46 protein-coding genes (2 of these 46 only partly in view) are annotated in these 57,671 nt (G+C 67.9%); 28 read left to right on the top strand and 18 right to left on the bottom strand.

The window, feature by feature from the left end; all coding sequences use genetic code 11:
- The 7 genes from ACLJOO_RS32755 to ACLJOO_RS32725 all read left to right on the top strand — a co-directional run.
- Positions 1 to 316: the final stretch of an ABC transporter permease gene (locus ACLJOO_RS32755; RefSeq protein ID WP_410791507.1), read on the top strand. It extends 734 nt beyond the left edge of the window; the window shows 316 of its 1,050 coding nt (coding positions 735-1,050); the start codon falls outside the window, past its left edge; the stop codon is at positions 314 to 316.
- A 12-nt stretch (positions 317 to 328) separates the two neighbouring features.
- Positions 329 to 1,369, top strand: a complete 1,041-nt coding sequence (locus ACLJOO_RS32750) for a substrate-binding domain-containing protein (RefSeq protein WP_410791506.1) — start codon at positions 329 to 331, stop codon at positions 1,367 to 1,369.
- Positions 1,370 to 1,376: 7 nt separating this feature from the next.
- Positions 1,377 to 2,540 carry a Gfo/Idh/MocA family protein gene (locus ACLJOO_RS32745; protein ID WP_410791505.1) on the top strand — a complete coding sequence of 388 codons (1,164 nt, stop codon included), beginning with the start codon at positions 1,377 to 1,379 and terminating at the stop codon, positions 2,538 to 2,540.
- The gene (gene xylA, locus ACLJOO_RS32740; RefSeq protein WP_410791504.1) at positions 2,537 to 3,697 is read left to right on the top strand and encodes a xylose isomerase; all 1,161 of its coding nucleotides are present in this window, start codon (positions 2,537 to 2,539) and stop codon (positions 3,695 to 3,697) included. Before ACLJOO_RS32745 ends, xylA begins: the two co-directional genes overlap by 4 nt.
- A 90-nt stretch (positions 3,698 to 3,787) precedes the next feature.
- Complete coding sequence (locus ACLJOO_RS32735; RefSeq protein ID WP_410791503.1) at positions 3,788 to 9,157, top strand: ThuA domain-containing protein; 5,370 nt, start codon at positions 3,788 to 3,790, stop codon at positions 9,155 to 9,157.
- A 166-nt stretch (positions 9,158 to 9,323) separates the two neighbouring features.
- Entirely contained in the window at positions 9,324 to 10,325 is a 1,002-nt protein-coding gene (locus ACLJOO_RS32730) for a sugar phosphate isomerase/epimerase family protein (protein ID WP_410791502.1), read from the top strand.
- A gap of 18 nt (positions 10,326 to 10,343) precedes the next feature.
- On the top strand, positions 10,344 to 11,054 hold the full coding sequence (locus ACLJOO_RS32725) for a YqjF family protein (protein WP_410791501.1): 711 nt from the start codon (positions 10,344 to 10,346) through the stop codon (positions 11,052 to 11,054).
- Here ACLJOO_RS32725 and ACLJOO_RS32720 read toward each other — a convergent pair.
- Complete coding sequence (locus tag ACLJOO_RS32720; RefSeq protein WP_410791500.1) at positions 11,044 to 11,778, bottom strand: hypothetical protein; 735 nt, start codon at positions 11,776 to 11,778, stop codon at positions 11,044 to 11,046. The genes ACLJOO_RS32725 and ACLJOO_RS32720 overlap by 11 nt on opposite strands.
- A gap of 67 nt (positions 11,779 to 11,845) precedes the next feature.
- On the opposite strand from ACLJOO_RS32720, the gene ACLJOO_RS32715 reads away from it, so the two are divergent.
- The 3 genes from ACLJOO_RS32715 to ACLJOO_RS32705 all read left to right on the top strand — a co-directional run bounded on the left by ACLJOO_RS32715 (position 11,846) and on the right by ACLJOO_RS32705 (position 13,372).
- Positions 11,846 to 12,340, top strand: coding sequence for a MarR family winged helix-turn-helix transcriptional regulator (locus tag ACLJOO_RS32715; RefSeq protein WP_410791499.1), 495 nt, complete (start codon positions 11,846 to 11,848; stop codon positions 12,338 to 12,340).
- Positions 12,341 to 12,413: 73 nt separating this feature from the next.
- On the top strand, positions 12,414 to 12,593 hold the full coding sequence (locus tag ACLJOO_RS32710; RefSeq protein WP_410791498.1) for a hypothetical protein: 180 nt from the start codon (positions 12,414 to 12,416) through the stop codon (positions 12,591 to 12,593).
- Positions 12,590 to 13,372, top strand: a complete 783-nt coding sequence (locus tag ACLJOO_RS32705) for a GNAT family N-acetyltransferase (protein WP_410791497.1) — start codon at positions 12,590 to 12,592, stop codon at positions 13,370 to 13,372. The genes ACLJOO_RS32710 and ACLJOO_RS32705 overlap by 4 nt, the downstream gene beginning before the upstream one ends.
- On the opposite strand, the gene ACLJOO_RS32700 is transcribed toward ACLJOO_RS32705, so the two are convergent.
- Positions 13,369 to 13,947 carry a GNAT family N-acetyltransferase gene (locus ACLJOO_RS32700; protein WP_410791496.1) on the bottom strand — a complete coding sequence of 193 codons (579 nt, stop codon included), beginning with the start codon at positions 13,945 to 13,947 and terminating at the stop codon, positions 13,369 to 13,371. The two genes, ACLJOO_RS32705 and ACLJOO_RS32700, sit on opposite strands and share 4 nt — an antisense overlap.
- Positions 13,944 to 14,738 (bottom strand): SGNH/GDSL hydrolase family protein, encoded by a 795-nt coding sequence (locus ACLJOO_RS32695; RefSeq protein WP_410791494.1) that lies wholly within the window; start codon positions 14,736 to 14,738, stop codon positions 13,944 to 13,946. The genes ACLJOO_RS32700 and ACLJOO_RS32695 overlap by 4 nt, the downstream gene beginning before the upstream one ends.
- A gap of 77 nt (positions 14,739 to 14,815) precedes the next feature.
- Between ACLJOO_RS32695 and ACLJOO_RS32690 the strand changes: the two genes are divergently transcribed.
- The 7 genes from ACLJOO_RS32690 to ACLJOO_RS32660 all read left to right on the top strand — a co-directional run bounded on the left by ACLJOO_RS32690 (position 14,816) and on the right by ACLJOO_RS32660 (position 24,228).
- A complete protein-coding gene (locus ACLJOO_RS32690; RefSeq protein WP_410791493.1) occupies positions 14,816 to 15,247 on the top strand; it encodes a cupin domain-containing protein in 432 nt (143 codons plus the stop codon).
- Positions 15,248 to 15,476: 229 nt separating this feature from the next.
- The gene (locus ACLJOO_RS32685) at positions 15,477 to 18,455 is read left to right on the top strand and encodes a sacsin N-terminal ATP-binding-like domain-containing protein (protein ID WP_410791492.1); all 2,979 of its coding nucleotides are present in this window, start codon (positions 15,477 to 15,479) and stop codon (positions 18,453 to 18,455) included.
- A 249-nt stretch (positions 18,456 to 18,704) separates the two neighbouring features.
- Positions 18,705 to 20,558, top strand: coding sequence for an ABC transporter substrate-binding protein (locus tag ACLJOO_RS32680; RefSeq protein WP_410791490.1), 1,854 nt, complete (start codon positions 18,705 to 18,707; stop codon positions 20,556 to 20,558).
- The gene (locus ACLJOO_RS32675; RefSeq protein ID WP_410791489.1) at positions 20,555 to 21,649 is read left to right on the top strand and encodes an ABC transporter permease subunit; all 1,095 of its coding nucleotides are present in this window, start codon (positions 20,555 to 20,557) and stop codon (positions 21,647 to 21,649) included. The genes ACLJOO_RS32680 and ACLJOO_RS32675 overlap by 4 nt, the downstream gene beginning before the upstream one ends.
- 5 nt (positions 21,650 to 21,654) lie before the next feature.
- Positions 21,655 to 22,530 carry an ABC transporter permease gene (locus ACLJOO_RS32670; RefSeq protein WP_410791488.1) on the top strand — a complete coding sequence of 292 codons (876 nt, stop codon included), beginning with the start codon at positions 21,655 to 21,657 and terminating at the stop codon, positions 22,528 to 22,530.
- The gene (locus ACLJOO_RS32665) at positions 22,523 to 23,344 is read left to right on the top strand and encodes an ABC transporter ATP-binding protein (protein ID WP_410791486.1); all 822 of its coding nucleotides are present in this window, start codon (positions 22,523 to 22,525) and stop codon (positions 23,342 to 23,344) included. The genes ACLJOO_RS32670 and ACLJOO_RS32665 overlap by 8 nt, the downstream gene beginning before the upstream one ends.
- The gene (locus ACLJOO_RS32660) at positions 23,341 to 24,228 is read left to right on the top strand and encodes an ABC transporter ATP-binding protein (RefSeq protein WP_410791485.1); all 888 of its coding nucleotides are present in this window, start codon (positions 23,341 to 23,343) and stop codon (positions 24,226 to 24,228) included. The genes ACLJOO_RS32665 and ACLJOO_RS32660 overlap by 4 nt, the downstream gene beginning before the upstream one ends.
- 22 nt (positions 24,229 to 24,250) lie before the next feature.
- Here ACLJOO_RS32660 and ACLJOO_RS32655 read toward each other — a convergent pair whose 3' ends face one another.
- Entirely contained in the window at positions 24,251 to 26,284 is a 2,034-nt protein-coding gene (locus tag ACLJOO_RS32655) for a phosphocholine-specific phospholipase C (RefSeq protein ID WP_410791484.1), read from the bottom strand.
- A gap of 96 nt (positions 26,285 to 26,380) precedes the next feature.
- Here ACLJOO_RS32655 and ACLJOO_RS32650 point away from each other — a divergent pair, with 96 nt between their 5' ends.
- On the top strand, positions 26,381 to 27,022 hold the full coding sequence (locus ACLJOO_RS32650) for a histone deacetylase (RefSeq protein ID WP_410791483.1): 642 nt from the start codon (positions 26,381 to 26,383) through the stop codon (positions 27,020 to 27,022).
- Here ACLJOO_RS32650 and ACLJOO_RS32645 read toward each other — a convergent pair.
- Positions 26,987 to 29,044 carry a M6 family metalloprotease domain-containing protein gene (locus tag ACLJOO_RS32645; protein WP_410791482.1) on the bottom strand — a complete coding sequence of 686 codons (2,058 nt, stop codon included), beginning with the start codon at positions 29,042 to 29,044 and terminating at the stop codon, positions 26,987 to 26,989. The genes ACLJOO_RS32650 and ACLJOO_RS32645 overlap by 36 nt on opposite strands.
- A 194-nt stretch (positions 29,045 to 29,238) precedes the next feature.
- On the opposite strand from ACLJOO_RS32645, the gene ACLJOO_RS32640 reads away from it, so the two are divergent.
- The 3 genes from ACLJOO_RS32640 to ACLJOO_RS32630 all read left to right on the top strand — a co-directional run bounded on the left by ACLJOO_RS32640 (position 29,239) and on the right by ACLJOO_RS32630 (position 33,049).
- Positions 29,239 to 30,600 (top strand): NAD-dependent succinate-semialdehyde dehydrogenase, encoded by a 1,362-nt coding sequence (locus ACLJOO_RS32640; RefSeq protein ID WP_410791481.1) that lies wholly within the window; start codon positions 29,239 to 29,241, stop codon positions 30,598 to 30,600.
- Positions 30,601 to 30,681: 81 nt separating this feature from the next.
- Entirely contained in the window at positions 30,682 to 32,103 is a 1,422-nt protein-coding gene (locus ACLJOO_RS32635; protein WP_410791480.1) for a hypothetical protein, read from the top strand.
- A gap of 49 nt (positions 32,104 to 32,152) precedes the next feature.
- Positions 32,153 to 33,049 carry a hypothetical protein gene (locus ACLJOO_RS32630; protein ID WP_410791479.1) on the top strand — a complete coding sequence of 299 codons (897 nt, stop codon included), beginning with the start codon at positions 32,153 to 32,155 and terminating at the stop codon, positions 33,047 to 33,049.
- On the opposite strand, the gene ACLJOO_RS32625 is transcribed toward ACLJOO_RS32630, so the two are convergent.
- Entirely contained in the window at positions 32,989 to 33,615 is a 627-nt protein-coding gene (locus ACLJOO_RS32625) for an excalibur calcium-binding domain-containing protein (RefSeq protein ID WP_410791478.1), read from the bottom strand. The genes ACLJOO_RS32630 and ACLJOO_RS32625 overlap by 61 nt on opposite strands.
- A gap of 143 nt (positions 33,616 to 33,758) precedes the next feature.
- Between ACLJOO_RS32625 and ACLJOO_RS32620 the strand changes: the two genes are divergently transcribed.
- Positions 33,759 to 34,274, top strand: a complete 516-nt coding sequence (locus tag ACLJOO_RS32620; protein ID WP_410791477.1) for a PaaI family thioesterase — start codon at positions 33,759 to 33,761, stop codon at positions 34,272 to 34,274.
- On the opposite strand, the gene ACLJOO_RS32615 is transcribed toward ACLJOO_RS32620, so the two are convergent.
- From ACLJOO_RS32615 to ACLJOO_RS32605, 3 genes are read right to left on the bottom strand one after another with little or no spacing between them, the layout of a single operon-like run.
- On the bottom strand, positions 34,257 to 35,537 hold the full coding sequence (locus tag ACLJOO_RS32615; RefSeq protein WP_410791476.1) for an aminotransferase class I/II-fold pyridoxal phosphate-dependent enzyme: 1,281 nt from the start codon (positions 35,535 to 35,537) through the stop codon (positions 34,257 to 34,259). The two genes, ACLJOO_RS32620 and ACLJOO_RS32615, sit on opposite strands and share 18 nt — an antisense overlap.
- A gap of 47 nt (positions 35,538 to 35,584) precedes the next feature.
- Complete coding sequence (locus ACLJOO_RS32610; RefSeq protein WP_410791475.1) at positions 35,585 to 37,546, bottom strand: hypothetical protein; 1,962 nt, start codon at positions 37,544 to 37,546, stop codon at positions 35,585 to 35,587.
- A 51-nt stretch (positions 37,547 to 37,597) separates the two neighbouring features.
- On the bottom strand, positions 37,598 to 40,012 hold the full coding sequence (locus tag ACLJOO_RS32605; RefSeq protein WP_410791473.1) for a transglycosylase domain-containing protein: 2,415 nt from the start codon (positions 40,010 to 40,012) through the stop codon (positions 37,598 to 37,600).
- Positions 40,013 to 40,178: 166 nt separating this feature from the next.
- Here ACLJOO_RS32605 and ACLJOO_RS32600 point away from each other — a divergent pair, with 166 nt between their 5' ends.
- Complete coding sequence (locus ACLJOO_RS32600) at positions 40,179 to 41,078, top strand: helix-turn-helix transcriptional regulator (protein ID WP_410791472.1); 900 nt, start codon at positions 40,179 to 40,181, stop codon at positions 41,076 to 41,078.
- On the opposite strand, the gene ACLJOO_RS32595 is transcribed toward ACLJOO_RS32600, so the two are convergent.
- Both ACLJOO_RS32595 and ACLJOO_RS32590 read right to left on the bottom strand, forming a co-directional pair.
- Positions 40,992 to 43,280, bottom strand: coding sequence for a HelD family protein (locus ACLJOO_RS32595; protein ID WP_410791471.1), 2,289 nt, complete (start codon positions 43,278 to 43,280; stop codon positions 40,992 to 40,994). The two genes, ACLJOO_RS32600 and ACLJOO_RS32595, sit on opposite strands and share 87 nt — an antisense overlap.
- 147 nt (positions 43,281 to 43,427) lie before the next feature.
- Positions 43,428 to 43,919 carry a TetR/AcrR family transcriptional regulator gene (locus ACLJOO_RS32590; protein ID WP_410791470.1) on the bottom strand — a complete coding sequence of 164 codons (492 nt, stop codon included), beginning with the start codon at positions 43,917 to 43,919 and terminating at the stop codon, positions 43,428 to 43,430.
- A 30-nt stretch (positions 43,920 to 43,949) separates the two neighbouring features.
- On the opposite strand from ACLJOO_RS32590, the gene ACLJOO_RS32585 reads away from it, so the two are divergent.
- A complete protein-coding gene (locus ACLJOO_RS32585) occupies positions 43,950 to 44,117 on the top strand; it encodes a DoxX family protein (protein ID WP_410791469.1) in 168 nt (55 codons plus the stop codon).
- A 6-nt stretch (positions 44,118 to 44,123) separates the two neighbouring features.
- Here the strand turns inward: ACLJOO_RS32585 and ACLJOO_RS32580 are convergent, their stop codons facing one another.
- From ACLJOO_RS32580 to ACLJOO_RS32570, 3 genes are read right to left on the bottom strand one after another with little or no spacing between them, the layout of a single operon-like run.
- Complete coding sequence (locus ACLJOO_RS32580; RefSeq protein ID WP_410791468.1) at positions 44,124 to 45,014, bottom strand: carbohydrate ABC transporter permease; 891 nt, start codon at positions 45,012 to 45,014, stop codon at positions 44,124 to 44,126.
- 1 nt (position 45,015) lies between these two features.
- The gene (locus ACLJOO_RS32575; protein ID WP_410791467.1) at positions 45,016 to 45,957 is read right to left on the bottom strand and encodes a carbohydrate ABC transporter permease; all 942 of its coding nucleotides are present in this window, start codon (positions 45,955 to 45,957) and stop codon (positions 45,016 to 45,018) included.
- On the bottom strand, positions 45,954 to 47,306 hold the full coding sequence (locus ACLJOO_RS32570) for an extracellular solute-binding protein (RefSeq protein WP_410791466.1): 1,353 nt from the start codon (positions 47,304 to 47,306) through the stop codon (positions 45,954 to 45,956). Before ACLJOO_RS32570 ends, ACLJOO_RS32575 begins: the two co-directional genes overlap by 4 nt.
- Positions 47,307 to 47,574: 268 nt before the next feature.
- Here ACLJOO_RS32570 and ACLJOO_RS32565 point away from each other — a divergent pair, with 268 nt between their 5' ends.
- Both ACLJOO_RS32565 and ACLJOO_RS32560 read left to right on the top strand, forming a co-directional pair.
- Positions 47,575 to 49,953, top strand: a complete 2,379-nt coding sequence (locus ACLJOO_RS32565; RefSeq protein WP_410791465.1) for a glycoside hydrolase family 3 N-terminal domain-containing protein — start codon at positions 47,575 to 47,577, stop codon at positions 49,951 to 49,953.
- Positions 49,954 to 49,957: 4 nt separating this feature from the next.
- Positions 49,958 to 51,016 (top strand): LacI family DNA-binding transcriptional regulator, encoded by a 1,059-nt coding sequence (locus tag ACLJOO_RS32560; protein WP_410791463.1) that lies wholly within the window; start codon positions 49,958 to 49,960, stop codon positions 51,014 to 51,016.
- On the opposite strand, the gene ACLJOO_RS32555 is transcribed toward ACLJOO_RS32560, so the two are convergent.
- From ACLJOO_RS32555 to ACLJOO_RS32545, 3 genes are read right to left on the bottom strand one after another with little or no spacing between them, the layout of a single operon-like run.
- Positions 51,017 to 51,673 (bottom strand): hypothetical protein, encoded by a 657-nt coding sequence (locus tag ACLJOO_RS32555; protein WP_410791462.1) that lies wholly within the window; start codon positions 51,671 to 51,673, stop codon positions 51,017 to 51,019.
- Entirely contained in the window at positions 51,670 to 52,497 is an 828-nt protein-coding gene (locus ACLJOO_RS32550; RefSeq protein ID WP_410791461.1) for an ATP-binding cassette domain-containing protein, read from the bottom strand. Before ACLJOO_RS32550 ends, ACLJOO_RS32555 begins: the two co-directional genes overlap by 4 nt.
- Entirely contained in the window at positions 52,436 to 53,683 is a 1,248-nt protein-coding gene (locus ACLJOO_RS32545) for a hypothetical protein (RefSeq protein ID WP_410791460.1), read from the bottom strand. Before ACLJOO_RS32545 ends, ACLJOO_RS32550 begins: the two co-directional genes overlap by 62 nt.
- Positions 53,684 to 53,742: 59 nt before the next feature.
- Between ACLJOO_RS32545 and ACLJOO_RS32540 the strand changes: the two genes are divergently transcribed.
- On the top strand, positions 53,743 to 54,714 hold the full coding sequence (locus ACLJOO_RS32540) for an ArsR/SmtB family transcription factor (RefSeq protein WP_410791459.1): 972 nt from the start codon (positions 53,743 to 53,745) through the stop codon (positions 54,712 to 54,714).
- 18 nt (positions 54,715 to 54,732) lie between these two features.
- Here the strand turns inward: ACLJOO_RS32540 and ACLJOO_RS32535 are convergent, their stop codons facing one another.
- Positions 54,733 to 57,132, bottom strand: a complete 2,400-nt coding sequence (locus tag ACLJOO_RS32535; RefSeq protein ID WP_410791458.1) for a beta-glucosidase family protein — start codon at positions 57,130 to 57,132, stop codon at positions 54,733 to 54,735.
- 46 nt (positions 57,133 to 57,178) lie between these two features.
- Here ACLJOO_RS32535 and ACLJOO_RS32530 point away from each other — a divergent pair, with 46 nt between their 5' ends.
- Positions 57,179 to 57,671: the 5' portion of a TetR/AcrR family transcriptional regulator gene (locus ACLJOO_RS32530; protein WP_410791457.1), read on the top strand. The gene runs 92 nt beyond the window's last position; 493 of the gene's 585 nt are visible here — the first part of the coding sequence; its start codon is at positions 57,179 to 57,181; the stop codon falls past the right edge of the window.

Here is a 57,671-nt window from a genome sequence, read left to right as displayed (position 1 = left end):
GTACGTCCTGGCCGGGCTGTGCTGCGGGATCGCCGCGGTGATGCTGATGGCGCGGACGACAACGGGGAGCTCGACCCACGGTCAGTTGTACGAACTCGATGCGATCGCGGCGGTGGTGATCGGCGGCACGCTGCTGTCCGGCGGCCGCGGCACGATCGTCGGCACCGTGTTCGGCGTACTGATCTTCACGACGTTGAACAACGTCTTCACCCTCAACAACCTGAGCATCTCCGCCCAGTCGGTGGCGAAGGGCGCGATCATCGTGGTCGCCGTCCTCCTCCAGCAACGGCTGGCGCGTCGTACCACCAGCGCATAGAGGAGGACAACGATGTCCCGAAGTTCCGCCAGAACAGTCGTGATCGCAGGGTTGAGTGTGCTCGCACTCGCCGCCTGCACGAGCAACACCCCGAAGGCCGAGGAGGGCAGCGGCAACAAGCCGGCCGAGCAGGCCGCGGTGAAGAACGACGAGCCCGGCAAGAAGGTCAAGATCGGGTTCTCCGCACCGGCTGCCGACCACGGCTGGATGGGTGCGATCACCAAGGCCACCCAGGCCGAGGCGAAGAAGTACTCCGACGTCGAGCTGATCGTCGCCGAAGGCACCAACGACGTGAACCTGCAGATCAGCCAGGTCGAGACGTTCATCAACCAGAAGGTCGACGCGATCGTCCTGCTGCCGTTCGACGGGGCCGCGCTCACCCCGGTCGCGACGAAGGCGATGCAGGCCGGTATCACGGTCGTGAACGTGGACCGCGAGTTCGACAGCTCGTTCGCCGCCCGTACGACGGTGCTCGGCGACAACCACGGGATGGGCGTGTCGGCCGGCACGTACGTCTGCCAGCAGCTGAAGGACAAGAAGGACGCGGTGGTCGCGGAGATCGCCGGGATCGACTCGCTGCCGTTGACTCAGGACCGCAGCAAGGGCTTCAAGGAGGCACTGGCCGACTGCGGTCTGAAGGTGAACAACCGGGTGGCGGCCAAGTTCACGGTCGAGTCCGGTGAGGAGGCCGCGACCAACCTGTTGCAGGCGGCGCCGAAGATCGACGCGATCTGGAACCACGACGACGACCAGGGCGTCGGCGTGATGGCCGCGATCAAGAACTCCGGCCGCAAGGAGTTCTTCGTGGTCGGCGGGGCCGGTTCGGCGAACGTGATGCGGGACATCAAGTCCGGCACCTCGTTGCTCAAGGCCACCGTCATCTACCCGTCCACGCAAGGCGCCGACGGCGTCCGGCTGGCGCGGTTGCTGGTGCAGAAGAAGGCCCTCGGCGACCTGGTGGAGGTCGAGGTGCCGCGCACCGTGCAGCTGTACGCGCCGGTGGTGACCAAGGACAACGTGGACCAGTACTTGCCCACCGCATTCGAGAGCTAGGAGAGTCATGGAGAACCTGGGCATCGGCCTGATCGGCTACGCGTTCATGGGGGCGGCCCACTCGCAGGCCTGGCGGAGCGCACCGCGCTTCTTCGACCTGCCGCTGGACCCTGCCATGAACGTGCTGTGCGGCCGCAACGCCGAGGCTGTTCGAGCGGCCGCGACGAAGCTTGGCTGGAAGGAGACCGAGACCGACTGGCGCAAGCTGCTCGGTCGCGACGACATCCAGCTGGTCGACGTGTGCACGCCGGGCGACAGCCACGCCGAGATCGCGATCGCAGCCCTGGAGGCCGGCAAGCACGTCCTGTGCGAGAAGCCGCTGGCCAACACCGTCGAGGAGGCCGAGGCGATGACCGCGGCCGCCGAGAAGGCCAAGGCGCAGGGGATCAGGTCGATGGTCGGGTTCACCTACCGCCGGGTGCCGGCCATCGGGCTGGCCCGGCGGCTCGTCGCCGACGGCAAGCTCGGCACGATCCGGCACGTCCGGGCGCAGTACCTCCAGGACTGGATCGCCGATCCGGAAGCGCCGCTGTCGTGGCGGCTGGACAAGGAGAAGGCCGGGTCGGGCGCGCTCGGTGACATCGGCGCGCACATCATCGACCTCACGCAGTACATCACCGGCGACACGATCGGCGAGGTCAGTGCGCGGCTCGAGACGTTCGTCAAGGAACGCCCGGTCGCCGCGGAGCACTCCGGCCTGGCCGGTACGGCGGGATCCGAACGGGGACCCGTCACCGTCGACGACGCGGCCGTCTTCCTGGCCACGTTCCGTTCCGGCGCGCTGGGCGTCTTCGAAGCGACCCGCTTCGCCACCGGCCGGAAGAACGCGATCCGGATCGAGATCAACGGAAGCCTCGGCAGTCTGGCGTTCGACTTCGAGGACATGAATCTCCTGCACTACTACGACGCCACCGAAGACTCGAGGACGGCCGGTTTCCGCCGCATCCTCGCCACCGAACCCGACCACCCGTACGTCGCGGCGTGGTGGCCACCCGGCCACCTGCTCGGCTACGAGCACGGGTTCACCCATCAGGTCGTCGACCTGGTCACCGCGATCGCCGAAGGCGCCGATCCGGAACCGTCGTTCGCCGACGGGCTGCGAGTCCAGCGCGTGCTGGCCGCGGTCGAGGCCAGCTCGGCATCCCGACAATGGCAGGAGATTCCTGAATGAACAGCTTCACCCCTACGAAGGACGACAAGTTCTCCTTCGGACTGTGGACCGTCGGATGGCAGGGCGTCGACGTGTTCGGTACGGCGGTACGCCCGGCGATGGACCCGGTGCACGCCGTCGAGAAGCTCGCGGAGCTGGGCGCTGCCGCGGTCACGTTCCACGACGACGACGTCGTACCGGACGACAGCACCCGGGCCCAGACGCTCGAACGCTTCACCAAGTCGCTGGCCGACACCGGCCTGGTCGTCGAGATGATGACCACCAACCTGTTCGCCCACCCGGTCTTCAAGGACGGCGGTCTGACCGCCAACGACCGGCAGGTACGGCGGTACGCGCTGTCGAAGGTGCTGCGCAACGTCGACCTCGCGGCCGAGCTGGGCGCGACGACGTACGTGCTCTGGGGCGGTCGTGAAGGCGCGGAGTCCGGCGGCTCGAAGGATGTGCGGGCCGCGCTCGATCGCTACAAGGAGTCGATGGACCTTCTGTGCGCGTACGTGCGCGAGCAGGGCTACGACATCCGGTTCGCGATCGAGCCGAAGCCGAACGAGCCGCGCGGCGACATCCTGCTGCCGTCGATCGGGCACGCGATCGCCTTCATCAACGATCTCGCCGACCCCGAGCTGGTCGGGATCAACCCCGAGGTCGGGCACGAGCAGATGGCGTCGCTGAACTACGCGCACGGGATCGCACAGGCCTTGTGGCACGGGAAGCTGTACCACATCGACCTCAACGGGCAGCACGGTCCGCGGTTCGACCAGGACCTGCGGTTCGGGGCCGGGAACCTGCGCGAAGCGTTCTGGACCGTCGACGTACTGCAGGGAGCCGGGAGCTACCCGGCGTACGAGGGCTACATCCACTTCGACTACAAGCCGCCGCGGACCGAGGACGAGGAAGGCGTCTGGGAGACCGCGCGGGGCTGCATGCGGAACTACCTGATCCTGCGCGACAAGGTGCAGGCGTTCCGTGCCGATCCCGAGGTCGCGGAGGCACTCGCCGCGGCACGGGTCGCGGAACTGTCGGAGTCCACCCTGGCCGAGGGTGAGTCGCTGGCGGACCTTCGCAACGAGAAGTACGACCCGGACGCGCTGGCCGAGCGTGGTCTGGCGTTCGAACGGCTGGACCAGCTGGCGATGGAGCACCTGCTCGGCGTCCGTTGATCCGCTAGCAGTACATCCCGCGCAGGGCAGAGCACGGGACTTTGTAGTTGATGGAGCGCGCGTCCTTGTCCGACCCATGAGGAGCTCCGCATGATCCAGCTACGCAAGCACGGCGCTTTGATCTGCGCTCTCGTGCTCGCCCTGTTCGCGGCATTACTGACCCCACTACCGGCCCGGGCCCATCCCGGGCACGGTGACGAGACCTTCAACGCCCTGATCTTCAGCAAGACCGCCGGATTCCGGCACGACTCGATCCCGGCCGGCATCCAGGCCATCAAGGACCTGGCGACCGAGAACGGCTTCACGGTCACCGCGACCGAGGACGCCACGATGTTCAACGACACCGAGCTGGCGAAGTACGAGGTCGTCATCTGGCTGTCCACGACCGGCGACGTCCTGAACGCGGACCAGCAGGCCGCGTTCGAGCGGTACATTCGGGGCGGCGGCGGGTACGCCGGGATCCACGCGGCGTCCGACACGGAGTACGACTGGCCCTGGTACGGGCAGCTCGTCGGCAGCTACTTCGACAGCCACCCTGCCGGTACGCCGACCGCGACGGTGAAGGTGGAGGACCACGCCCACCCGTCAACAAAGGATGCGCCGACGCTGTGGCCGCGGACGGACGAGTGGTACAACTACCGGACCAATCCGCGCGGCACCGTCCATGTGCTCGCGTCGCTCGACGAAACGTCGTACAGCGGGGGCAACATGGGCCCCGAGCACCCGATCACCTGGTGCCAGGACTACGACGGCGGCCGCGCCTGGTACACGGGCATGGGGCACACGATCGAGTCGTACGCCGATCCGACGTTCCGCAAACAACTGCTCGGCGGCATCAAGACCGCGGCCGGTGTGGAGCCGGCGGACTGCGGCGCATCGCTGAGCGACAGCTACGAGAAGGTCACGCTGGACGACGACACGTCGAACCCGATGGAGTTGTCGATCGCCGACGACGGCCGGGTGTTCTACATCGACCGGAACGGCGCGGTGAAGATCGTCAAGACCGACGGCTCGGTCGTCACCGCCGGGACGCTGAATGTCTACACCGGCCAGGAATTCGGGCTTCTCGGTCTCGCTCTGGACCCCGGATTCGCGGCGAACGGGTTCATCTATCTGTACTACTCGCCGGTGAGCGCGGAGCCGTTCGACCGGGTCTCGCGGTTCAAGGTGACTGGTGACACCCTTGACCTCACGAGCGAGCAGCAGGTTCTGCGGATCGACACGCAACGCGACCAGTGCTGCCACGCCGGTGGCGCGCTCGAGTTCGATGGCAACGGCAACCTTTACATCGCGACCGGTGACAACAGCAATCCCTTCGACTCGGACGGCTACTCGCCGATCGACGAGCGGGCCGGCCGGGCCGCGTGGGACTCGCAGCGGTCGGCCGCCAACAGCAATGTGCTGAACGGGAAGATCCTCCGCATCCACCCATCGGACGACGGCTCGTACACCATTCCCGCTGGAAACCTCTTCCCAGGAGGTACGGCGAAGACGAGGCCCGAGATCTACGCGATGGGCTTCCGCAACCCGTTCCGGATCGGGATCGACCCGACCACCAATCACCTGTTCGTCGCTGACTACGGACCGGATGCCGGGGCCGTGTCGCCGACGCGCGGGCCGGACGGCCGGGTTGAGTGGAACATCCTGTCCCAGCCGGGCTTCTACGGGTGGCCGTACTGCGTCGGCGCGAACACGCCGTACAACGACTACAACTTCGCCACCGGTACGTCGGGGCCGACGTTCAACTGCAACGCACCGGTCAACGAGTCGCCGAACAACACCGGGATCAGCCAATTGCCCGCGGCGATCCCCGCGACGATGTGGCAGGGGAAGTCGACGACCGGCGTACCCGAGATCGGCGGCAGCGGCGCCCCGATGACGAGTGGGGCTTACAAGTACGACGCCGCGAACCCGTCGGACCGGAAGTGGCCGGAGTACTTCGACGGCAAGGCGGTCTGGGCGGACTGGAACGACAGCCGGCTGTTCTCCGTGCAGCTGAACGACGATCGTAGCGGCGTCGCGGACGTGTCGCGGATGATGCAGAAGCTGAGCTTCATCCGGCCGCACGCACTGCAGTTCGGGCCGGACGGCGCGCTGTACGTGATCGAGTGGGGGAGCGGGTTCGGCGGGAACAACGCCGACTCAGGCATCTACCGGATCGACTACATCCAAGGGAACCGGGCGCCGATCGCGCAGTTCGCGACCGACAAGACGTCCGGCCCGGTGCCGTTGACGGTGGCGTTCGACTCGACCGGGTCGCGGGATCCGGACGGGCAACCCGTGACGCTGGCGTGGGACTTCGACGGCAACGGTACGACGGACAGCACCGAGGCGAAACCGTCGTACACCTATGCCACCGCCGGTGTCTTCACGGCGCGGCTGACGGTCACCGATCCGGATGGCCGGACGGCGGTCTCGAACCGGACCATCACGGCCGGGAACACGGCGCCGACTGTCACCATCCAGGCTCCGGTCGACGGCGGGTTCTTCGACTTCGGCGACACGATTCACTACAAGGTGACAGTGACCGACCCCGAGGACGGGACGGTCGACTGCAACGCCGTCATCACCCAGCCCGCGCTCGGGCATGACGAGCACGCACACGACTACGAGCAGTACCACGGTTGCGAGGGCACGTTCCCGTTGCCGGGCGACCAGGGCCACGTCGGGGCGAACATCTTCGGCGTCGTCAAGGTGACCTACACCGACAAGGGTGCGCCCGGGACCGGCAGGATCACCACGCAGAAGATCGTCCAGCTCCAGCCCAAGCTGCGGGAAGCGGAGTTCTTCAGCGAGACCGGTGGGCCCGGATCGACGCCCGGCGTACAGGTCGAGGACACCGGTGACACCGCGGGCGGCGGGAAGAACATCGGGTTCATCGAGGACGGTGACTGGTGGGGTTGGAAGCCGACCAACCTGACGAATATCGACCAGATCCAGCTCCGGGCCGCGTCACCCGACGCCGGCGCGACAGTGCAAGTTCGCCAGGGCTCGCCGACGGACGGCCCGGTGGTGGCGACGATCCAGGTGTCGCCGACGGGCGGTTGGCAGACGTACGGCGACTTCACCGGCGCGATGAGTGGCGCGTCGCTCGACAGCGGTCCGTTGTACTTCGTGAAGACGACCGGGCAACTGAACGTCAACTGGGTCAAGTTCATCGGCAAGGGCGTCACGGAGAACCAGCGCCCGGCGGTGACCGTCACAGCTTCGGCCACTCAAGGCAAGGCGCCTCTGGCCGTCGACTTCACTGCGGCTGCCACTGACCCCGAGGGCGACCTCCCGCTCACCTACGCCTGGAGCTTCGGAGACGGAGGGACGGCCACCGGCCCAACCGCTTCCCATACGTTCACCGTTCCGGGCAAACACACCGTGACTGCGACAGTAACCGACTCGCGAGGTGCCGTTGGAACAGCAAAGGTAGATGTAACCGTCGACTCAGCATCAGCGCCAACCTGTCTGACTGGCCGCTCCGATGGTTTCGACGGTACGGCGCTGGATGCCGCCCGCTGGTCGGCAGTTGTTCGAGGCAACCAAGAACTGTCCGTCGGGAACGGCGCGTTGTCGATCCCGTTGACAGCAACGGATATCTACGGCACCGGCAACACCGGGACACCGAATATCGTCCTGCAGCCGTTGCCCGCGGGTGCCTGGTCGGCGACGGCCAAGGTGACGTTGCCGGCCCGGTTGGCGTACCAGCAGGCCGGGTTGATCGTGTACGGCGACGACGACAACTACGCCAAGATGGTGCTCCAGGGCCGCTCCACGGGATCGCCCTCGGCGGCCGACCGGATCTTCCAGTTCATCCGCGAGGAGAACGGCGTACCGAACGAGGTGGCCGCGTCGAACACGGCGAACCTCGGTGCGGCGTACCCGGACACCGTCTGGGTGCGGTTCACGTCGGACGGCGCGAACCTGAAGGCGGCGTACAGCGCCGACGGCGCGACGTTCACCGAGATGCCGGAGACGAAGCAGTTGGCCGGGATCACGAATCCGCGGATCGGGATGTTCGGTCTCGCGAACCGGACCGCGGCGCTGCCGATCGCGGCGTCGTTCGACTACTTCACGATCACGCCCGACGACACCGCCGAGCAGCCCGCACCGGACGACGAGTTCGCCGGTACGACGCTCGACGCGTGCCGCTGGACGGACGTCGTACGGCCCGATCCAGCCACCTACCGGGTGACCGGCGGCGGCCTGGAGATCGACACGAGCAAGGGAGACATCTACGGCGGCGGCAACTCAGGCCCGAAGAATCTGATGCTTCAGGGGGCACCGGACGGCGACTGGACGATCGAGACGAAGGTGGACGCGTCGACGTTCGACGAGGCGTTCCAGCAGGCCGGTCTGCTGGTGTACGCCGATGACGCGAACTACGTGAAACTCGACTACCTGACGACGAACGCCCCAGGATCGACGGTTGCCCGAGGCATCGAGCTCCGCAGTGAAGTGGCCGATGTCGTCCAGTCCCCGCAGCCGAACGCGCCCAGCCCTGCTCAGGGCATTTGGTATCTCCGGCTGGCGAAGTCGGGTTCGACGTTCACCGGGTCGTACAGTTCGGACGGTCTGACCTGGTCGGCTCTCCCGCCCGTGACGAACACTGCGCTGGGTTCGGCGAAGTTCGGCATCTACGCCTTCGGTGTCGATCAGACAGCATCGAAGACCGCCAAGTTCGACTACTTCAAGCGGGTCACCGACACGACAGCACCCACCGTCACCCTGTCGCTCAACCCATCGACCCCCTCGGGACAAGCGGGCTGGTGGACAGGTCCGGTGACCGCGACTGCGATGGGTACGGACGACCAGGCCGGTCAGGTGTACCTGGAGCAGAAGGTTGGCGACGGCAACTGGTCCGAGTACACCGCGCCGGTCGTACTGACGGCCGACGGGACCCACACGCTGGCGGTGCGGGGAAGTGATACCGCCGGGAACGTGTCGGAGCCTTCGTCCGTCACGGTGAAGATCGACCAGACGCCGCCCAGTACGACGGTCACCGGACTGCCGGCGACCCTGGGCGTCGCCTCAACCACCTCGGTGCAAGCGACCGTAGTGGATGCGCTGTCCGGACCAGGAACTGTCGTCATGACCCTGGACGGCAAGGCGACAACGGGAGCACTTGACGGTGCTCTGCTGGGGCTTGGGGCGCACGCCCTGACCGCGACTGCTACTGATGTTGCCGGGAACACCTCGGTGAAGAACGTCCCGTTCACCGTCGTCGCGTCGTACGGCGAGGCGGTCAAGTTGGTCGACCGCTATCGCGTTGCCGGAAAGGTGTCGTTGGCAACTGCCACGGTGCTGAAGACGCACCTCAGAACCGCCGAACGTGCCGCGGCCCGGAATCAGGTCTTGCCCGCGACCATCGCGCTCACGCTGTTCCTGGCCACCGCCCGGACCGTCGCCGACGTACCGGCGCGGACCTTGCTGACCGCGGTGGGCCAGGACCTGAAGGCGCGGCTCGGCTGATGACGTCGCCGTGGGTACTCGCCGCCGTACACCTGCCGCCGCTCCGGCTGGTTCGGCCCCAGACGGGCGATGGCCCAGCGAGACCCACGGTGACAGTCCCCGGCGGCGGACAAGCGCTCCGGACGCCGCCGGGGACACCCTGCAGTAACACGACAAGGAGAAGGACATGGCACGACCGATCACGTTGTTCACCGGCCAGTGGGCCGACCTGCCGTTCGAGGAGGTGGCCCGGCTGGCGTCCTCGTGGGGATACGAGGGACTGGAGATCGCCTGCTGGGGCGACCATCTCGACGTACGACGTGCCGCCGAGGACCCGGCGTACGTCCGGGACCGGCTCGACATCCTGGAGAAGCACAACCTGAAGGTGTGGACGATCTCCAACCACCTGCTCGGGCAGGCGGTCTGCGACGACCCGATCGACCAGCGGCACCAGGCGATCCTGCCCGCGCACATCTGGGGCGACGGCGATCCGGAAGGCGTCCGGCAGCGGGCGGCCGAGGAGATGAAGACGACCGCGCGGGCGGCGCGGGCGCTCGGCGTGGACGTGGTCGTCGGGTTCACCGGGTCGTCGATCTGGAAGACGGTCGCGATGTTCCCGCCGGTGCCGCCGGCGATGCTCGAGGCCGGGTACCAGGACTTCGCCGACCGGTGGAACCCGATCCTCGACGTGTTCGACGAGGTGGGTGTGAAGTTCGCCCACGAGGTGCATCCGTCGGAGATCGCGTACGACTACTGGTCGACGACCGCGACGCTGGAGGCGATCGGGCACCGGGAGGCGTTCGGGCTGAACTGGGACCCGTCACACTTCGTCTGGCAGGACCTGGATCCGGTCGGGTTCCTGTGGGACTTCAAGGACCGGATCTACCACGTCGACTGCAAGGACGCGAAGCGCCAGGTCGGCAACGGGCGCAACGGCCGGATGGGATCGCACCTCGCCTGGGGCGACCCGCGCCGCGGCTGGGACTTCGTCTCGACCGGGCACGGGGACGTCCCGTGGGAGGCGTGTTTCCGGATGCTCAACTCGATCGGGTACGACGGCCCGATCTCGGTCGAGTGGGAAGACGCCGGCATGGACCGCCTGGTCGGCGCCGCCGAAGCCCTGCAGTTCGTCCGCTCCCTCGCCTTCGACCCACCAACCGCGTCCTTCGACGCAGCGTTCTCGTCCTAGGAGGTTACGCTCGATGGTATGAGTTGGCCGGTGGCGCCGGGGTTGTCGCGGCCGCGGATCCTGCGGCAGCGGTGGCTGGATCTGACCTTTGTGCATTGGGCTTTCGGGCCGGCCGACGTCGCGCACTTCTTCCCGCCGGGGACCAGGCCGGACACGTTCGACGGACGCACGTACGTCGGCCTGGTCCCGTTCCGGATGGTCGGCACCGGACTCCCGCACGGCCCGTCCGTTCCGTACTTCGGATCGTTCCTGGAGACGAACATCCGGCTGTACTCCGTGGACGAGACGGGCCGGCGCGGTGTGGTGTTCCTGAGCCTCGACGCGAATCGGCTCGCTGTGGTGGCCACCGCGCGCACGGTCTTCGGCCTCCCGTACCGCTGGGCGCGGATGTGCCACGAACGGCACGGCAGCCACCACACGTACACGTCGACTGTCCGGCAGTCCGGCGCGCAAGGCCTCGTCGGCGTCGAGATGGGGGAGCGCCTGCAGGCCGGGCCGTTGGAGGACTTCCTTACCGCACGGTGGGGACTGCACGTCCACCGCGCCGGTCGCACCTGGTACCTGCCGAACGATCACCCGCCCTGGATCCTCCACTCCGCAACCCTTACGGCGCTGGACGTCGACGGGCTGTTGCGGTCCGTGGGCCTCGTGCCACCTGACCGCCCGCCGGATCATGTCGTGTTCAGCGCCGGCGTTCCTGCGCAGTTCGGCGTACCGCTCAAGCCATGAGTTCCGCGGTCTCCTGGATGATGAACGGGATGCCCAGCTGACGGGCCCACCGGTTGACCTCGGTCGCGAGCGCCCGTGATCCCGCCGCATCACCCTCGTCGCGGAGCAGGACCGCGAGCATGGCCTGCTGGGCGAGTGCGGGGCGCAGGTACCCGGCGTTCTGGAGAAGTTCGGTCGAGCGCTCCCACTGTGTCCGTGCGAGCGCCAGATCGCCGGCCGCGTGGGCGTGGTACCCGAGATGCCTCAGCGCCATGGACACCAGCCACTCGTCGTCGCACTTCTCACCAAGCTCCAACGCGATCTCGTAGTACGTGATGGCCTCCGCGGGCTGCTCGTACACGTTGTCGGCCATCGCGCCGGCCCAGAAGTGCGCGGTGCCGCGGCGGCCGTCGTCCGGGGCGTCGTCGATGAGCGTGAGAACGCGCTCTCTCAGGTTCTTGCCGCCGGACTGGAACAGCGCGCTCGCGTAGTCCTTGCGGAACTTGAGCATCGCGAGATCCCAGGAATCGTTGGGCACGGCGGCGAGTGCGGCAGAGGCGTGGTCGGTCTGCTGCCCGAAGTCCTGATCGACGGTGACCTCGGCTAGCGCCAGCGCGATCACTTCACGCTCGGCGTCGTCGTCGGGGCGGGTGTCGGTCAGGAGGTCGGTCGCGGCGGCCCACTGGCCGGCGCGCATCAGGTGGGCGGCGGCGGTGGCGACCTCGATGGCTGCGAGTTGGCTCATGGGTGACACGGTATTTCGACATCGAAATATTTGACAACTAACCTTCAGTGGCTGAAAAGTTAGTCAGGTGAAGGACTTCGTAGACGCACACGTCGATCTCTGGGCCGGGGAGCTCGACGACCTCGACCGGGACGTCGAAGGCATCACCGTCCGCCTCCAGGTGCTGACGCGGTACCTCGAGCGCCGGCGGGAAGCCGTGCTGGCGGCGTACGGGCTGCAACTGTGGGAGTTCAAGACGCTCCACATGCTGCGTCGCGGTGGTACGCCGTACCGTGCGACGCCCGGCGAGCTGGCCCGGCAGCTCGGCATGTCGCCGGCCGCACTGACCAATCGGCTGGACGCGCTCGAGAGCCGCGGGTACGTCGAACGCACGCACGACCGCGATGACCGCCGCAAGGTCGTCGCGACGCTGACCCGCTCGGGGAGCGCTCTCTGGGAGCGCGGAATCGGCGACATCCTGCGGGTCGAGGAGGAACTGATCCACCAGCTGCCCGCAGCCGACCGGACCCGCCTCGACAGCCTGCTCCGGCGCCTCGTGCTGATCACCGAGAAAGATTCCTAGCTGTCGCATGTCAAGTTGTGTCGGTCTGGTCCGACGTACCGGTGTAAGCACCGAGAGACCGGAGGACGGACCGATGGAACCGCTGAACCTGATGGTGTCACTGAGCCACTTCGCGAACGCCGAGCGTGAGAACGAGCACGGCCTCGGCGAGCCGGCCGGGCGTGGTCGCCGTACCGTGCGGAAGGCGCGCAAGCTCTCAGCAGGACGAAATGTGAGGCGGATCTGGGCGCGGCATGCCAGAGTCCTCCCGTGACTGATGCCCTGAAGAACGACCTGCTCGCGGCGTACGACGACCAGCTGCGGGGGACGAGCGAGACCGCGGACGTGCCGACGAGCACCGACGGGCCGGTGATCCGGGTCGAGTACCCGAGCCGCGGCTTCGTGAGTTACCGCTCTCTCGACGGTCTCGACGGCGCTGAGATCGACGCCCTGATCGCCCGGCAGCGCGACTACTTCGCAGCCAAGGGACAGGCCGTCGAGTGGAAGCTGCGCGGTCACGACCAGCCGGCCGACCTCCCGGACCGGCTGAAGGCCGCCGGGTTCGAGCCCGAGGAGCAGGAAACCGTACTCGTCGCCGAGAGCGCAGCCGTCGCGGAGCGCCTGCAGGGTCGCGAGGTGGTCGACGGCATCACGATCCGGCTCGTTGGCGAGCGCGCGGACTTCGAGCGCATCGCCGCGATGGAGTCGACGGTCTGGGGCGAGGACTGGTCCTGGCTGACCGACGACCTGGTACGCCGGCACGCGGGCGGCACCGACGTCTACGTCGCCGAGGCCGACGGCCAGGTGGTCTCTGCCGCGTGGGCCGTGTACAAGAAGGGCACCGAGTTCACCGGTCTGTGGGGCGGCTCGACGCTCGCCGAGTGGCGTGGCAAGGGCATCTACAAGGCGCTGGTCGCGGTCCGCGCGGTACGGGCGGTCGAGCTCGGCTACAAGTACCTCCATGTCGACGCCTCCGACGACAGCTCCCCGATCCTCCAGCGCCTCGGCTTCCTCGCAGTCACCACCACAACGCCGTACGTCCACACCCCTTAACGCGCGGCGCGGTACAGGGAGTAGTGCATCGGGCCGTTGTGGGGGAGTTCCAGTTCGGCGATGACGGTGAAGCCCAGTGACTCGTAGAAGCTGATGTTCGCCGGGTCCTGGGTTTCCACGAATGCGGGGGAGTGCGCGGCGTCCGCGGTCGCGAGACCGGGGGTGATGACCGCGCGGCCGAGGCCCTGCCGCTGGTGGTCCGGGTCGACGGCGGCGAGTGCGAGGAGCCAGACCGGATCGCGCGGATGGAAGAGCGCGATCGCCTGGCCGTACTCCGCTGTGAGCGGCGCCTGGGATCCGGCGAGTTCCTGGAACGCGGCCGCGTGCGGCGCGAAAGCGTCGGCCGGCAGATCGGGCGGGAGCCAGACGGCGACCGCGCTCACGTCGTCGGTGACCCAGACGCGACCGTGCGGCAGCCCGATGCCGCTGACGAACAACCGGTGGTACTCCGTGAGTCGATCGAGGTACCCGTCCGGGTCGAAGCACGCGCGGCTCATCGGGTAGTCGGCCAGGGCGCGGGTCAGGGTGGCGACGGCGGCGTCGACATCCGAAATGGTTGCCTCGCGCACCTTCATGTGCGGAGCGTTTCGAGAACCAGGTCGGCGACGGCGCGCATACCGGCCGCGTTCGGGTGGTACGAGACGTGGCCGCCCAGATAGGACGGCCGCAGCGTGAACCCGGTGGTCCACGGCTCGGCCGAACCGATCGCGTGCTCCCGGCTCGCCGCCGACGCCGCCACCAGCTCGGCCCCGGAGGCGGCGGCCGCCTTCGCGAACGCAGCCGCGAGACCGTCCGCCATCAGCGCGATGCTCGGCAGCTGTTCCTCGTTCAGCGGCACGTCGAGGCGCGGCCGCGTCGCCGGTCCGACCAGACTCAGGTAGTCGACCAGCAGGATCCGCGCCTCCGGAGAGCGCTCTCTGGCTCTCTCGACGACCGTGGTCAGCGAATCCGTGACGGTCTGGTACGCCGACTCGTCCTTGAGGTAGCTGACCCGCGCGCGGATCCGGTTCGCCACCCGGCGGCCGAGGAGCGACGCCGGTTTCGCGACCGTGTTCAGGAAGCTCCCGCGGAGGAACGTTCCGACGTACTCGAGATCGTTGCCGCCGACCGTGATCGTCAAGAGAGCGGTCTCCGGCGTCAGCGCGTCGAGCTGCGGCGCCGCCTCATCCTGCGGGGTGTCGAGCACGTGCGCGGTGGTGGCGCCGGAGTACGAGACATCGACGAGATCGAGGCCGAGCTCGGTCGCGACGAGGTGCGCGTAGTTGTTGCCCGAGCGGCCCGCGGGCGGGTGCACGATCGGGCGGATCCCCGGTCCGGCCGCGAACGAGCTGCCGAGTGCGACGTACCGACTGCCGGAAGCGATCACCGCACCACGATAGATGACCTGCCACCATGAGCCGACAGTTCTGCCGAACACTCTTGTGAAACGAAGGGAACCACCGCATGTTCATTCGGGGAGCGCTCTCTGCCGTCGCCGCCGGCGGCCTCGTGATCGGCCTGATCCCGTCCGCCGCGGACGCGACGCCGGGATCGGGTGTCACCGGGACGATCCTGTCCCAGACGACGATCGGGCGGACCGACTACGTGCTGCGCGAGATCACCATCCAGCCGGACGGTACGACCGGGTGGCACTTCCACGACGGCACGCTGTACGCGTTCGTGAAGGCCGGCCCGCTGACCCACTCGGACCACGACTGCACGACGGACGGCATCTACAAGGCCGGCGCCGCGTTCACCGAGCCGAGCGGCACCGACCACGTCCACGTCGGCCGCAACCTCGGCACCAAGCCCGTCGTACTGGACGTCCTCTACGTCCTCCCCACCGGCAGCCCCCTCTCCGAAGACGCCCCCAACCCAGGTTGCCCCTTCCAATAACCCCGGACCCGGCGGGTCGGGGTCCGTACGGGGCCGGATATCCCCCCGCGTTGGGGGTTCTCCCCTGGTGTACCAGCGGAGAACCCACCACAAGCGGGGATATCCGTTCTTGTTCAGCGGCTGGTCGGTGGCGCGGGACCGGGGCGGGATCGCGGAGGCAGCTGCGCGCCCACAGTCCACTGCCCGTTGGGACAGAGGCGGGTGCCCGGGGGTGCGACATACTGCCCCGGTGACTGGCGATGTATTTGGTAGTGCGGGGATCCGCGAGCGTGTGCTGGCTGGGTGGGCGTCGGCGCCTGTGCGGTTCCGGGAGGACGCGAACGCCGAGGAGGAACTCGCGCTTGGCGGGTACGTCGACCGGCTGGTGATCGAACTCGCCCAGAACGCCGCCGACGCAGCCACCCGCGCCGGCACACCGGGCCGCGTCCTGTACGAGTTCCGCGCCAACACGCTCGTAGTGGCCAACACCGGCGCACCACTGGACGCAGAAGGCGTGCAGTCCCTCGCCACCCTCCGAGCCTCAGCCAAACGCAACGACCGGGTGCCGTCCTCGGTGGGGCGGTTTGGGGTGGGTTTTTCGGCTGTGCTTGCGGTGACGGATGAGCCGGTGGTGTTGTCGCGGAGTGGGGGTGTTCGGTTCTCGAAGGCTGATACTGCTGCAGCGATCGCCGACCTGGGTAGCGCGGCCCTGGACACCGAGTTGCGGCGGCGGGACGGGCAGGTGCCTGTCCTGCGGCTGCCGTTCGCGGCTGAAGGGGAACCGCCTGCCGGCTACGACACGGCGGTTATCCTCCCGCTCCGCGACGAGGCGGCCGCGGATCTCGTCCGCCGTCTGCTCACCGAAGCCGACGACGCGCTCCTCCTCGCGCTCCCCGCCCTCGAACGCCTCGAGATCGAAACCGACGACACCCACCGGATCCTCGAGAACGCCGCCGACCGCTGGCACGTCCACCGCACTGCCGGCACCTTCACCACCGCCGAACGCGAACACCTCCTCGCCGACCGCCCCACCGAAGAACGCACCCGCCCAACCTGGTCAGTCGTCTGGGCCCTGCCCCGTAGCCCCCTCACGGAACCACCGCGTGTAGTCCACGCGCCCACTCCCACCGACGAACCGTTCTCTCTCCCAGTGTTGCTCCTAGCAACCTTCCCACTCGACTCCACTCGGCGACACGTGGCGAAGGGCCCGCTGACGGATCGGCTCGTCCAGGAAGCGGCGACGTCGTACGCCGAACTCCTACGCCAGCGAGCCGAGAACCGAGACGACGTACTGCCGCTGGTCCCAACCGGCCTAGCGGCAGGCGCACTCGATCGCGTGCTCCGCGACGAGATCCTCCGCGTACTCCAGAACATCCCGATCCTCCCCGCAGTCGACGGCACCATCCTGCGGCCGAGCGCGGCAGTCGTCGTGGACGGCGCCGACGAAGCGTTCAACGAGGTCCTGGCGCCGCTCGTACCGGGGCTGATTCACGCCCGCCGCGAGGACCGCCTCGCCCTCGACGCCCTGCGGGTACGACGCATCGAGTTGGCCGAGGTGGTGGATCAGCTCGGGGGAGAGGAACCGCCCGGCTGGTGGCGCACGCTCTACGCCGCGCTCTCGACCATGGTCACCGACCCGCTGATCCGCGAATCGCTCGGCACCCTCCCGGTTCCGCTCGCCGACGGACGACTGGTCCGCGGCGCCCGCGGTCTTCTCCTGCCCGGACCCGAGATCCCGGTCGACACGCTCGCCGCGTTCGGTGAGTACGGCGTGCGCGTCGTACACCCGGATGCCGTCGACCCCGTCCTCGAACGCCTCGGCGCGATCCCCGCTACCCCGCGATCGCTCCTCGAAGACGGCGCCGTCCGTGCCGCCGTCGAGCACGCCGCGGACGCCGACGACCCGGACGCGATCGCGCACGCCGTCCTCAGCCTGGTCGCCGCCGACCCCACCCAGGCGGACGGCCTGTGGTGGCTGTCCGACCTCGTACTCCGCGATGCCGACGGCGACCTCGTTCCCGCGAATGCCCTGGTCGTGGAGGGATCCGACGCGCAGGCAGTGCTCGATGCCGACGAGGTCGCAACCATCGCCGGCGACGTCCTCGACCGCTACGGCCTCCCCGCACTGGAAGCCGTCGGCGTCCTCGCCTCGCTCGGCGTCGTCGCTGCACCCGACGTCGCCCTCGACCGTCTCCCCGAAGCCCTCCAGGACCTCGACGGCATCGAGGACTGGGCGTACGACGTCGCACCCGACGGATCGCGGTACGGCGCCACTGTCGGCGAGCTCGAAGCGATCCGCGACCTCGACTGGATCACCGACGACAGCTGGCCGAAAGCCCTGCAACTCTTGGGTTCCGATCCCGAACTGCGCCGCGCGCTCGTCACCCAGGTCCGCGTCGTCGGCCCGGACGACCGGCCGCTCGGCGTACCGTCGTACGCCGCCTGGTGGATCCGCGAACACGTCCTGCTCGACGACGGCGAACCGCTCGCCGGACGCGCGGACCCCGACGCCGAACCGGTGCTCGCGACGTTCCTCGACGAAGCCCCCGCCTGGACGGCCGGGCTCGATGCTGAGGTCCGTACGGCGGTCGGCCTGGTTCGCGACGTCGGCGACCTCGACGCGGACGGCATCGGTCTGGTACTTGACCGGCTGGCCGACCCCGAGCGCGATGTCGACGAGGCGTCGATCCTGCGGTTGTGGAACCGGCTCGGGACACTCAAGCTGTTCCCAGGCGCCCCGCCGGCCCAGGTCCGCGTGCTCGACACCGACGACGACGCGGACGGCGGTACCCGGGTGACCGATGCGGATGGTGCGGTCGTCGTGGACGGGCCGATGTGGGTGCAGCGCGCCGACCTCGGCGGGTTCGTGATCGGATCCGGCGCCGCGGCGGACGGGCTCAGCGACCTGTTCGACGTACCGCTCGCCCAGGAAGTTGCCGAAGGCAAGATCGACGGCGAGGGTACGGCGGCCGACGTGCCGGCGATCGTCCGCGAGCTCGTGCCCGAGGTCCCGGCGACGTGGTGGGAGCACGAGGAACTCACCGTCGACGGCGTCGAAGTCTCGTGGTGGGTGGCCGCCGACGGTGCCCCGCACGCGGCGACCTTCGACGGGCTGGCCAAGGCCCTCGCCTGGGCCGCCGGTCGCTGGGACCGGCGGCATGTGATCCGTGCGGTTCTCAATGAACCGGACCGTTCCGTGGAACTTCTGGTCGACGCCGTCTACGACTGACCGGAATCGGCCGCTCGGCCCGAGATCTACGCCGCGTGACCATCGGCGGAAGCGTTTCCGCCTGGAGGAGTCACGTAGAGCGAGCAACGTTGTCATAGCTTGATATATCGACTGATCTGCGGTTATGACGTCTCGGTTTCAACGTGGCAGCGAACTCTTGTCAACGTTGTCAACGCTACTTATAGTCCGTGGCACCTCTCGGTCGGTGATCCGCCAGTCCACGCAACGTAAACGGAGGTGACCTTCGTCATGAACACGGAGTCCCAGAACAGCGCAGGCCCGCGCGAGCAGTACGAAGATGTTGAAGACGTCGTCCGGTACCAGTTGACCCGCCGCAGCATGATCGGTGGCGGCGCCGCCGCACTGACCGCCTTCCTGGCCGCCTGTTCCGGCGGTGGCTCCTACTCCGACAAGCCGGCCAACAGCAACAAGCCGGTCGCCACCAAGTCCATCCAGATCGGCAAGGCCAACATCCCGGTCCCGCGGGACCAGTCGGTGATCGTCGGCCAGGTCGAGTACACCGTCTTCGACAGCTTCAACGGGATGATCCCCAACGGATCACCGGGCGGCGCCGGCGTGGAGCTGGCCACCGAGCCCCTGTTCTTCCTCAGCTTCGCCACCGGCAAGCTCACGCCGTGGCTGGCGACCGAGTACAAGTACAACGACGACCACACCGAACTCACCTTGAAGTTCGACCCGAAGGCGCACTGGAACGACGGGAAGCCGCTGGGTGCGAACGACTTCAAGTTCACCGTCATGGCGCTGAAGGACCGGCCCGACCTGTTCGGCGGCGGCGGCGACCTGAAGGAGTTCGTCAAGACCGTCGAGGTGCCGGACGCGCAGACCGCGGTGGTCAAGTTCCTGAAGCCGACGCCGCGGTTCCACTACAACTTCATCGCCGCGATCGCGGGTGCGCCGAACAACATCATGCCCGAGCACATCTGGAAGTCGCAGGACCTGACGAAGTACAAGGACAACCCGCCGGTCCGCTCCGGTCCGTACAAGCTGAAGCAGGCGATCCGGAACCAGAAGATGTTCGTCTGGGAGAAGGACCCGAACTACTGGAACAAGGACAAGCTCGACGTCAAGCCGCAGTACGTGATCTTCCAAAGCACCTCGAAGCAGCTCGACCAGGCGTCGCTGGCGTTCGAGCGCGCCGAGTTCGACGTCGGCTCGATCGACACGCAGCACGCCACGCAGCTGGCCAACACCGGCTACCCGAACCTGGTCACGACGCAGTTCCACGACCCGAACCCACGGGTGATGTGGCTGAACTGCGACCCGACCCGGGGCGTGATGGCCGAGGAGAAGATGCACTGGGCGATCAACTACTGCCTCGACCGGGAGAAGATCGGTACGTCGGTCTGGGACGTCAAGGTGCCGCCCGCGATCTACCCGTGGGCCGACTACCCGACCAACGACAAGTGGAAGGACGACGAGCTCGCCAACAAGTACAAGTTCGAGTACAGCCTCGACAAGGCGACTCAGCTCCTCGACGAGATCGCGCCGAAGAACGCGGCCGGCAAGCGCACCTACAAGGGCAAGGAGATCAACCTCGAGATCATCACGCCCGCGCAGGTCGACAAGGCCGAGTACGCGATCGCGAACGTGCTGAAGGCCGACCTCGCCAAGGTCGGGGTGCCCTGCACCCTGCGCAGCCTGTCCGGCAGCGTGCACGACGAGAAGTTCCAGCGTGGCGAGTACGACATCGACTCGAGCTGGGCCGGGTTCGCCATCGACCCCGAGCAGCTGTACACCGACTGGGAGAGCGGCAAGGCCCAGCCGATCGGCAAGAACGCCGCCGGTAAGAACAAGATGCGCTTCAAGGACCCGGCGTTCGACGCGATCTCCCAGAAGCTGTCCGGGATGGACCCGGACAGCGAGGAGGCGAAGCCGTTGCTCAAGCAGGCGCTGGAGATCTACTTCCAGAAGCTGCCGCTGCTGCCGGTGATCCAGACCGGGTACCCGCAGTTCTTCAACACCGCCTTCTGGAAGGACTGGCCGACCGACGACAACCTGTACGAGGTGCCGCTGAACTGGTGGCCGCACTTCACCCTGGTGCTCGGCAAGATCCAGGCCACCGGCCAGAAGGGACCGGCGTGACGGCGGATGCCCCGCCGGTGGTCGCAGTCGACAAGAGCCAGGACTCCGCGCCTTCTCGGGGGGCGCGGGCCTGGCTGTCGCGGCATCCGCTGGCGGCGTACGCGATCCGAAGAGTCGGGATCTACTTCGTGGAACTCTGGGGAGCGCTCACCATCGCGTTCTTCTTCTTCCGCCTGATCCCGGGCGACCCGGTCCAGACACTGATCCAGACGCTGCAGCAGAACTACATGTACAACCAGCAGGCGAGCACCGAGCTCATCGCCCGCTACCAGCAGGAGTTCGGTCTCACCGGGAACATGTTCTCCCAGTACCTGAAGTACATGGAGAAACTCGTTCTGCACGGTGATCTCGGGCCGAGCCTCATCAACTACCCGACGCCGGCCCAGGACGTGATCCTGAGAGCGTTGCCCTGGACCATCGGTCTGCTCGGGATCTCAGCGGTGCTGTCCTGGATCCTCGGCGTGATCCTCGGCGCGATCGCGGGCTGGCGCCGTGGGAAACTCGGTTCCGCGATCGCGACCAACCTGTCGATCGCGCTCTCCCACGTTCCGTACTTCTTCGTCGCGCTGATCCTGGTGTACATCTTCGCGTACTCGATGGGCGTGCTGCCTGCGAGATCGGCGTACGACTCCAACATCAGTCCCGGGATCACGCCGGAGTTCATCGGCAGCGTGCTCAAGTACGGGTTGCTGCCGGGGTTGTCGATCGTGGTGATCGGGACGCTCAGCTGGATCCTGTCCACCCGGATGCTGATGGTCCCGGTGCTCGGCGAGGACTACCTGGTGTACGCCGAGGCGAAGGGCCTGAAGGGCTGGCGGATCCTGACCCGGTACGCGCTGCGGAACTGCTACCTGCCGCAGATCACCGCGTTCGGCATCTCGCTCGGCTTCATCTTCAACGGCAACGTGCTGGTCGAGCAGCTGTTCAACTACCCGGGTCTCGGGACCACGCTGGTCACCGCGATCCAGCAGCTCGACTTCAACACGATCCTCGGGGTCACCGACATCGCGATCTTCTCGGTGCTGACCGCCGTACTCCTCCTCGACCTCCTGCTCCCGCTGCTTGACCCGCGGGTCAAGTACTGGAAGTGATGACGATGAGAATCCTGACTGCGGTACTGCGGACGATCCGGAACAGCCGGCGGCTCGCGGCCGGTCTGCTCATCCTCGGGGTGATGGTGCTGCTGGCGTTGTTCAGCCCGTTGATCGTGAACGCGATCGGGGGTGGCAAGGATCCGATCGAGGTGGCGGCGTACGAGAAATGGCTGGTGCCCGGGCCCGGGCATCTGCTGGGCACCGACCAGTTCGGCCGGGACGTGTTCGCGATGGTGATGAAGGCGCTGTCCGTCTCGCTCCAGATCGGGGCGATCGCAGGCATCATCTCGACCGTCGTGGGTGTGATCGTGGCGTTCGTGGCCGGTTACAAGGGCGGCTGGATCGACGGCATCCTGTCGACGTTCACCGGGATCCTGCTGGTGATCCCGACGTTCCCGTTGCTGATCGCGCTCTCGGCGTACGCGAAGAACGTGACGCTGTTCCAGGTCGGGGTAATGATCTCGATCTTCGCCTGGCCGTTCGCGGCCAAGACCATCCGTTCCCAGGTGCTCAGCCTACGGACCCGGCCGTACGTCGACCTGGCGCGGGTGAGCAAGGCCCGCGACCTGGAGATCATCGTCACCGAACTGCTGCCGAACCTGCTGCCGTTCATCGGCGTCGGGTTCGCGTCGTCGGCGCTCGGCGCGATCTTCGGACTGGTCGGCCTGGAGGTGATCGGGCTCGGGCCGGGCGGTGTCGTCGACCTCGGCCAGATCATCTACAACGCGATCACCACCGGCGCGCTGACGCTCGGGGCGTGGCCGATGTTCGTGGTCCCGATCGTGCTGCTGACGCTGCTGTTCGCGGCGCTGAACATGGTGAACATCGGGTTGGAAGAGGTCTACAACCCGCGGCTGAGGGGAGTGGCCGGTGAATAACGTCTCGGAGAGTGTCCTGGAGATCAAGGGGCTCGAGGTCGTCTACTCCACGAACCGCGGTGACGTGAAAGCGGTCCGCGGGATCGATCTCGACGTACGCCGTGGTGAGATCCTCGGGATCGCGGGCGAGTCGGGCAGCGGGAAGAGCACGCTCGCGGTCGCGCTGCTCCGGCTCCTGAAGGCGCCGGGCAAGGTGACCGGCGGTTCGGTGATGTTCAACCCGGCCGGCCGTTCGCCGGTGGACCTGCTGAAGGTGCACGGCGAGGAGCTCCGGGTACTGCGGTGGAGCGCTCTCTCGTATCTCCCGCAGGGCTCGATGAGCTCGCTCAACCCGGTGATGCGTGTGCAGGACCAGTTCAAGGACGTGATCCTGGAGCACGCGCCGGAGCGCAAGAACACCTTGCACGAGCTGATCCCGCGGCTGCTGGCGCAGGTCGGTCTGGAGCCGCGGGTGGCCCGGATGTACCCGCACGAGCTGTCCGGCGGGATGAAGCAGCGGGTGCTGATGGCGATCGCGGTCGCGCTCGAACCCGACCTGGTGATCGCGGACGAGCCGACCACCGCGCTCGACGTGACGATCCAGCGGGTGATCCTGCAGTCGCTCGCGGATCTGCGCACCGACTTCGGCGTGACCCTGATGGTGATCTCGCACGACATGGGCGTGCACGCACAGCTCGCGGACCGGGTCGCGGTGATGTACGAGGGACAGTTGGTCGAGGTCGGCGACGTACGGCAGGTCTTCAAAAACCCGCAGGACGCCTACACCCGGCAGCTGATCGAATCCATCCCGAAGCTCGGACGGAGGGCATCATGAAGTCCGAACTCGAACTTCGTGGCGTACAGCAACGATTCCACGCCCGTGGGGTCGCCGAGGGCTACATCACCGCGGTGGACGACGTGAGCTTCAGCCTGGCCGCGTCACCGCCGCAGATCGTCAGCCTGGTCGGCCAGAGCGGCAGCGGGAAGAGCACGATCGCCCGCAACGTGCTCGGCCTGCAGAAGCCCACGGCCGGATCCGTGCTGTACGGCGGGAAGGACATCTTCAAGCTGAGCCGGGCCGAGTACGACGAGTACCGGCGCGACGTACAACCGGTGTTCCAGGACCCGTACGCGATCTTCAACCCGTTCTACCGGGTCGATCGCGTGCTCTGGAAGGCGGTGAAGAAGTTCAAGCTGGCGGACACCCGGGCCAAGGGCCTCGAGCTGATCGAGGAGTCGCTGCGAGCGGTCCGGCTGGAGCCGGAGAACGTACTCGGGCGGTACCCGCACCAGCTCTCCGGCGGCCAGCGCCAGCGCATCATGCTGGCCCGGGTCCACATGCTGCGCCCGTCGTTCATCATCGCGGACGAGCCGGTGTCGATGCTGGACGCCCAGGTGCGCAGGCACTTCCTGGACATCCTGCTCGACTTCCAGACCGAGCACGGGATGACGACCCTGTTCATCACCCACGACCTGTCCACGGTGTACTACCTCGGCGGCGAGGTCATGGTCATCACCAAGGGCCAGATCGTCGAACGCGGCCCGGTCTCCACGGTGATGCACGAGCCCTCCCACCCGTACACCAAGCTCCTCCTCGACTCCATCCCCCAACCCGACCCCGACCAACGCTGGACCACCCGCATCGCCGTCGACGAACTGGAACGCGTCGACGACGCGAACCCCGCCGCCGACACCAAGCCGGAAGCCCCGATCCTGTAGATCGGGGCTCCGGCTCCGGCCGTCAAACGGTCTTGATGGCGGGGTCGCTCAGGCTGGGCGTGCCGGTTTCTACGTGGCCGGCCAGGCGGCGGAGGTAGGTGGTGTCGGTGGGGGTGGTGATCGAGACGTCGTACCAGCCGCTCGTGGTGGTGATGGTGCGGGTGGTGGTGCCCTTGGGTAGGTCGAGGGTTTGGGTGGTGCCGGCGTACGTGTTGGTGATCGTGATGCGGCGGGCGGTGTCGGACTTGAGGGTGAGTACGACGTTGCCCGTGGTGGCGTTCTCGCGGGCGGTGAGTTCCAGGCCGGTGGCGGGCTTGCCCTTGAAGGTGCGGAGGAAGCCGTTCGGGCCGTGGACGGTGAGGTCGGTGACGCCGCCGGAGTAGATCGGGTTCCAGCTGTCGGCGACGGTCTTGCCGGCCTCGGTGGTGTACGTCCACGGGCCGTCGGTGCGGTTCGCGGACGTGATCAGGAACTGCGCGCCGGCCCGCGCCCCGGAGCTGAACGTCAGCCGGTACTTGCTGTCGGCAACGGCTCCGTCGACGACCGGTGCGTAGGGCAACGGCCGGGTACGGCGGCGGCCGCGTTCCTGCGCCGGGACCTTGCCGACCGCGGGCGGCGTCGGCACGTAGTCCGGGTGCCGCTTGTTGTCCGGCGGCTCGTACGCGCTGGTGTCCGGGAGAGTGGCCGGCCGCGTCGCCGCCGTACCGAAGTCGAACGCCGATGTCAGGTCGCCGCAGATCGCCCGCCGCCACGGCGAGATGTTCGGTTCGTGGACGCCGAAACGGGACTCCATGAAGCGGATGATCGACGTGTGGTCGAACACCTCGGAGCAGGTGTAGCCGCCGGTGCTCCACGGCGACACCACGAGCATCGGCACCCGCTGGCCGAGACCGTAGGCGCCGTGCGCGGCCTTCGACCCGGTGTACAGATCGGGGTTCGGATCGACCGTCGACAGGCCCTGGTTGGCATCCATCGGCGGGTACGGCGGTACGACGTGGTCGAAGAAGCCGTCGTTCTCGTCGTAGGTGATGAACAGCGCGGTCTTGCTCCACACCTCGGGGTTCGCGGTGAGCGCGTCGAGGACCTGGGAGATGTACCAGGCGCCGTAGTTGGCCGGCCAGTTCGGGTGCTCGGTGAACGCCTCGGGCGCCGCGATCCAGGAGATCTTCGGCAGCCGGTTGTTCTTCACGTCGGCGGCGAGCTGCGCGAACAGGCTCTCGCCGGCCTTCGCGTTCGTGCCGGTGCGGGCCTTGTCGTACAACGGGTTCCCGGGCTGCGCGGTGCGGTACTTGTTGAAGTACAGCAGCGAGTTGTCGCCGTAGTTCCCGCGGTACGCGTCGTCGATCCAGCCCCACCCGTGGTCGCCGTCCAGGCCGTCACCGATGTCCTGGTAGATCTTCCACGACACACCGGCCTGCTCGAGCCGTTCCGGGTACGTCGTCCAGCCGTAGCCGGCCTCGTCGTTGCCGAGGACCGGCCCGCCGCCGGTGCCGTCGTTACCTGTGTAGCCGGTCCACATGTAGTAACGGTTCGGGTCGGTGGAGCCCATGAACGAGCAGTGGTATGCGTCGCACAGCGTGAACTTGTCCGCGAGCGCGTAGTGGAACGGGATGTCCTCGCGGGTCAGGTACGCCATCGTGGTCGACGTCTTCGCAGGGATCCACTGGTCGTACTTGCCGTTGTTCACCGCCAGGTGCGCGTCCGACCAGCTGTGCGCGAGGTCCTGGATGAACTGCATCCCGAGGTTGTCCGCCTCGGGCCGGAACGGCAAGATCTCCTTGCCGAGGGCACTCTTCTGGTACCACACCGGCTTGCCGCTCGGCAGCGTGACGGGTCGCGGATCACCGAACCCGCGGACACCGCTCAGGCTGCCGAAGTAGTGGTCGAACGACCGATTCTCCTGCATCAGGACGACGATGTGCTCGACGTCCTGGATACTGCCGAACCGGCGGTGCGCGGGGATCGCGGCGGCCTGCTCGATGCTGTTCGCCATCGCGGCGAAAGCGGCCGACGCTCCGGCCATCTGCAGGAACCTACGACGATTGATATCTGGCATGCGAGTCTCCTAACGGGGCGGATGGAGTCTGTGTCACCAGTACTGCGTCGCAGGCACCCTAGTCTGAACGTTTAACCGACGGAAGATGAGAGCTTCGTGAACCAGGTCTGGTACGTCGCCTACGGGTCCAACCTCGCCCTCGAACGCTTCAGCTGCTACCTGTACGGCGGCCGGCCGCGTGGTGGCGCCCGTGTGTACCCGGGCTGCCGCGACGTGACCCCGCCCGCACAGCTCGCGGCCGTGACAGCGCCAGGAGGACTGGTGTTCGCCGGTGCGTCGAAGGTGTGGGGCGGTGGCTCGGCCTTCTACAACGCAGCCGCACCCACGCAGCTCGCCGGCCGCGCCTACCTCCTCACCTTGGACCAGCTGGCAGACGTGGCGGCCCAGGAGATGTGGCGCGAGCCGGGCGGTGCCTACGCGCTGGAGCTCGCGACCCTCCTGCCGCAGGTCGCCGAGATCCACTCCGCCGGCCCGGGCCGCTACGAGACCGTAGTACGACTGGGGGAGCTGGACGGCCTGCCAATGTTCACCGTCACGCACGGCACAGTCGCCGAGCTCGAACCAGTCGCGCCCACGGCGTCGTACCTGCAATGGATAGCCACCGGCCTGGTTGAGGCCCACCGTTGGTCGCGCCAGCAGGTGGTCGACTACCTGCAGGCGGCGCCGGGTGTCCAACTCGGCTGGACGCCCGGCGCGCTGCGATCAGTGCTTGACGGCGATGCAGGTGGCGGTGGCTGACTTGGTGGGGTCGCTTTCGGAGGTGGCAGTGAGGGTGATCTTGGCGAGTGGGCCGGTGCCGGCCTTCGTGTAGACGGGGACCGTGACCTGCTGGCCCGCGTCCGCGGTGGCTAGCGCGTTGGGCAGGGCGATCGGCCAGCCGTTGGACTTCGCGGACAGGCGGTAGACATCGCCCTTGACGTACTGCGTGATGTCCTCCGGTCCAGCGGACGTACCCGGCTTGCCCGTGTTGGTGAGGCTGAAGTTGCAGGTTTGGACGCCGCTGCGATCCGGCTTCGCGACCGTCGGCAGCAGCCGTACGCCGCGTTTCTGCGCGCCGGCGCCGTCGAGCGAGCGGATCGCGACCGTGTACGACAGCTCACCCTTCGCGTTGCGGTGCACGTTGGTGATGTAGAAGTGCAGGCGGTTCGCGGTGTCGGTGTACTCGTACTCGCTGCCGGAGTTCGTGCCGGCGTGGAACAGCGCGTCGGACAACTGCCGGTAGTCGCCGATCGTGATCGGGACCTTCGTGCCGTCAGGCAGCACGTAGTCGGTCAGGTTGATGTCCTGCGGGTTCGAGTCGACGACCCACTCGAACGGCGCACGGTCCTGGTTCTTGGTCTTCGCGAGCAGTACGCCGGCGTCAGGCGTGAACGAGTCGGTGCCCATCCGGTCCACGACCTCGACCGTGTAGTTCTGGTACCCGCGGCCGTCGCAGAGCGGATCCTTCGTCGCGTCGCACGGCGCATCGAGATCGCCCGCGCCGCCGAGCTCGATGTTGATCCCGGACAGGTCCTTGGCGCCCGGGTTCACGCTGCGCGCCTTGACGTTCGCGGTCACCACACCTGACGTCGCGAGGGCCTCGCGGGAGAGTCTGAGCACGTTCTGCTCGTCGACCATCTCCAGCTTGATCTTGTTGCGCAGCATGTGTTGCGCGCCCATCGACGCCCCGCCGGTCGCGGGGATCATCCACCGGCTGTGCGGGCCGCCCGGGCCGTTGAAGCTGCCCCGGCTGAGCATCTCCCAGATGCCCGTGTACGCGCGTCTCGGCGGGACGCCGTACGGGTTGTTGTAGTTGTCGCCGATGCCGAGGATGTGGCTGAACTCGTGCGCGAACACCGCCATCCCGGAGCTCTCCGCCTGGGTGGACGAGCCGCCGCCGGCGTTCGGCCAGATCGACGAGCCGGCCGCCCACGACGTCCAGTCGACGTACCGGGTCTCGGACCAGTTGCGCTGCGCGGGATCCGGCCCGCCGAACTCCTCGGTGACGTCCTCCTTGGTCGGGAACTTCATCATCCCGAACTCCTGCCAGGTCGACGACTCGTCCTGACCGGCGCTGAGGAAGAACACGAAGTCGTACCCGGCCGGTACGTCGGGACCTTGGTCGGCGACCCACGCGGCGCGGCCGTCGGTGCGGATGTCCTTCGAGCAGTCGTCACCGGCCGGGCAGTCCTCGTCGCTCTGGAACTCCATCGCGTACTCGTGCGACTTGCCCGGCATCCGGTACGGCCCGAACGCGGTGAGGTCGACGCCGTACCGGCCGCCGGAGTCCTCCATCCAGTATTCGTGCAGCGTGTGACCGTGGTTCAGCGGCTCCGGAGTGTTCAGGAAGTTCTTGTAGAACTGCGCGGTCTGATCCCGCGGTACGCCGTTCGCCGCGGCACTCGGATTGCCGAACACGGTCGAACCCTTGGGCTTGGTGATGACGAAGTCCTGGTTCGGGTAGTCGAGCAACACGAGCGCGCCTTTGAAGGTCCGCTCGGACCCCTTCACCGCCGGATCGGCCCAGTTGGTGCCGGGCGGTTTGACGTAGTCGTCCCACGTCATGTGGTCCGGGTTCTCCCAGTTCTGCGGGTCGATCGGCCCCGGCAACCCGCTCGACAGCGTCTTCGCGACCCGCGTATCCGGCCCCGACTCCTGCCAGGGCTGCTTCTGCGGCCAGTGCGGGTACTGCCAGGCGTTCACAGGATCCGGGGGAGCGCCCGGCGCGGCAAGCGCCATCGAAGGCACCGAAACGACGGCCAGCACTGCAACCAGCCGCACAACACGACGAAACTTCCGTTGCTCAGACACGGGCGGGCATCCGATCAAAGAGGCGGGACAACGGGGCAAGCCATGAGCATGCCCCTTAGACACCCGTGACACAACAGGAAACGGCGCGCTCTCCGGACGGCGACATCTTCAGGAAGACTGTATACCGTATGCTGACGTCTACTGGTTCTGGATGGAGGTAGCCGATGTACTCAGTCACCGATCCGGCGTGTGGGGTGTTGGTGGAGGAAGTGGCGAACTCGACGGAGGAGGAGGTGCGGGGGGCGATCGGGCGGGTGTCTGCGGCGTACCCGGAGTGGCGGCGGCGGGCCGTGGGGGAGCGGGCGGGGATCGTGGCGCGGGCGGCGGAGCTGTTTGCGGAGCGGGCCGGGGAGTTGGCCGCGATCATGACGCTCGAGATGGGGAAGCGGGTCAACGAGGGCCTGGGTGAGGTCGGCATCGTGGTCGACATCTTCCGGTACTACGCGGATCATGGACCGGCGTTGCTCGCGGACGAACCGATCGATCTCAGGGACGGGAAGGCCGTCATCACTAAAGGGCCGATCGGGGCGTTGCTCGGGATCATGCCCTGGAACTTCCCGTGCTACCAGGTGGCCCGGTTCGTCGCGCCGAACCTGGTCCTCGGGAACACGATCCTGCTCAAACACGCCTCGATCTGCCCGCGGTCGGCACGCGCGATCGAGGAGATCCTGCACGCGGCCGGCGTACCAGAGGACGTCTATGTGAACACGTTCGCGTCGAGCCGGCAGATCCCCGCGATCCTCGCCGACCCGCGGATCGCCGGCGTCTCGCTGACCGGCAGCGAGCAGGCCGGGATCTCGGTTGCCGCCGAGGCCGGGAAGAACCTGAAGAAGACCGTCCTCGAACTCGGCGGCTCCGACCCGCTGATCATCCTCGACACCGACGACCTGGACGAGACCGTCAACGCCACCGCGACCGCGCGGATGCGGAACTGCGGCCAGTCCTGCAACGCCCCGAAGCGGATGATCGTCCTGGCCGATCTGTACGACGAGTACGTCGACCGGCTGACCAAGCGCGTCACGGAGTACTACGTCCCCGGCGACCCGGCCGATCCCGCGACGAAGCTCCCGCCGCTCGCCTCGGCCGCCGCCGCGGACGAGGTCGCCGCCCAGGTCGCGAAGGCGGTCGAACAGGGCGCGACGCTGCGCGCCGGCGGTCACCGGATCACGCCCGGCGCCTACCTCGAAGCCACCGTCCTCACCGATGTCACGCCGGAGATGGACGCGTACTACGAGGAGATCTTCGGCCCGGTCGTGATCGTCTTCAAAGCAACGAATGAGGACCACGCGGTAGAGCTCGCCAACGACACACCGTTCGGCCTCGGCGCGTCGGTCTGGGGTACCGACCCCGACCGCAACCGCCGCATCGCCGACCGCATCGACGCCGGCATGGTGTATCTGAACCGCGCCGGCGGCTCCCAGGCCGACCTCCCGTTCGGCGGCATCAAACGCTCCGGCCTCGGCCGCGAACTCGGCGCGGCCGGCATCGAGGAATTCATGAACAAGAAGTCCATCCGGCTCGGGTGACAGGAACCGGTCAGTGCGCTGCGGGTGGTGGGGAACGACGTCACAGTGAGTGGTGACACTTCGTGACTGAGAGCGATACAGATGACCTACCAGCAGTTGCCGCCCCCGCCTCCGCAGGGCACGCCGTACCCGGGACGTCCGCCGAAGCGGCTCCGGCCGCACGATCCACTGGCTGTTGCCCTGGGCAACGCCTCGTTGCTCGGCCTCGGCTACTTCCTGATCCGCCGCTGGTTCTTCGGCCTCCTCGGCCTCGCCGGTACGGCGGCACTCCTCGTCCTCATGTACCAGCGCAAGGACACGGCGTACCAGTTCGGCCTGCTGGGGTGGGGACTGCTGCAGGTGCTGCACGGCCTGTTCCTGGCGACTCGGCCGCCGGAGCGGACGGCGAGTATCCCGAAGCGGATCGTCGCGGCTGTGGTGACGCTTGCGGTCATCACCTCAGGCGTGGTGCTCAAGCGCGGTGCCGCCGAGGTCGCCGACAAGGTGACCGCGGCGCGGCGGGCCGGCGACTGCGCGAAGGTCGTGCAGGCGCAGGACAAGGTCTGGTTCGGCGATCGGCTCGTTGCCGGGCAGGACATGGACCGCGGTGACGGCGACGTAGAGATCTGCGGGACGCTGGATACGGCGAAGGGGCATCTCACGAGAGCCGCAGAACTGGGTGAGGTGGCCTCGCTCAAGGACGGTTACGCGGTGCTCGGCACGATCGCCTCCGACCCGCGGCAGCAGGCGACCGCGGGTGCTGTGATGGATCGGTTCGTCAAAGACCTGCAGGGGATGCAGCCGTGCGCGCTGATCACGATGACGGAGTGGCTGCGCACCCGCAATCTGTCCAAGAACCTGCTCGACCGCGCCAACGCCGTCATACCCCGGATCGAGCCGAACGCTTTGCTGGCCTGCGCCAACGACTACGCATCACGCGCGACCTGGGTGACCGCGCGCGCGATGTACCAGCGGCTCGTCACGACGTACCCCAAGGCCAAGCAGGCGGTACGGGCGCGCGCCGGACTCGTGAAGGCCACGCTGGCGATCGAGCTGGACAACGTCCGGAGCCTGGTGTCGACCGGCGGGTACTGCTCGACGCCGGCGAAGTACAGCGGGGCGAAGCCGTACCACCGCGGCTTCAACCCGGCGATCTTCCTCGGCGACGGCTCCCAGTACGCCGATCAGTTGCCGGCCGCGTGGTCGATCGACGACCCGTACCGGGCGACCGTCGTCGTGTGCACCGAGACGCCGGGGATGGGCGCGGCGGTGCAGACCTGCCCGTACGTACCGGAGTCGAATCCGTACGGGGGAGAGGTCAGCTACGTGACGTTCCGCAAGGTCACGGTCCCGGCCAAGGTGTACGAGCTGCGCAGCGGGCGGCTGGTGCTGTCGACCACCGTGCAGATGTCGGGGGAGGCCTGCCCGTACCGCCTGAGCTCCAGCAGTACGGAGGAAGAGAGCGTGACCCCGAGCGACGCGCAGGTCCAGGCGGCGTTCCGGCCCCTCGTGGTGCGCCCCTGAACGGCGCATACTGACGGCACCCAGGGAGCTCGTGTCGAGGGGGCCGAGGATGACCGTGCCCGGTGGCTACTCCATCAAGACCTATCGGTACCTGCGGATGGCGATGCCGGCGATGATCGTCCTGCTCGCCGCCGCGCTGGTGATCGAGTGGGCGAAGACCGATCCGCACTGCCTGCAGACGTCGATCAGCGCGTACTACTACACGCCGGTTCGCGCGATCTTCGTCGGCACGCTGATCACCATCGGCGTCTGCATGGTCGTGCTGAAGGGCAACACGGAGCCGGAGGACATCCTGCTCAACGTGGCGGGCATCCTGGCCCCGGTCGTCGCGCTCGTGCCGACGCCGGGACAGGGCGCGTGCCACTCGGTACCGGTCGCGCTCGGCGACGCGGCCGCGAACGTCGCGAACAACATGCTCGCGCTGTTCGTGGTCGGCGTACCGTGCCTGCTGCTGACCGCGGTCTTCATCGCCCGGGACCGGATCCGGCAGCCGGCCGGGTGGACGCCGATGTACGTGCTCGGTCTCGCGGTCGCGGTGGTGATCTTCGGCGGTGGGCTGGCGTGGTTCCTCGTCGAGCGGTCCGGGTTCATCGGCAACGCGCACTACGCGGCCGCGATCGTGATGTTCGGATGCATCGTCGCGGTCGTGCTGCTCAACGCGGAGCAGTTCCGGCGCAAGCAACGCAAGCACGCGGTCCCGCATTCACCGGCGAACCGGTACTCCGTGATCGCGGTCGCGATGGTCGTCGTACCGCTGGTGATGTTCGGCTGGAGGAAGCTGTTCGGCTGGGACCACGCGGTGCTCTGGATCGAGGGCACGCTGATCCTGCTGTTCGCGGCCTTCTGGATCAGCCAGACGCAGGAGCTGTGGAACGACGGGATCCGTCAGGAGTTGCCGCGGTCGCAGGCCACCCCGTCACCGTTGCGATCGAGCGCCGCCGAGTAGCCCGGATCCCCGCGCCGCAGCGGCGCCTTACCCGCCGCGCGAGCCTCCGCGCAGCTCCGGAACACGACCGCGGTGGTGGTCGGCGTTGGTGTCGGTACGGCGGTGGGCGTCGGAGCCGGTGTGGTCGGCGCCGGGGTGGTAGGCGTCGGCGTCTCGGACTCCGTCGGCGTTGGCGTCGGTGTGGGCGTTGGTGTCGGTGTCCGGACGACAGCCCGTGCGGGTTGCTCGGTATGGCGGGTCGGGGCCTGTGGCGTCGCCGTCGTCGCGGGCGCGCTGGGCCGGAACACCGGTGCCGTACTCGTCGATTCCCCACCGCGGCCGAACGGGCTCAGCAACACGAGCACCATCAGCGCCACGGGGATCGCGACGATCGCCGCAGCCGCCAGCGGACGTGGTCCCCCGTACCTCCCGATCGGTCCGCGAACCGGTCGTCCATGCTTGTCGACCCAGAACGTCCATCCGTCCGGTGCGGCCGGCCACGACTTCGGCGGCTGCCACCGTCGCGGTGGCCGCCAGTCCGGGGTCGGCGGGTCGGGCCACTCCGGCGGCTTATTGAACTGCCTCACTCCATCCCTCCCAGCAGCACCCTAGCCACCCTGCTGCGAAGAGAAACCTCCACCCGCCGAATCGCCTGTAGTTCATACGCTTGTCCCGCACTGAGTGCTAAGTCTCGTTGACAGACTCAGGTGGGCGGTGTGACGCTCGGTCCATGACGGAAACTCAGCAGGCGGCGCGGAGCCGGACGTTCACCTGGACCGACCCGGCCGAGACCGCGGCGCAGGTCGGTGGCTCGACCGGGCTGGAGATGCTGCAGGCGATGCGGGACGGGCGAATCCCGGCGCCGCCGATCCTGCAACTGGTCGGAGCGACCGGGTTCGAGCCCGAGGAAGGCAAGGTCACGGTGTTCATGCCGGCTGCCGAGTTCCACTACAACCCGCTCGGCACGGTGCACGGCGGCGTCATCGCGACACTGCTCGACACCGCCGCCGGCTGCACCGTCCACTCGACGCTGCCGGCCGGCGTCGGCTACACGTCACTCGACCTGATGACCCGCTTCATCAAGCCGGTCACGATCGACTCGGGCGTGCTGCGCTGCGAGGGCGGGATCATCAGCCGCGGTCGTCGTACGGCGGTCGCCGAGGCCCACCTGTACGACGAACGCGGCAAACTCCTCGCCCACGCAACCTCGAACTGCCTGCTCTTCGACCTACCGCCTCAGGCTTGAGGGTGTCTGATCCGCGAGCAGCTTCTCCGAAGCGACCAGCCGGACGCAGGTGGCAAGGCCGGTGATCGCCGCCTCGACCTCGGGCAGCTCCGGGTACGTCGGTGCGATCCGGATGACCTGGTCCGTCGGGTCGTCGCCGTACGGGTGCGTGGCGCCGGCCGGTGTGATCGCGATCCCGGCCGCCTTCGCCTTGGCGACCACCTCGCGGGCGCAGCCCTCAGGGACCTGCAGGCTGACGAAGTAACCGCCTGCCGGCGCCGTCCAGGACGCGAGGCCGGTGCCGCCGAGCTCGGCGGTGAGGATCTTGTCGACCGCGTCGAACTTCGGCCGGATCAGCGCGGCCAGCGTCCGCATGTGCTCGCGCAGGCCGTCGGCGTCGCGGAGGAACTGCACGTGCCGGAGCTGGTTGATCTTGTCCGGCCCGATGCTCCGCTTCACCGTGTGGCTCAGCCACCACTCGATGTTCGCCGGTGAGGACCCGAAGAACGCGACGCCGGCGCCGGCGAAGGTGATCTTCGAGCTCGACCCGAACACGAACGCCCGGTCCGGGTGCCCGTTCGCGTCGCACAAAGCAAGGATGTCGGCGAGCTGCGCGGGGGAGTCGGTCAGGTGATGTACGGCGTACGCGTTGTCCCAGAAGATCCGGAAGTCCGGCGCCGCGGTCTCCATCGCGGCGAGCCGCCGGACGGTCTCGTCGGAGTACACCGTGCCGTCCGGGTTGCTGTACTTCGGCACGCACCAGATGCCCTTGATCGCGGCGTCCTCGGCGACCAGCCGCTCGACGACATCCATGTCGGGACCCTCGGGCGTCATCGGCACCGGGATCATCTTGATCCCGTACCGCTCGCAGATCCCGAAGTGCCGGTCGTACCCCGGAACCGGGCAGAGGAACGCCAGCCCTTCGACGTCGGCCCACCGCCGCTCGGCGCCCGGAACCTTCCCGAGCAGCGCGTACACGATCGCGTCGTGCATCAGCTCGAGGCTCGAGTTCCCGGCCGCGAGCAGCTGCTCGACAGGCACCTGCAGGTCCTCGGCGAAGATCGCCCGTACCTCCGGCAGCCCGTTGAGCCCGCCGTAGTTCCGCAGATCCGTCCCGTCCGCGGACACCGGATCCCCGCTCAGCGCCAGCACGCCGTTCGCCGCATCCAGCTGCTTGGGCGACGGCTTCCCCCGCGTCAGATCCAGCTTCAGCCCCTTCGCCACCAGCGCTTCGTAGTCCTGGCGCGCACGCTCAACCTGGGCAGTCAGCTCATCGACACTCACGGGGGAGTCCTTTCACAAGTACTAGGTGTTGACCCCCAGCCTAGTGATCACCCGACGGAGCGCAGAAACAGGGACTGGCCTGTGTCGGTCTTGGTGGCGTCTACGCCGCCGGACTTCGTGAAGCCGTCTTGTTCGTGACCGGCCCAGTCGGCGATCGGTTTGGTGCTCTGGGTGAGGTGCTGGTACGTCGTTCCGTTCCAGCCGAACTGGTAGATCGTGTGGGCGTTGGCGAGGTACGGCTGGTACGGACCGGCCGCCTTTGCCTGCTTCGTCAGGGTGTTGTTGAAGAAGACGTTCTGCGGGCCGGTCGCGCCGGACCACTTGACGGCCTTCTGGCCGGCGCCCCACCAGATCGGGTACCAGGTGGAGTCGTCCTTCTGCTCGCCGCCCTCGCCGCCGCAGTTCGACTTGCAGTTCGCGGAGCGGTGCTCGTACGGGACGTGCACCGTGTTCAGTTCGAACAGGTTGCGGCGTTCCCAGCCGCCGTGCAGGTTCAGGTCCGAGTCCAGGTCGTTGCCGATGACAACATTGCCGGAGGCGGACCATTGCAGCGTGAGGTGGCGCAGGCCGCGGGAGATGTTGCCGGCGTACACCGAGTCCCAGACCCGTGAGCCGCGCAGGTACCCGTTGCCGCCCTTGCCCTTGTTCCACGCGCCGTCGAAGACGTTGTCCTGGATCTGCAGGTTCTTCGCCTCCTCGGTGACGATCGCGTGCGAGCCGGTCATCGTGGTCCGGATGCCGCGCACCCACGAGTTCACCGCCCACTTCAGCACGACGCCGTGCATCTCGTCCGCCGGCGCGAGGTTGCCGTAGTTGTGAACAGCGTCCGCGGCCTTGGCATCGACCGGCTGGGTGAGCGAGAAGTTCTCCAGCCCGACCCCGAGCACCGGATCGACGAGCGGCGACAGCTTCGACGCATACGACTTGTTCTCGATCTTCTCCGACCCGTCCGAGGTCGAGTCGACCGGTACGTCGTACTCCAGCGGCTTGTCGATCGTGATGGTGTGCTGTGCCTCGTCGACGGCCTTGACGGTGAAGATCTGCTGCCGCATGTGCAGGTTCTGCAACTCGTGCTCGGTCGGCAGCGCCTGCTGCTGCTCGTAGAACTTCATCGTGTTCGCGGCCCGCACGTTCACGTACCCGCCGGGCTTCACGGTGTCGAGCTTCGCCTTCTCGTCGAGGTAGATCACCGTGTCACCGGCCTTCGCGGAGAACCCGGCGCCACCGGGCTTCTCGCGCAGCTTCAGGCCCGCCTTCCAGTGCACGTTGACCGTGCCCTCGAAGAGATCCTTGCGGTTCGCGGGCGCCTTCTCGTACGCCTCCTGGTAGTCCGGATCGACGCCCCGGCTCTGCACCCGGAACAACCCGCGACCCGGCCACAGCCAGCCGCCGGTGCCGTCCTCGAACTCCATCCCGTCCTCGTCCCAGTCGCCGCCGTCCTTGGTGAGCGCGTCGTACCGGGTGTTCTCGTCCGGACGGAACACAAACCGGGTCTTGTCGGCGCCGGCGCCGCGGATGATCAGGTAGTCGGCGTCGACGCCGAGCTGTTTCGACACATCGAGCTGACCCGCGGGCAGCTCGATCAGCGACAGCTTGTCGTACGACGCCTGCTCCGAGCAGCCCGTCCGGATCGCGTCGATCGCCTTCTGGAGACCGTCGGAGTCGTCCTTCGAGTCGTCCGGTGTCACGCCGTACTCGCTCGCCAGCCGGTCCGCGCCGATCGTGCACTTCTGGTCGGGGTTGACCTTCGCGTCATCGGGCAGGCCGGCGCCTTCGCGGTACCCGGCCTTGCTCCAGTCCGGGAGACCGGGGATCGGTGCCCGACGGTTCGTTGCGGACAGGTTCAGTTTGGGCAGCTTGGCGGTGACCGGGGCCGCGCTCGGGACCGGCGCCGTACCGCTCGCGGACGACGGCTCGTCCCTCGTCAGGAGGACCACGATCACCGTGGCGATCAACGCCCCGAGGACGAAACCGATCAGACCTGTGACCGCGAGCTTGCGACGCCGCACACCCTCACCCCTCGTTCGGTTTGCACCCTGAACGGTAGGCGAGAACCAGGGTCAGCCGCGCCTGCACTTGGGGTAGCGCGGATCCCACGGCATGCAGGTCGGGAGCCCGGGCGGCGGCTTGATGGTCGGCGGCGTCACGGGTGGCGTCGGCGGGGTGACCGGCGGTGTCGGCGGCAGGGCCTTGCTGCCGTTGGAGATGTACAGCAGGACCGTCGCGCCGTCGGGCGCGCCGTCCTCCTGCCGCGGATTCGTCCAGGCGACCGTGCCGGCCGGCGCGTCCGAGTCGACCTGCGGGCCGTGACTCATCTGCACCTTGAAGCCCATCGACAGCAGCTTCGCGGCCGCGTCCGCGGGCGTCATGCCCTTCAGGTACGGCAGGTCCTTCACCTTGCCGCGGATGATGATGTCGTCCGGCTTCACGAACTTGGTGGTCGGCAACCCCTGCAACGCACCCTGCATCGCGGCCTCCCAGATCGGTCCGGCGGTGCCGGAACCCGAGGCGTCCCTGAGCTCCTTGCCGTTGAAGATCTGGTCGATCAGGTTCTCCGCCGGCGGGTCGGCGTCGGCGACCACGGACGCGGCCGCGAGCTTCGACGAGTACCCGGAGAACCAGACGGCCTGGTTCTCCTGGATGGTGCCTGTCTTGCCGGCCAGGTCGCTGTTCCCGAACTTCAGCTTGGCGCCGGTACCGCCCTTCGCCATCACCTGCTGCAGCACGTAGTTGACACCGTCCGCGACGCCCGGCGACAGCACCCGGTGGCAGTTCGGGCCGGGCGTCGGGATCGCCTTGCCGGTCTTCAGCGAGGTGATCGACGTGACGATCTGCGGGTTGCAGTACATGCCGCGGGCGGCGAACGTCGCGTACGCGTTGGACAGCATCAGCGGCGTGATCAAACCCGCCGAGCCGAGCGTGAACGAGACCACCTGCTGCAGCGGTTTCAGCGTCTGCGCGTCGAACATGCCGAGCTGGGAGGCGATCGTGGTGATCGGGCAGAGACCGATCTGCTGGGACAACTGCAGGAAGTACGTGTTGGTCGAGGCACGGGCCGCGTCGACCATCGACGGGTCGAGGACGGTCTTCGTGGAGTTCTTCGGGTTGTACGAGTCGACCGAGATCGGGCCGTTACAGGTACTGAAGTTCTGGCCGCCGAGGCTGATCGTCTGCGGCGAGCGGATCCGGTACGTCGTCGGCACGCCCTTGCCGATCGCGGCGGCGATCGTGAACGCCTTCATCGTCGACCCGTTCTGGAACCCGCCGAACCCGCCGGCGTAGGACTTCTCGACGTTGTAGTTGTACGCCGTCTGCCCCTTCTTCGCGCCGTACGGGCGGCTCTGCGCCATCGCCTTCACCAGACCGGTGCCCGGCTCGACCATCGTGATCGCGGCGACGGCTTGGTCGCCGGCCTTCGAATGCTGCGCGATCGCGGACTGGGCGGCGGCCTGCGTCTTCCTGTCCAGCGAGGTCTTGATCACCAGGCCGGCGGTCTCGATGTAGTTCTCGCGTTCCTCCGGCGTCTTGCCGAACGCACTGTTCGCCTTGAGCTTGGAGACGACGTACTCGCAGAAGAACGGGTACGTCGAGTTCGCGCAGCCGCTCGGGATCACGCGGACCTTCTTGGGGTCGATCACCGGGGTCTTGATCGCGTCCCGGGCCTCCTTGGCGGTGATGATGTTCAGCTCGTTCATCCGGCGCAGGACGACGTCGCGACGGGCCTTCGCGCGCAGCGGGCTGTCGATCGGGTCGTACCCGGTCGGGTTCTTCACCAGGCCGGCCAGCATCGCGGCCTGCGGCAGGTTCAGCTTGGCGGCGTGGACGCCGAAGTAGTGCATCGCCGCGGCCTCGACGCCGTACGAACGGTCACCGAAGAAGGCCAGGTTCAGGTAGCGGTTCAGGATCTCCGTCTTCGGGATCTCCTTCTCGACCGCGATCGCGTAGCGCAGCTCGGCGATCTTCCGCTCGTAGGTCTCGGCGGTGGCGTCCTTGACCTCTTCTGGCGTGCGGGCCTTGTTGATCAGGCTCAGCTTCACGTACTGCTGGGTGATGCTCGAGCCGCCCTGGGAGACCCCGCCGGACGACTGGTTGCGCAGCAGCGCGCGCAGGGTGCCTTTGAAGTCCAGCGCGCCGTGTTCGTAGAACCGGTCGTCCTCGATCGCGACGATCGCCTTCAGCATCACGGGGCTGATCGCCTTCAGCGAGACCGGCGTCCGGTTCTGCTGGTACAGCGTCGCGATGACCTTGCCGTCCGCGGCCTGGATGATCGACTTCTGCGCAAGCGGCGCCGTCTGCAGGTCCTGGGGCAGGAACTGCACCGTCTCGTGCGCCTTGGCCGTAGTCACGCCGGCCAGCCCGGCGAAGGGGAGGGCCAGACCGGCGGTCAACGCTCCAGCGAGCGCGCTGACCACGAGGAACACGAACACGGACCACACGACATTGGGCCGCTTGGCCCGCCGCTCGCCTCTGTGCATGGTTGGGCAGATTACGTGAGGAGAGTGCTTTCCGGGAGTCTCCTCGTTACGGAATTTACACATTAGCCCAACGATCTCACCGTCAGTAACCAAACCTTCACTACCCGACGATCATCCCAGCCCCCAACCAACCCTCGGATCTGCACCGGTCCGTAGGCTGGACGCTATGGACCACCGAGCCGAGATCAAGGAGTTCCTCAGCTCCCGCCGCGCCCGGCTCACTCCCGAGCGTGCCGGCCTGCCGGCGTACGGCGGCAACCGTCGCGTGAAAGGGCTGCGGCGCGAAGAGGTCGCCCTGCTGGCCGGCGTCTCGGTGGACTACTACGTGCGGATGGAGCGCGGGAACCTGGCCGGCGCGTCCGGCGGCGTTCTGGAGGCGCTCGCCCGGGCGTTGCAGCTGGACGAGGCCGAGCGCGACCATCTGTTCACGCTCGCCCGCGAGTCGGACGCCACTCCGGTACGTCGACGCGCGGCGACGAAAGGTATTCGCCCGGCCCTGCAACAGGTCCTCGACACGATCACCGACGCGCCGGCGTGGATCCGGAACGGCCACCTGGACATCCTCGCGGCGAACCAGCTGTCGCGGGCGCTGTACGCCTCGATGTTCGCCGACCCGCGTCGGCCGGCGAACACCGCCCGGTTCACGTTCCTGGATCCGGCCTCGCAGGAGTTCTTCGTGGACTGGGAGCGGGCCGCCGACGACATCGCCGCCGTACTGCGGCTGCAAGCGGGCAAGAACCCTCACGACAAGGCGCTCAGTGATCTGATCGGTGAGCTGTCCACCCGCAGCGAGACGTTCCGGGCACGCTGGGCCGACCACAACGTCCGCTTCCACCGCTCGGGTCGCAAGAAGCTGCACCACCCGGTCGTCGGCGACCTCGAGATCGACTTCGAGGCCATGGAATTCCCGTCCGACCCCGGCCTCACCCTGATCGTCTACACCGCCCCAGCCACCTCGCCGACCGCGGACGCCTTCAAACTACTCGCCAGCTGGTCCGCCACCCAAGAACCACGGAGTATGTCGTACCTGAGTGAGCACGTCCGGGAGGTTGCCGATGATTGTTAGGCGTTTGGTGGCTCGGGTGATGCCTACGTAGAGGTCGGAGAGGCCGCGGTCGGATTCCGTGACGATGGTGGCGGGGTCGGCGATCAGGACGGCGTCGAATTCGAGGCCTTTGGACTGCGGTACGTCGAGTAGGGCGACGGCGTTGTCGAGGACCGCGGGATCGTGGCTGTGGGCAACGTTTGGTAGTGCGGCGGCGAACTCGTCGTACCGTGAGGCCGGCACGATGACCGCCAGGCGGCCGTCGCCGACCGCGGCCTGCTCGAACTTGATCTGGGTTCGGAGGGCGTCCGTGAGACATCCGTCGGGGACAGGGTCGATGAACGGCTCGACGCCGGTCTCCCGGACCGAGGTCGGTGGTGTCAGTGCCGGGTCGATGGCGGCGAGGACGTCGGCGGCGATCGTCATGATCTCGGACGGGGTGCGGTAGTTGACGGTCAGTTCGGCGGTGCGCCAGCGGCGGGCGGCGTACCGGTCGAGGCGTTCGGCCCAGGACCGTACGCCGGCGGCCGAACCTGTCTGCGCGATGTCGCCGACGATCGTCATCGACCGACGCGGGCTGCGGCGCATCAGCATCCGCCAGTCCATCGCGGACAGCTCCTGCGCCTCGTCGACGATCACGTGGCCGAACACCCAGTTGCGGTCGTACGCCGCGCCCTCGGCGCTACTCGCCGGGCGGTTGAACACGCGCGTGCGCTGGGCGATCAGATCCTTGAACTGCTCGATCTCCCACGGCTCGATCGTGATCCGCTCGGCGGTCAGCTCGATGTCGACGATGCCACGGGCGTACTGCCGGCCCGCCTCCTCGGCGGCAGCGTCTTCGGCCGCCTGGCGCTTGCGTCCGACAACGACGTCCGCGGTCTCACCGAGCAACTCGGCCGCTTCGTCGAGCAGGGCGGCGTCCGACGGAGTCCAGTCCGCGGCGAGTGGTCGCAGTACGGCGGAACGCTCGGACTGACTGAGATGCGGTGCCGCGGCGGCGAGCCGGTCGTCCGAGGAGAACAGCACCGAGACGAGGAGCTGCGGTGTGAGTTCGGGCCACAACTGGTCGAGGAGCTCGAGGACCTGGTCGTCGTCGAACAGTTCCTGCTGGATGTCCTCGATGTCCGCGTCCCCGACGTACTGCCGGCCGATGCGGTCGACCACCTGGTTGGTGAGGATCTTGAGGACGCGCCGGACGAACAGCGGTCGGGCCCGGTTGTGCAGGGGCTGCGCCGCGAGCGCACCTTGTTGTGCTTTGCGGATCGCGTCAGGGCGCAGTACGAGCTCGTCCTGGTTGATCTTCAGGTGGATCGGCTTGGCCGGGACGACCCGGAAGCCGGCGATCGCCTGCGCGATCACGTCGGCCATCGCCAGGTTGCCCTTGATCCGGGCCGCCTCGGCCGGCTCCGGCACGGTCGCCGCGACGCCCGGGAACATCTCGCTGATCGTCGCGAGGACGACGTCGGTCTCACCGAGCGAGGGGAGTACCTGGTCGATGTAGCGCAGGAACGTGCTGTTGGGGCCCACGACGAGTACGCCGCTCCGGCCGAGCTGCTCGCGATGCGTGTAGAGCAGGTACGCCGCTCTGTGCAGCGCGACCACGGTCTTGCCGGTACCCGGACCGCCCTGCACGACGAGCACCCCGGGCAGGCCGGACCGGATGATCTCGTCCTGCTCGGACTGGATCGTCGCGACGATCTCGTTCATCCGGCCGGTGCGGCTCGCGCTGAGCGACGAGAGCAGCGCCGCCTCGCCGATCAGCGTGCTGCGTTCGCCGTCGTCGATCGCGTCGGCGTCGAGGAGGTCGTCGTCGACCCCGACCACGGTCCGGCCGTGCAGCCGGATGTGCCGGCGGCGTTTGACGCCGAGCGGCTGGGCCGCGGTGGCCCGGTAGAACACCTGCGCGACCGGCGTCCGCCAGTCGATCAGCAGCGGGTTGTAGTCGTCGTCGAACAGTCCTATACGGCCGATGTGGAACCGTTCGCCGGCGGTTTCGTCGATCCGCCCGAAACACAATCCGCGTTCCACCGACGACAATTGCGAGAACCGTCCGGAGAACAGATCCGTGAACGACTCCCGCTCCGACCAGGCCTGATCCGTCTCGGTGGTTTCCTCGGCCTGCACGCGGCCCAGGTCGCCGCGTGCCTTTTCGCGCAGCACATCGAGCCGCTCGTACATGATCGTCACTTCGCCTTGCTCTGCAGCGATCTCCTGCTCCAGCACCCCTGCCCCCGATCCCTTGCACAAACCCGAAGAGTTTGATAATCTGTTCCTAGAAGCCCGAAGAGGGCTTCTTTTTTGTTTTACGGCACAAACACCCCACGGTACCTTTTTGGGTGATTTACCGCAAGGGATTCAGGACGCGCCGGATCACGTCCGCCACCATGCCGCGCGGAATGGGGCGGTGGGCAACGAAGTGCCGATAGAAGAACGGCTGGTCAGCAGGTCGGTGGTCAGTTCGGGGTCTGTGTCGGGCGGTAGCTCGCCGCGCTCCCGGCCGCGTTCGAGCACTGTGAGCAGGGGCTCGCGGCGGCGGTTGGTCAGGTCTGTGTGGAGTTTCGAGAGGGCAGGGTCGCGCTCGGCGGCGTCGATGAACGCGGCGAGCAGCCGAGGGAACGGCGTACGTTCCAGCAGGGTCACGAACGCGGTCAGGATCTCGGTGACGTCCTTGGTGACCGACCCGGTGTCAGGTGTGGGGAACGGGCGGTAGGTCGCGTCCATCGCGTCCACCAGCAGTGCGCCGGTGGTCGGCCAGCGGCGGTACAGCGTGGCCTTGCTCGCGCCGGCGCGCCGTGCGACGGCCTCCATCGTGAACCCGGCCAGCCCGGCTTCGTCGAGTACGTCGAGTGCGGCCGTCAGCATCCGCTGCCGGGCGCCGTCTCCGCGCGAGACATGCCGCGGCTGAAGGAGTGGGCGTACGCCGGCGTCCTGATCAACATGACCGGCGCGGCGGCCTCGAACGCCGCCGCACACCAGTACACCGGGATGATCGCCCCCGCCGCCTTCGCCGTACTGGCGCTTGCGTCGTGGGCGATCCGTCCCGGGACCAGGAGGTTGTGACGTGCTCTAGCGGCTGAAGCCCGTGGTGAGGCCGCTGAGCAGTTGCCGGCGGCTCACGGCGTACAGGATGACGACCGGCAGCGTGGTGAGGACGACGGACGCCAGGACTGCCGGGACGTTGACGCTGTACTGGCCCTGGAACGTCCACAATGCCAGCGGGAGGGTGCGCTTGTCGGGGCTCTGGGTGAGGATCAGGGGCAGCAGGAAACCGTTCCAGACGCCGAGGCCGTTGTAGATGCTGACCGTGACGAGCGCGGGCCGGGTGAGCGGCAGTGCGAGCTTGCGCATCATGCCCCATTCGGTGGCGCCGTCCACGCGCATGGACTCGAACAGTTCCTTGGGTACGTCGCGGATGAAGTTCGCCAGCACCAGCACGGACAGCGGGATCGAGAACGCGATCGACGGCAGGATCAGCGCCAGCAGACTGTCGTACAGATGCATCCGGATGATCAGCAGGTACACCGGGATGATCGTGGCCTGCAGCGGGATCGCCAGCCCCATCAGGAACAGACCGTTGACCCCGGCAAGGAACTTGCTGCCGGCGCCGCGGATGATCGCGTACGCCGCCATGAACGAGATCGCGATCGCGGGGAGGATCGTCCCCACGGTGACGATGATGCTGTTCAGGAAGTACCGCGGGAAGTCGGACTCGATGACCAGCTTGTAGTTGTTCGTCGTCGGCGCGGACGGGAGCGCGAACGGGTTCTGGGTGAAGTACGCGCTCTGGTCCTTGAAGCTGGTGACGACGATCCAGTACAGCGGGATGAGCACGATCCCCAGCCAGATCCAGCCGGCCAGTCCGCCGAACCAGTTCAGCTGGAGAAGTTTGCGCGCGCGAAACGATGGGCTGCGCACCGGGCTGGTCGCCGTACCCGAGCTGCTGGTAGCCACAGCCATGTCACGCACCTTCCTGCTGGCTTGCCGTCGTACTGCCGCCGAGCCGGCGCAGCAGTAGGGCGAGTGCCAGGCCGAGCAGCACGATGAGGGCGGCGATCACGCTCGCCGGGCCCATCTGGTTGGACATGAAGCCCCGCTTGTACATGTCGAGGGCGAGGACGCGCGTCGCGTCGCCGGGACCGCCCGCGGTCAGGACGAAGATCAGGTCGAAGAACGTCAGCGAGCCGACCACCATCAGGGTGGACGACGTGATGATCGTGTACTTCAGCTGCGGCACGGTGATGCTGAAGAACTGCCGGATCCGGCCGGCGCCGTCGATCGAGGCCGCCTCGTACATCGTGGTCGGGATCGCTCGCACGCCGCCTTGGTAGATCAGCGAGTGGAACGGGATGAACTGCCAGGACACGATGAAGATCACCACGCCGACCGCGAGGTTGCTCTTGCCGAGCCAGTCCTGGGTGAGGAAGCCGAGGTGCAGGCCCGGGCCGAGCCCGAAGTTCGGGTCGAGCAGGGCCTTGTAGGTGATCGCGATCGCGGCCGAGCTGAGCAGCAGCGGGATGAAGTAGAGGACGGCGAGGAACGCGCGGTACCGCTGCCGCCCGGCGAGGAACGTGCCGAGCAGCAGGCTCATCGGGGTCTGCACCAGCCATGACAGGATCATGATCTCGAAGGTCACCAGGATGCTGCGCGGCAACTGGGAGTCGGACAGGACCGACTTCCAGTTCGACAGCCCCGCGTTGTGGATCGCGCCGAGGCCGTCCCACTGGGTGAAGCTCAGCACGAGTACGCCGACCAGTGGGACGACCCCGAACACGGTGAACAGGATGAGCGCGGGCAGCACCATCCAGGCGACCGGACCGCTCCGCCCGACCCCGGACGATCCGGTGCCGGACGAGACTGTGCGGCCGGTCGCCGGTGCAGTGGGCGGGGCGGTCACACTCACTGGCCGATCACCGCGTTCATGTTCGTGGCGAACTGCTGCGGGGAGATCGACAGCTGGAAGAGCTTGGCGATGTTGTCGAGCAGCGTCTCGGCCTGGGTCGGGCTGAGCGCCTGGTCCCACGACTGCGCGAAGTTCTTCGCGTTCGCCGCGGTGTCGTAGACGAAGTTCAGCCAGGCGGAGTCGTTCTTGTCGGTGATCGACGCGAGCTTGTCCTTCGCGCTCTTCACGACCGGGATGTTGCCGGACTTCACCCAGGCGTCCACCGTGGCGTCGTCGAGGGTGTTGTTCGCGATGAACTTCTTCGCGGTCGCCTTCTCGGCGTCCGTTGCCTTGGACGAGATCGACATGTACTGACCAGGGTTGCCGACGGTGTCGCTCGGGTCGCCCTTGCCGCCGTCGTACGGCGGGAAGTTCATGTAGCCCATGTGCCCACCGGTCACGAAGTCGCCACCAGCAGTCTTCATGTTCCCGTAGGTCCAGGCGCCGTGCAGCATCATCGCGGCCTTGCCGGTGTAGAGCAGGGCCTGGTCGGCGTTGGAGTCGGCGGTGATCGAGGAGAAGCCCTTGATGAAGCCGTTCGCCTTGATCAGGTTCTGCATCTCCTCGAGCGCCTTCAGCGCGGACGGGTCGGACCAGCCGTCCTTCTTGCCGTCGAAGATGTTCTGGAAGACCTCGGCGCCGCCGATCCGGTCGAAGAGGAACTCCAGCCACATCATGTTGGTCCAGCGCGACTGCCCGCCGAGCGAGAACGGCGCGATGCCCTTCTCGTTGAACTTGGGCACCAGCGCCATGATGTCCTGCCACGACTTCGGGGGCTCGGCGCCGATCTTCTCGAACGCGCGCTTGTCGTAGAACAGCACGATGGGCGTCACGGTCTCGCCCGGCACCGCGTAGATCTTGCCGTTGACGGTCGCCGCCGTGAAGGCGGACGGGAAGATCGAGTTCTTCAGGTCGGCCTGGTCCTTGGTGAGCCAGTCGGTCAGGTCCTCGACCTGGCCCGCCTCGACGTACGCCTTCAGGCCGCCGCCGCCCCAGCCCCAGATCAGCGTCGGCCCCTGGCCGGCGCCGATGGCGGTCTTGATCTTGGCCTTGAACGCGTCGTTCTGGAACTCGGTGGTCTTGAGTTTGGTGTCCGGGTTCGCGTCGTTGAACCGCTTGACCTGCGCCTCGCGGATGGCCTGCTGCGGCTGGCCGGTGAGGAACCAGTACGTCGCCCCGCTGCCCGCGCCGCCGGCTCCGGCGGTCGAACCGGGCGTGCTCTTCGGGCCGGAGCTGCCGCACGCGGCGAGGCCGGCCGCCAGTGCGCCGCCACCGACGAAACCTAGAAAGGTCCGTCGGGATGTCGTCATGGGATCCACAGTGATCTCCGTCGTCCGTGCTGCCCCCACAGGTTGCGGAAGCACCTGCCGATATGACTTGTTTTCGAAACATAGATTTCGGAGATAGTGCTGTCAAGACTTGAACTAAGCTGACTTTGGGGTCACAGTGAGGTCACGTAATCGCCTGTTAGCACAGGGGATTCATCGATCTACGGCGGATCGGCCGGGTCGACCGGAGGGTATCGAAAAGTTTTCGATAATTGCTCACCGAATGGAACGTTCATCAAGGGAGATTTTCTTGTCCATCTCGACTGACCGGCCCTGGCGCGACCCGGCGCTGCCCGCCGCGGAGCGGGCGGAGTTGCTGCTGGCGGCGATGACGCTGGAGGAGAAGATCGCGCAGCTCGGCAGCCGCTGGGCCGGTAACGACATGGCCGATGCGGAGCTCGCTGAGCGGTCGCCGGACGAGACGATCAACGTGGCGCCGATGGAGGACGTGTTCTCGGTCGGCGGTTCGCTGTCGCTGGCGGACGCGAGTCGCGACGGGCTCGGTCATCTCACCCGGGTCTGGGGCAGTTACCCGCAGACGGTCGAGCAGGGTATCGCCGAGGTTGTCAGGCAGCACGAGGTGGTGCTGAAGGAGTCGCGGCTCGGTGTGCCGGCGCTGGTCCACGAGGAGTGCCTCACGGGATTCACGACGTACGGCGCGACTGTCTATCCGGCCTCGATCGCCTGGGGTGCGACGTTCGACCCGTCGCTGGTCGAGCGGATGGCGGCGGCGATCGGGCGCGACATGGCAGCGGTCGGCGTGCATCAAGGACTGTCGCCGGTGCTCGACGTCGTGCGTGACTACCGCTGGGGCCGCGTCGAGGAGACGATGGGCGAGGACCCTTATCTGGTGGGGATCCTGGGTTCGGCGTACGTGCGTGGTCTGCAGAGCGCGGGCGTCGTCGCGACGCTCAAGCACTTCGCCGGGTACTCCGCGTCGCGCGCCGGACGGAACCACGGGCCGGTGTCGATGGGGCGTCGCGAGTTGCTGGACATCATCCTGCCGACGTTCGAGACCGCGATCGCGACGGCCGGCGCCGGGTCGGTGATGAGCTCGTACGCCGACCTCGACGGGCTGCCCGCGAGCGCGGATCCGTGGCTGTTCACCGACGTACTGCGGGAGGAGTGGGGCTTCGGGGGGACGGTCGTCTCGGACTACTGGGCGGTGCCGTTCCTGGCGTCGATGCACCGGGTGGCGGCGGACAACGCGGACGCGGGGGTCCTCGCGTTGACGGCCGGGACCGACGTCGAACTGCCGGACACGATCGGGTACCTGAGCCTGCTGGACAAGGTGAAGGCGGGGGAGGTGTCCGAGGAGCTGATCGACCGGGCGGCGCGGCGGGTGCTGCTGCAGAAGGCCGAGCTCGGTCTGCTGGACGAGGACTGGACACCTGAGGGTTCGGTGCAGTCCGGTGTCGATCTGGATTCGGCTGTCAATCGGGCCCTTGCGGGTGAGCTTGCAGAGAAGTCGGTCGTGTTGCTGGACGCCGGCTCGGTGCTTCCGCTGTCGGGTGTCGCGAAGGTCGCCGTGGTGGGTCCCTGCGCGGATGACCCGCGGACGTTGATGGGCTGCTACGCGTTCCCGAATCACGTGCTTCCGCGGTATCCCGAGCGTGGGCCGGGGATCTCGATCGCTTCCCCGCTCGATGCCTTGCGCAACGAGTTGGCCGGCGTCGAGGTTACGTACGCCAAGGGTTGTGAGGTCATCGGGGACGATCGCTCCGGATTCGCCGCGGCTGTTGCTGCGGCTGAGGACTCGGAGGTGTGTGTCGTCTTCGTGGGTGACCTGTCCGGGCTGTTCGGGCACGGGACCTCGGGCGAAGGATGTGACGCGGAGGATCTGCGGCTGCCTGGTGTGCAGGGTGACCTGCTGGACGCGTTGCTCGACACAGGGCGACCCGTTGTCGTGGTGGTGGTGTCGGGGCGGCCTTACGCGCTGGGATTGTTCGCGGATCGGGCCGCCGGGTTGGTGCAGGCGTTCCTCCCGGGGCAGGAGGGTGCGGCGGCGATTGCCGGCGTACTGAGTGGGCGGATCGTGCCGAGCGGGAAGCTGCCGGTGCAGATCCCACGGCATGTGGGTGGGCAGCCCGGTACGTACCTGCAGCCGGCGCTCGGGAGTGTCGAGAGCGCGGGCATCAGCGGGCTCGAGACCCGGCCGCTGTATCCGTTCGGGTACGGGGCGTCGTACACGGACTTCACGATCGCCGATCTCCGGTTGAGCGTGCCGGAGATCGGCAACGAGGGCGAGTTCACGGCCACCGTACGGGTGACGAACACGGGTGACCGCGGCGGCGACGAGGTCGTGCAGCTGTACCTGCGCGACGTTGTCGCCCGGGTCGCCCGGCCGTTGAAGCTGCTGACGGGGTTCGCGCGGGTGTCGCTCGAACCCGGTCGGGCGGCCGACGTCACGTTCCGGGTACACGCCGATCGCACGGCGTACACAGGCCCCGATCTGCGCCGGATCGTCGAGCCCGGGGACGTCGAAGTGATGGTGGGCACGTCGTCGCTGGACCTGCCGTGTCGTGGCATGCTGCGGATCATCGGGGATGTGAGGGTGGTCGGACACGACCGGGTCCTGACGACACCGGTGACGATCAGCTTTGTGAGCGACGACGGTGGAGGAGGGTGATGAGATGTCGCCGCTGAAGGGTCGCGTCACCCTGGCCACGGTGGCCGGATCGGCCGGTGTCTCGGTCGCGACGGTCTCCAAGGTGCTGAACGGGCGCAGCGACGTCTCGCCGTCGACCCGGGCCCGCGTCCAGGACGTCCTCGCGAAGCACGGGTACGTCGGGCGCCGCCCGGACACGGTGCACCGGGAGACGATCGAGCTGTTCTACCAAGGCGTCGTCAACGCCTACTCGGTCGAGGTGATCCAGGGCGTGGTCGAGGCCGGTCAGGCGGCCGGCGTCGACGTCGTGATGACCTCGCATCCGAAGCATCCGCCGACCGGGAGCGGCAGCGCGACACCAGGCCGGGCGGCCGGCTGGATCCGGCAGCTGATCGCCAGCGGGCGCCGGGCCGCGATCGGCGTCACCAGCGAGCTGTCCGCCGCCGACCTGGCCGCGCTGTCCCGGGCCAGGTTGCCGCTGGTGATCATCGATCCCGCGAACACCCCGGAGCCCGACGTGATCAGCGTCGGCTCGACGAACTTCGCCGGCGGGATGGCGGCAGCGCAGCACCTGCTGTCCCTCGGCCACCGCCGGATCGGATACGTCGGGGGTCCGCCGACGTCCGGCTGCAACCAGGCCCGGCTGAGCGGCTACCGCAGCGCGATGGAGTCGATCGGCGCCGGCGTACCGGCCGAGTACATCTGGATGAGCGACTTCCTGTACGACGACGGGCTGGCCGGCGGCACCAAGCTGCTCGACCTGCCGGAGCGGCCGACCGCGATCTTCGCGGGCAGCGACGAGGTCGCGCTCGGGATCCTGGAGGCGGCGCGGGCGCGCGGCCTGCGGGTACCGCAAGATCTCAGCGTGGTCGGCTTCGACGACACCGAGGTCGCCCGGCTCGCCTCGCCGCCGCTCACCACGGTTCGGCAGCCGCTGCGCGAGATGGGCGCAGTCGCCGTACGGACCGCGCTGCAGCTGGCCGCAGGGGAGCCCGTCGCGTCACATCACGTCGAGCTGGCGACCACCCTGATCATCCGCGGCTCAGCCGCCCCGCACGGCCTGTCGGCGGTCGCTGCTTCCTGATCATTCCTTGCGGTCGGCGAGGAGCTTCGTCGCGAGGACGGCGGCCGACAGGAGGATCGCGGAGAGCGCGGCCAGGAGCGTGAGCGGTACGGCGTTCGCGCCGGCTGACTTCTCGTCGGAAAGCACGGTCATGATCGGGCGGATCGGGGAGATCCAGCGGAGCAGCAGTACGGCGAGGATCGCGGCGGCCGCGGTGAGCATCGCGACCCCGATCCGCGGGATCACGAGACGCGAGCAGAGCAGGCCGATCGCGATCCCGATCATCGCCGCACCGAGTTGCGCGGCCGCTCCGACGGCGAGGTCGCCTGCGGTGACGACGTGCTTGCCGGTGAGGATCGGGTAGACGAGCCCGATCACCAGGAGCGGTACGCACCAGGTGATCACCACGGCGACCGTCATCGTCAGGACACGCAGCGAGCTGCCGATCATCACCAGCGTGATCTTCCGCTGGGTCGGGTCCTCGTGGTTGACGATGCTGACGGTGAGCCAGGTCGTGCAGACGAGCATCGCAAGCACACAGAACGCGTACGACGACTGCAGCGGGCCGTTGTCCGACGTCGTACCGACGGCCATCGCGGCGAGGAAGATCAGCGTCGGCGGAAGGTACCGCTGGGAGAGCAGGACGCTGGTCAGCAGGTAACGGTAGAGAGCGCTCACTCCGGTTTCACCTGCCGCACGCTGACGACCGACCACCCGTGGTTCAGCGCGGTCAGTAGCGCGGCGTCGTGCCGCCCGGTCGGCAGCAGCACAGTCACGCCGCTTTCAGCACGCCGTACCTCCAGCACGTCCGCGTGACGTTCCCAGTCGACGCCCGCGCCGTTCAACTGGGTGGGGATCAGGTGGAGTTCGGTGAGGGCGGTTTGTTGGCGCAGTGAGGTGAGTCGGCCGTGGTCGAGTGCGCAGACGCGGGTTGCGGTTGAGCGGACGACTTCGGCGGAGTGTTCGGTGAAGGCGACTGCGGCGCCTTGTTCCGCGGTCTCGGTGAGGAGCTCGCGCAGGGTCGAGTGAGCGGTCGCGTCGAGGCCGGCCCAGGGTTCGTCGAGAACGAGCAGCTGTGGTGGATCGAGCAGCGCCTGCGCCAGCGCGACCTTCTGCGCGTTGCCTTTCGACAGTTTGCGCATCGGGGTGTCCGCGCCGCCCGAGAGCGCAAGTCGGTCGAGCAACTCGAGAGAGCGGTCTCTCGCCGTTCTCGTACCGAGTCCACGGATCCGCCCCATATGCCGCAGGTACGCCGAGGCCGACAGCCGATCGTGCGACGTGAACACATCGGGCACATAGCTGACGACGTCGGCAGTGCGATGCACCGTTCCCGCGGACGGTCGCGACAGGCCGACCATCAGCCGCAGCACGGTCGACTTGCCGGAACCGTTCGCGCCGACCAAGGCCAGCAGTTCACCGGCGTTCAGTTGCAGGTCGACGTCAGCCAGGATCTCCCGGCGTCCGTACCGTTTGGAGACCTTCCGCAACCGAACCACTTCCATGCGCCGAGCCTATCCAGCGCGCGGGCCGCATCACGCGGTGCAGCGGGCGGGTGAGGATGATCGACACCAGCAGCGAGGCCGCAGCGAACGTGGCGATCGCCGGGGCCGGCGCGGTCAGGTCGGCGAGCGCTCCCGCCAGGATCGCGACCACACCGAAGGTCGTCATCCGCAGCGCGGACTCCAATCCGAGGACCTGGCCTCGTAGCGCGCCCGGGGCCAGCTCGACCAGCACCTCCTGCTGCGCAAGCGAAGCCGAGTAACCGCTGCTCCCGAGAGCGACCAAGACGCAGAGGATCGCGATCGGCAGATCGAACAGGAAACCGAGAAACGGTACCGCCAGCACGAACCGGAGAACCTGTCCCGCGATCCGGCGACCCTCGGGCGTCAGGAAACGGCCGACCACGAGATCGCCGGTCATCATCCCGGCGGCACCGGCGGCGAGCAACCAGCCGGCGCGGGATCCGGCGTACGGGACGAACAGCGCCTCGCAGCCGACGATCAGGCCGTTCGGGAGCGTGAGCGCAAGCAGCAACGGGCGGATGCGGGTCAGAGAAAGGAGAGAGCGGTTGCCGCGCCACGTCTCGGCGAGGCCGGTCCGCGCGATCCTGCGCGGGGCGCGATCGTGGAGGCCGAAGCGGATGACCGGTACCACGAGGGCGGCGCAGGCGGTCGCGATCCAGAGCACGGTCGACGGGGCGACCGCCTGCAGGAGAACGCCCGCGATGCCGAAGCCGGCGATCTGCATCGCGCCGACCGACAGGTTCATCGCGGACCTGCCGAGGACGAACTGGTCGGAGTGCACGACGTCGCCGAGCAGCCCCCAGCGGACGCCGGCCCCGATCGAGAGCCCGTACGCGACCGCGAGCGACAGGACGAGCCGGAGACCGGCGGAGAGCCCGAACGCGGCTTGGATGCCGACCGCAACGGTCGAGAGAACCGAGAGCAGCGTGAGCACCTGGCGGGGACGCGCCGTGTCCGCCGCGGACATCAGCGTGGAAACGCCGAGAACCTGCGCGAGTGACGGTCCGAACATGACGGTCGCCGCGAGTAACGCGGATCCGGTCGCGGCGTCGACCAGGATCGCGAGCGTCAGGCTGGTCATCGTCGAGGACGCGTTGCCCAGCGCGCTGCTGATCCAGAGGTTCCGGAACTCCCGGTTGGCGAAGATCGCCCGGTACGTACTCATGGTCCGCAGCATCGACCGCCGTTCCCGCGTCGCCTACAGTTTCGGGTGGAGGCGAAACGTTGTCCGAGTTCCTGGTCGATGCCGACACCCTCGTGAACGCGCGGTTCGGTACGTCGCAGCTGACCGAGACCGTGTCCGCGCTGAAGCTGCTGCGGGCGCCGGTCGAGCCGTGGTTCCGGCCGTGGAAGGACGCGCACGTGGGCGCGTTCCAGGCTGCGTTGGCGGCCGAGCCGGTGTGGGCGGCGCTCCTGGACGCTGCCTTCGGGTACAGCTGGGCGGCGGACTTCCTCACCGTGCCGCCGCTGGAGCCCGATCTCACCATCGAGGAGGAGCTGGAGTACCTGACGTCGCTGGACGACGATCACATCCGCGCGGATCTGAGCGTCGTACGGACGCCGTTGCCGGAGATCCTGCTCTCGTCGACCGGGCTGGCCGCGGAGGCGGCCGAGTTGCTGCGGTGGGTGTGGCGGACGACGGTCGAGCCGGACTGGCCGCGGCGGTTGCGGGTGCTGCAGGCCGATGTCGTGTCGCGGACGTCGCGTCTCAGCGAGCAGGGGTGGTCCGGCGTACTGCGAGGACTCGGACCCGATGTGCGGTGGCTCGGCGACGGACGGATCCAGGTGAACCGCTGGGACTACCCGCCGACCGACGTCCGCGGGCGCGACCTGATGTTCATCGCGGCGCACACCCAACGCGTCAACGTCAGCTGGCGGCTGCCGGATCGGTTCGCGCTGACCTATCCCGTGACCGGCATCTTCGCGACAACGGAAACGCCGGACGAACCGCTGGCGCAGCTGCTCGGCCGCAACCGCGCCCGCATCCTGGTCGAGGCCGCCGAGCCGGTGAGCACAACGTTGCTCGTGGCCACCACCGGTCTGTCCCTCGCCACCATCTCCGACCACCTGCGCGTGCTGACCGACGCCGGCTTGCTCGAACGCCGCCGTTCTGGCCGATCAGTCCTGTACTGGCAGTCCGACACCGGCCGCCGGGTTGTCCGGCGACCGGCGTCGAACCGCCCCGAGCCCCGATGAGCTCGTACAGCCGGGCAGCTAACGGACCTCGAGCTCCGTGGAGAGCGGTAGGTCCGAAACCGACGAGCCGGCTCGGATCGTGAAGGCACCGGGCTCCGTGGCCCATTCGTTGTCCCAGTGCTCAAAGGCGTGCTCGTGCAGGCCGATCGTGATCTCGCGCGCCTGACCCGCATCGAGACGGACGACGCCGAACCCGGCCAGCCAGCGGGCGGGACGGTCGAGAGCGCTCTCCGCGCGTTCCACGTACACCTGGACGACGTGCTTGCCGGCGCGGTCGCCGGTGTTGCGCACGGTCAGCGCGACGGACGACGGGTCGTTCGCGCGCAGATCGGAGAGCTCCCAGGTGGTGTACCCGAGACCGTGACCGAACTCGTACGCCGGCTCGGTGCCTGCCTTGAGCCAGGCGCGATACCCGATGTGGATGCCCTCGTCGTACCGCACGACGCCGTCCTCCGGGGTCACGTTGATGACCGGGACGTCCTGCTGCTCACGCGGCCACGTGGTCGGGAGACGACCGCCCGGCTCGGTACGGCCGAGGAGAACGTCGGAGAGCGCGTCCCCGTATTCCTGACCGCCGAAGTACGTCGCCAGCACCGCGGCGACGTCGTCCCGCCAGGGGAGGAGGACCGGGGATCCTGCGTTCACGACCACGACCGTTCGCGGGTTCGCGGCCGCGACCGCGCGGACCAGGTCGTCCTGCCGGCCCGGGAGCGCGAGCGAGGTCCGGTCGTAGCCTTCGGACTCGACCTTCGAGTTGGTGCCGACGACAACCAGCGCCACGTCGGCGGCCCGCGCCGCGGCGACGGCCTCGTCGATCAGAGCCTGCGGGTCGTCATTGCTCGGTTCGACACCGACGGTGATGCTGAGCGCGTTACTCAGGCCGCCTTCGACCTTGGGCAGGTCGAGCTCGACGCGTACGTCGATCGGCGTGCCGGCGGTGACCTCGAGCGGCGTGGAGATCGACGGCGGGGAGAGCAGCGCGGCGCCCAGGTCGTTGCCGACCGGGACCGCGGTGTCCTCGCGGAGGAGCTTGCCGTCGGCAAAGATCCGCCCCTGGCCGACCGACGCGAAGCCGAGCTGGATCGCGCCGGACTCGCTCGGCGTCCACGTGGTGCGGAACTCGAAGACCGCCGACTCGCCGATCGGCGCGTTGCCGCCGAGGTACACGAGCGCGCTGGAGAAACGGTCCTCGGCGAACAATTCGGTCCCGTCGGCGCCGAGGAACCGCACGCGGGCGCCCGGCTCTCCGGACTGCGGGTTGGTCATCGTGGCCGGCGGGAGCTCGGCGACACCCTCCTGGACGATGGCTCCGATCGAGTACGTGACCTCGACGTCCGGGAGGGCGGCGCGGAGACCGTCGAGCGGTGAGACCACGGCCGACGGGATCACGGTCGCGCTGCCGCCACCCTGCGTCCGGGCGTCGCGCGCGTTGTGGCCGATGACCGCGACGCGCTGGAGACCGCTCCACGGCAGTTCGTTCCTGTTCGCGAGGAGGACCGTGCCTTCCGCGGCCGCCGTACGGGCGAAGGCGATGCCGTCGACCTGCGGCGGGTCGGCCGGCTTCTCGAAGCCTTCGAGGGCACCGACGCGGGCCGCGAGTGCGAGGAGGCGACGGACCTTGCGGTCGATCGTGTCCTCCTTGATCTCACCGGAGCGGACGGCCTCGACGAGCGCGTCGCCCCACGCCCCGACCGGGCCGGGCATCGCCAGGTCCTGCGAGTGCTTGGCGCTCTCCAGGCTGCGTACGGCGGTCCAGTCGCTGACGACGACACCGTCGAAGCCCCAGTCGGTGTTGAGCGGGGTCTCGAGCAGGTCGTTCTCTGACGCGGTCGCGCCGTTGATCGAGTTGTAGGCGCTCATCACCAGCCACGCCTTCGACTCGGTCACCGCTTTCTCGAAGGCCAGCAGGTACACCTCGCGCAGCGTGCGTTCGTCGACCACCACGTTCGCGGTGAAGCGGTCGGTCTCGAAGTCGTTCGCCACGTAGTGCTTCGGGGTGGCGCCGACGCCGAGCTCCTGTACGCCGGCGACGTACGCCGCGGCCAGGTCCGCGGTCAGGACCGGGTCCTCGCTGAACGCCTCGAAGTGCCGGCCGCCGAGCGGGGAACGGTGCAGGTTGATCGTCGGGCCGAGCACCACGTCGACGTTCTTCCGGCGCGCCTCGAGCGCCGACACTACGCCGTACCGATGGGCGATGCCGACGTCCCAGGACGACGAGAGAGCGGTTGCTGACGGGAGATTCAGCGACGGGTCGCGCTCGTCCCAGACCGCGCCGCGGACGCCGCTGGGGCCGTCGGACAGCACCATCGAACGCAGCCCGATCGCAGGCAGCGGGTGGGTGGACCAGAAGTCCTGGCCGGTCAGGATCCGGACCTTCTCCTCCAGGGAGAGCCGGCCGAGCAGGTCGTCGAAGTTCATGGCGACGACTGTACGTCTGAAAACCAAGTGATGCTAGGTTTTGAAAATGGCAAATTCCCGGGGCCCGTACGCGAAAGGCGTCGCCAAGCGCGCCGAGATCCTGCGGGCCGCGCTGGAGGTGATCGCGCGGCACGGGTACCGGAAGACGTCGACGCGCGAACTGGCCGCGGCGGCCGGGCTCAGCGAGGCCGGGATGCTGCACTACTTCGGCTCGAAGGAGCAGCTGTTCGAGGCGGTGCTGCGGGCCCGGGACGAGGCCGATAGGGCGCGTTTCGAGACCGGTGACCCGATCGACAACCTGACCGCGATCGTCCGCCACAACGGGTCGGTGCCTGGCCTTGTGCAGTTGTACTCGACGTTCTCCGCCGAGGCGGGCGACCCGGAACACGGCTCTCACGAGTACTTCGTCGAGCGGTACGCCGGGATCCGGGAGGCTCTCGCCGACGCGGTCCGCGCCCGTCAGGCCGCCGGAACGCTGAACGCATCGGCCGACCCGGAAACGATCGCGACCCTGCTGATCGCGCTCTCCGACGGTCTCC

Source organism: Kribbella sp. C-35 (assembly GCF_046549195.1).
Lineage (GTDB): Bacteria > Actinomycetota > Actinomycetes > Propionibacteriales > Kribbellaceae > Kribbella.
Note: the sequence above shows the minus strand (reverse complement) of the source record. Positions and strands in the feature narration are given on the sequence as shown.

Coding starts and splice junctions, on each gene's coding strand:
- ACLJOO_RS32620 (WP_410791477.1), top strand. CDS start 33,759: ATGACGGAAACTCAGCAGGCGGCGCGGAGCCGGACGTTCACCTGGACC.
- ACLJOO_RS32545 (WP_410791460.1), bottom strand. CDS start 53,683: ATGAGTACGTACCGGGCGATCTTCGCCAACCGGGAGTTCCGGAACCTC.
- xylA (WP_410791504.1), top strand. CDS start 2,537: ATGAACAGCTTCACCCCTACGAAGGACGACAAGTTCTCCTTCGGACTG.
- ACLJOO_RS32700 (WP_410791496.1), bottom strand. CDS start 13,947: ATGAAGGTGCGCGAGGCAACCATTTCGGATGTCGACGCCGCCGTCGCC.
- ACLJOO_RS32750 (WP_410791506.1), top strand. CDS start 329: ATGTCCCGAAGTTCCGCCAGAACAGTCGTGATCGCAGGGTTGAGTGTG.
- ACLJOO_RS32730 (WP_410791502.1), top strand. CDS start 9,324: ATGGCACGACCGATCACGTTGTTCACCGGCCAGTGGGCCGACCTGCCG.
- ACLJOO_RS32535 (WP_410791458.1), bottom strand. CDS start 57,132: ATGAACTTCGACGACCTGCTCGGCCGGCTCTCCCTGGAGGAGAAGGTC.
- ACLJOO_RS32710 (WP_410791498.1), top strand. CDS start 12,414: ATGGAACCGCTGAACCTGATGGTGTCACTGAGCCACTTCGCGAACGCC.
- ACLJOO_RS32605 (WP_410791473.1), bottom strand. CDS start 40,012: ATGCACAGAGGCGAGCGGCGGGCCAAGCGGCCCAATGTCGTGTGGTCC.
- ACLJOO_RS32635 (WP_410791480.1), top strand. CDS start 30,682: ATGACCTACCAGCAGTTGCCGCCCCCGCCTCCGCAGGGCACGCCGTAC.
- ACLJOO_RS32570 (WP_410791466.1), bottom strand. CDS start 47,306: ATGACGACATCCCGACGGACCTTTCTAGGTTTCGTCGGTGGCGGCGCA.
- ACLJOO_RS32720 (WP_410791500.1), bottom strand. CDS start 11,778: ATGAGCCAACTCGCAGCCATCGAGGTCGCCACCGCCGCCGCCCACCTG.
- ACLJOO_RS32670 (WP_410791488.1), top strand. CDS start 21,655: ATGAGAATCCTGACTGCGGTACTGCGGACGATCCGGAACAGCCGGCGG.
- ACLJOO_RS32660 (WP_410791485.1), top strand. CDS start 23,341: ATGAAGTCCGAACTCGAACTTCGTGGCGTACAGCAACGATTCCACGCC.
- ACLJOO_RS32725 (WP_410791501.1), top strand. CDS start 10,344: ATGAGTTGGCCGGTGGCGCCGGGGTTGTCGCGGCCGCGGATCCTGCGG.
- ACLJOO_RS32690 (WP_410791493.1), top strand. CDS start 14,816: ATGTTCATTCGGGGAGCGCTCTCTGCCGTCGCCGCCGGCGGCCTCGTG.
- ACLJOO_RS32655 (WP_410791484.1), bottom strand. CDS start 26,284: ATGCCAGATATCAATCGTCGTAGGTTCCTGCAGATGGCCGGAGCGTCG.
- ACLJOO_RS32680 (WP_410791490.1), top strand. CDS start 18,705: ATGAACACGGAGTCCCAGAACAGCGCAGGCCCGCGCGAGCAGTACGAA.
- ACLJOO_RS32600 (WP_410791472.1), top strand. CDS start 40,179: ATGGACCACCGAGCCGAGATCAAGGAGTTCCTCAGCTCCCGCCGCGCC.
- ACLJOO_RS32590 (WP_410791470.1), bottom strand. CDS start 43,919: ATGCTGACGGCCGCACTCGACGTACTCGACGAAGCCGGGCTGGCCGGG.
- ACLJOO_RS32550 (WP_410791461.1), bottom strand. CDS start 52,497: ATGGAAGTGGTTCGGTTGCGGAAGGTCTCCAAACGGTACGGACGCCGG.
- ACLJOO_RS32585 (WP_410791469.1), top strand. CDS start 43,950: ATGCCGCGGCTGAAGGAGTGGGCGTACGCCGGCGTCCTGATCAACATG.
- ACLJOO_RS32630 (WP_410791479.1), top strand. CDS start 32,153: ATGACCGTGCCCGGTGGCTACTCCATCAAGACCTATCGGTACCTGCGG.
- ACLJOO_RS32640 (WP_410791481.1), top strand. CDS start 29,239: ATGTACTCAGTCACCGATCCGGCGTGTGGGGTGTTGGTGGAGGAAGTG.
- ACLJOO_RS32560 (WP_410791463.1), top strand. CDS start 49,958: ATGTCGCCGCTGAAGGGTCGCGTCACCCTGGCCACGGTGGCCGGATCG.
- ACLJOO_RS32745 (WP_410791505.1), top strand. CDS start 1,377: ATGGAGAACCTGGGCATCGGCCTGATCGGCTACGCGTTCATGGGGGCG.
- ACLJOO_RS32735 (WP_410791503.1), top strand. CDS start 3,788: ATGATCCAGCTACGCAAGCACGGCGCTTTGATCTGCGCTCTCGTGCTC.
- ACLJOO_RS32580 (WP_410791468.1), bottom strand. CDS start 45,014: ATGGCTGTGGCTACCAGCAGCTCGGGTACGGCGACCAGCCCGGTGCGC.